Source organism: Synechocystis sp. FACHB-383 (genome assembly GCF_014698605.1).
GTDB lineage: Bacteria > Cyanobacteriota > Cyanobacteriia > Cyanobacteriales > Microcystaceae > Synechocystis > Synechocystis salina.
On record NZ_JACJTJ010000052.1, the window covers coordinates 1 to 57,671 of the forward strand.

Annotated in this window: 51 protein-coding genes and 1 pseudogene (1 of these 52 running past the window's edge); 36 read left to right on the forward strand and 16 right to left on the reverse strand. The window is 49.3% G+C overall.

The window, feature by feature from the left end:
• Window positions 1–198: 198 nt before the first annotated feature.
• Together bchE and H6G45_RS16505 are read right to left on the reverse strand one after the other, a co-directional pair.
• Window positions 199–1,695, reverse strand: a complete 1,497-nt coding sequence (bchE, locus tag H6G45_RS16500; RefSeq protein WP_190599492.1) for a magnesium-protoporphyrin IX monomethyl ester anaerobic oxidative cyclase — start codon at window positions 1,693–1,695, stop codon at window positions 199–201.
• A gap of 30 nt (window positions 1,696–1,725) precedes the next feature.
• Window positions 1,726–2,877: a quinone-dependent dihydroorotate dehydrogenase gene (locus H6G45_RS16505; protein ID WP_190599493.1), complete on the reverse strand. Its 1,152-nt coding sequence runs from the start codon at window positions 2,875–2,877 to the stop codon at window positions 1,726–1,728.
• 380 nt (window positions 2,878–3,257) lie between these two features.
• Here H6G45_RS16505 and nuoH point away from each other — a divergent pair, with 380 nt between their 5' ends.
• The 4 genes from nuoH (at window position 3,258) to nuoK (ending at window position 6,217) form a co-directional block, all read left to right on the forward strand.
• A complete protein-coding gene (nuoH, locus tag H6G45_RS16510) occupies window positions 3,258–4,376 on the forward strand; it encodes an NADH-quinone oxidoreductase subunit NuoH (protein ID WP_190599494.1) in 1,119 nt (372 codons plus the stop codon).
• Between the two features lie 129 nt (window positions 4,377–4,505).
• Window positions 4,506–5,087, forward strand: coding sequence for an NAD(P)H-quinone oxidoreductase subunit I (gene ndhI / locus H6G45_RS16515; protein ID WP_190599495.1), 582 nt, complete (start codon window positions 4,506–4,508; stop codon window positions 5,085–5,087).
• A 102-nt stretch (window positions 5,088–5,189) separates the two neighbouring features.
• Window positions 5,190–5,786: an NADH-quinone oxidoreductase subunit J gene (locus tag H6G45_RS16520; protein ID WP_190599496.1), complete on the forward strand. Its 597-nt coding sequence runs from the start codon at window positions 5,190–5,192 to the stop codon at window positions 5,784–5,786.
• Window positions 5,787–5,911: 125 nt separating this feature from the next.
• Entirely contained in the window at window positions 5,912–6,217 is a 306-nt protein-coding gene (gene nuoK, locus H6G45_RS16525) for an NADH-quinone oxidoreductase subunit NuoK (RefSeq protein ID WP_197525966.1), read from the forward strand.
• A gap of 262 nt (window positions 6,218–6,479) precedes the next feature.
• Here nuoK and valS read toward each other — a convergent pair whose 3' ends face one another.
• Window positions 6,480–9,233: a valine--tRNA ligase gene (gene valS / locus H6G45_RS16530; protein WP_190599497.1), complete on the reverse strand. Its 2,754-nt coding sequence runs from the start codon at window positions 9,231–9,233 to the stop codon at window positions 6,480–6,482.
• A 211-nt stretch (window positions 9,234–9,444) separates the two neighbouring features.
• On the opposite strand from valS, the gene H6G45_RS16535 reads away from it, so the two are divergent.
• Window positions 9,445–10,716: an FIST N-terminal domain-containing protein gene (locus H6G45_RS16535; protein WP_190599498.1), complete on the forward strand. Its 1,272-nt coding sequence runs from the start codon at window positions 9,445–9,447 to the stop codon at window positions 10,714–10,716.
• Between the two features lie 71 nt (window positions 10,717–10,787).
• Here the strand turns inward: H6G45_RS16535 and H6G45_RS16540 are convergent, their stop codons facing one another.
• The 3 genes from H6G45_RS16540 to H6G45_RS16550 form a co-directional block, all read right to left on the reverse strand.
• Window positions 10,788–11,051 carry a Txe/YoeB family addiction module toxin gene (locus tag H6G45_RS16540; RefSeq protein WP_347338287.1) on the reverse strand — a complete coding sequence of 88 codons (264 nt, stop codon included), beginning with the start codon at window positions 11,049–11,051 and terminating at the stop codon, window positions 10,788–10,790.
• On the reverse strand, window positions 11,048–11,266 hold the full coding sequence (locus tag H6G45_RS16545; protein WP_190599500.1) for a hypothetical protein: 219 nt from the start codon (window positions 11,264–11,266) through the stop codon (window positions 11,048–11,050). Before H6G45_RS16545 ends, H6G45_RS16540 begins: the two co-directional genes overlap by 4 nt.
• A 170-nt stretch (window positions 11,267–11,436) precedes the next feature.
• Complete coding sequence (locus H6G45_RS16550; RefSeq protein WP_190599501.1) at window positions 11,437–12,093, reverse strand: YggS family pyridoxal phosphate-dependent enzyme; 657 nt, start codon at window positions 12,091–12,093, stop codon at window positions 11,437–11,439.
• 131 nt (window positions 12,094–12,224) lie between these two features.
• Between H6G45_RS16550 and H6G45_RS16555 the strand changes: the two are divergent.
• From H6G45_RS16555 to H6G45_RS16575, 5 genes and pseudogenes are all read left to right on the forward strand, one after another.
• Window positions 12,225–13,365: pseudogene (locus H6G45_RS16555) on the forward strand (site-2 protease family protein).
• A 249-nt stretch (window positions 13,366–13,614) separates the two neighbouring features.
• Window positions 13,615–15,807 carry a phosphoketolase gene (locus H6G45_RS16560; protein ID WP_190599503.1) on the forward strand — a complete coding sequence of 731 codons (2,193 nt, stop codon included), beginning with the start codon at window positions 13,615–13,617 and terminating at the stop codon, window positions 15,805–15,807.
• Window positions 15,808–16,185: 378 nt separating this feature from the next.
• Window positions 16,186–19,155, forward strand: a complete 2,970-nt coding sequence (polA, locus tag H6G45_RS16565; protein WP_190599504.1) for a DNA polymerase I — start codon at window positions 16,186–16,188, stop codon at window positions 19,153–19,155.
• A 281-nt stretch (window positions 19,156–19,436) separates the two neighbouring features.
• A complete protein-coding gene (locus tag H6G45_RS16570; RefSeq protein ID WP_242018216.1) occupies window positions 19,437–20,639 on the forward strand; it encodes a hypothetical protein in 1,203 nt (400 codons plus the stop codon).
• A gap of 116 nt (window positions 20,640–20,755) precedes the next feature.
• The gene (locus H6G45_RS16575; RefSeq protein ID WP_190599506.1) at window positions 20,756–22,423 is read left to right on the forward strand and encodes a carbohydrate porin; all 1,668 of its coding nucleotides are present in this window, start codon (window positions 20,756–20,758) and stop codon (window positions 22,421–22,423) included.
• Window positions 22,424–22,436: 13 nt separating this feature from the next.
• On the opposite strand, the gene H6G45_RS16580 is transcribed toward H6G45_RS16575, so the two are convergent.
• On the reverse strand, window positions 22,437–22,733 hold the full coding sequence (locus H6G45_RS16580; RefSeq protein WP_190599507.1) for a hypothetical protein: 297 nt from the start codon (window positions 22,731–22,733) through the stop codon (window positions 22,437–22,439).
• Window positions 22,734–23,043: 310 nt separating this feature from the next.
• On the opposite strand from H6G45_RS16580, the gene H6G45_RS16585 reads away from it, so the two are divergent.
• The 3 genes from H6G45_RS16585 (at window position 23,044) to H6G45_RS16595 (ending at window position 28,130) form a co-directional block, all read left to right on the forward strand.
• Window positions 23,044–25,347, forward strand: coding sequence for a ribonucleoside-diphosphate reductase subunit alpha (locus tag H6G45_RS16585; RefSeq protein ID WP_190599508.1), 2,304 nt, complete (start codon window positions 23,044–23,046; stop codon window positions 25,345–25,347).
• Window positions 25,348–25,858: 511 nt separating this feature from the next.
• Window positions 25,859–27,031 carry a sulfate adenylyltransferase gene (gene sat, locus H6G45_RS16590; RefSeq protein WP_190599509.1) on the forward strand — a complete coding sequence of 391 codons (1,173 nt, stop codon included), beginning with the start codon at window positions 25,859–25,861 and terminating at the stop codon, window positions 27,029–27,031.
• A gap of 40 nt (window positions 27,032–27,071) precedes the next feature.
• The gene (locus tag H6G45_RS16595; protein WP_190599510.1) at window positions 27,072–28,130 is read left to right on the forward strand and encodes a glycosyltransferase; all 1,059 of its coding nucleotides are present in this window, start codon (window positions 27,072–27,074) and stop codon (window positions 28,128–28,130) included.
• Between the two features lie 546 nt (window positions 28,131–28,676).
• Here H6G45_RS16595 and H6G45_RS16600 read toward each other — a convergent pair.
• Together H6G45_RS16600 and chlP are read right to left on the reverse strand one after the other, a co-directional pair.
• The gene (locus tag H6G45_RS16600; protein ID WP_190599511.1) at window positions 28,677–28,931 is read right to left on the reverse strand and encodes a DUF2281 domain-containing protein; all 255 of its coding nucleotides are present in this window, start codon (window positions 28,929–28,931) and stop codon (window positions 28,677–28,679) included.
• Between the two features lie 95 nt (window positions 28,932–29,026).
• Entirely contained in the window at window positions 29,027–30,250 is a 1,224-nt protein-coding gene (gene chlP / locus H6G45_RS16605) for a geranylgeranyl reductase (protein WP_190599512.1), read from the reverse strand.
• A gap of 382 nt (window positions 30,251–30,632) precedes the next feature.
• Between chlP and H6G45_RS16610 the strand changes: the two genes are divergently transcribed.
• The 7 genes from H6G45_RS16610 (at window position 30,633) to H6G45_RS16640 (ending at window position 34,748) form a co-directional block, all read left to right on the forward strand.
• The gene (locus tag H6G45_RS16610) at window positions 30,633–31,790 is read left to right on the forward strand and encodes an iron-containing alcohol dehydrogenase family protein (protein ID WP_190599513.1); all 1,158 of its coding nucleotides are present in this window, start codon (window positions 30,633–30,635) and stop codon (window positions 31,788–31,790) included.
• Window positions 31,791–31,806: 16 nt separating this feature from the next.
• The gene (locus tag H6G45_RS16615; protein ID WP_190599514.1) at window positions 31,807–32,118 is read left to right on the forward strand and encodes a DUF433 domain-containing protein; all 312 of its coding nucleotides are present in this window, start codon (window positions 31,807–31,809) and stop codon (window positions 32,116–32,118) included.
• Window positions 32,119–32,469: a DUF5615 family PIN-like protein gene (locus H6G45_RS16620; protein ID WP_190599515.1), complete on the forward strand. Its 351-nt coding sequence runs from the start codon at window positions 32,119–32,121 to the stop codon at window positions 32,467–32,469.
• An 18-nt stretch (window positions 32,470–32,487) separates the two neighbouring features.
• The gene (locus H6G45_RS16625) at window positions 32,488–33,321 is read left to right on the forward strand and encodes a LapA family protein (protein WP_190599516.1); all 834 of its coding nucleotides are present in this window, start codon (window positions 32,488–32,490) and stop codon (window positions 33,319–33,321) included.
• A gap of 180 nt (window positions 33,322–33,501) precedes the next feature.
• Entirely contained in the window at window positions 33,502–33,810 is a 309-nt protein-coding gene (locus H6G45_RS16630; protein ID WP_190599517.1) for a TMEM165/GDT1 family protein, read from the forward strand.
• Between the two features lie 153 nt (window positions 33,811–33,963).
• A complete protein-coding gene (locus tag H6G45_RS16635; RefSeq protein ID WP_190599518.1) occupies window positions 33,964–34,473 on the forward strand; it encodes a glutathione peroxidase in 510 nt (169 codons plus the stop codon).
• Between the two features lie 26 nt (window positions 34,474–34,499).
• On the forward strand, window positions 34,500–34,748 hold the full coding sequence (locus tag H6G45_RS16640; RefSeq protein ID WP_190599519.1) for a DUF3493 domain-containing protein: 249 nt from the start codon (window positions 34,500–34,502) through the stop codon (window positions 34,746–34,748).
• A gap of 74 nt (window positions 34,749–34,822) precedes the next feature.
• On the opposite strand, the gene H6G45_RS16645 is transcribed toward H6G45_RS16640, so the two are convergent.
• Both H6G45_RS16645 and H6G45_RS16650 read right to left on the reverse strand, forming a co-directional pair.
• Window positions 34,823–35,497: a hypothetical protein gene (locus tag H6G45_RS16645; RefSeq protein WP_190599520.1), complete on the reverse strand. Its 675-nt coding sequence runs from the start codon at window positions 35,495–35,497 to the stop codon at window positions 34,823–34,825.
• 158 nt (window positions 35,498–35,655) lie between these two features.
• A complete protein-coding gene (locus tag H6G45_RS16650; RefSeq protein WP_190599521.1) occupies window positions 35,656–37,197 on the reverse strand; it encodes a sodium:solute symporter in 1,542 nt (513 codons plus the stop codon).
• Here H6G45_RS16650 and H6G45_RS19900 point away from each other — a divergent pair.
• Window positions 37,196–37,321 (forward strand): hypothetical protein, encoded by a 126-nt coding sequence (locus H6G45_RS19900; protein ID WP_255512826.1) that lies wholly within the window; start codon window positions 37,196–37,198, stop codon window positions 37,319–37,321. The genes H6G45_RS16650 and H6G45_RS19900 overlap by 2 nt on opposite strands.
• 43 nt (window positions 37,322–37,364) lie before the next feature.
• Here the strand turns inward: H6G45_RS19900 and H6G45_RS16655 are convergent, their stop codons facing one another.
• The gene (locus tag H6G45_RS16655) at window positions 37,365–37,832 is read right to left on the reverse strand and encodes a hypothetical protein (RefSeq protein WP_190599522.1); all 468 of its coding nucleotides are present in this window, start codon (window positions 37,830–37,832) and stop codon (window positions 37,365–37,367) included.
• Between the two features lie 210 nt (window positions 37,833–38,042).
• Between H6G45_RS16655 and H6G45_RS16660 the strand changes: the two genes are divergently transcribed.
• From H6G45_RS16660 to H6G45_RS16680, 5 genes are all read left to right on the forward strand, one after another.
• Complete coding sequence (locus H6G45_RS16660; RefSeq protein WP_190599523.1) at window positions 38,043–39,434, forward strand: DUF2330 domain-containing protein; 1,392 nt, start codon at window positions 38,043–38,045, stop codon at window positions 39,432–39,434.
• A 124-nt stretch (window positions 39,435–39,558) separates the two neighbouring features.
• Window positions 39,559–39,735, forward strand: coding sequence for a hypothetical protein (locus tag H6G45_RS16665; RefSeq protein ID WP_190599524.1), 177 nt, complete (start codon window positions 39,559–39,561; stop codon window positions 39,733–39,735).
• Between the two features lie 59 nt (window positions 39,736–39,794).
• On the forward strand, window positions 39,795–40,583 hold the full coding sequence (locus tag H6G45_RS16670; protein ID WP_190599525.1) for an ABC-2 family transporter protein: 789 nt from the start codon (window positions 39,795–39,797) through the stop codon (window positions 40,581–40,583).
• 194 nt (window positions 40,584–40,777) lie between these two features.
• Complete coding sequence (locus H6G45_RS16675; protein WP_190599526.1) at window positions 40,778–41,476, forward strand: DUF3782 domain-containing protein; 699 nt, start codon at window positions 40,778–40,780, stop codon at window positions 41,474–41,476.
• A gap of 96 nt (window positions 41,477–41,572) precedes the next feature.
• Window positions 41,573–44,593, forward strand: a complete 3,021-nt coding sequence (locus tag H6G45_RS16680; protein ID WP_190599527.1) for a DEAD/DEAH box helicase — start codon at window positions 41,573–41,575, stop codon at window positions 44,591–44,593.
• A gap of 106 nt (window positions 44,594–44,699) precedes the next feature.
• Here the strand turns inward: H6G45_RS16680 and H6G45_RS16685 are convergent, their stop codons facing one another.
• Together H6G45_RS16685 and H6G45_RS19905 are read right to left on the reverse strand one after the other, a co-directional pair.
• Window positions 44,700–45,035: a hypothetical protein gene (locus tag H6G45_RS16685; protein ID WP_190599528.1), complete on the reverse strand. Its 336-nt coding sequence runs from the start codon at window positions 45,033–45,035 to the stop codon at window positions 44,700–44,702.
• A gap of 55 nt (window positions 45,036–45,090) precedes the next feature.
• A complete protein-coding gene (locus H6G45_RS19905) occupies window positions 45,091–45,213 on the reverse strand; it encodes a hypothetical protein (protein WP_277922732.1) in 123 nt (40 codons plus the stop codon).
• Between the two features lie 27 nt (window positions 45,214–45,240).
• Between H6G45_RS19905 and ilvD the strand changes: the two genes are divergently transcribed.
• Window positions 45,241–46,926: a dihydroxy-acid dehydratase gene (ilvD, locus tag H6G45_RS16690; protein WP_190599529.1), complete on the forward strand. Its 1,686-nt coding sequence runs from the start codon at window positions 45,241–45,243 to the stop codon at window positions 46,924–46,926.
• 186 nt (window positions 46,927–47,112) lie between these two features.
• On the forward strand, window positions 47,113–49,530 hold the full coding sequence (locus H6G45_RS16695; protein ID WP_190599530.1) for a phosphoketolase family protein: 2,418 nt from the start codon (window positions 47,113–47,115) through the stop codon (window positions 49,528–49,530).
• 213 nt (window positions 49,531–49,743) lie between these two features.
• Here H6G45_RS16695 and H6G45_RS16700 read toward each other — a convergent pair whose 3' ends face one another.
• Together H6G45_RS16700 and H6G45_RS16705 are read right to left on the reverse strand one after the other, a co-directional pair.
• A complete protein-coding gene (locus H6G45_RS16700; RefSeq protein WP_347338286.1) occupies window positions 49,744–50,001 on the reverse strand; it encodes a hypothetical protein in 258 nt (85 codons plus the stop codon).
• 77 nt (window positions 50,002–50,078) lie between these two features.
• Window positions 50,079–50,534, reverse strand: a complete 456-nt coding sequence (locus H6G45_RS16705; protein WP_190599532.1) for an SRPBCC family protein — start codon at window positions 50,532–50,534, stop codon at window positions 50,079–50,081.
• Window positions 50,535–50,726: 192 nt separating this feature from the next.
• Between H6G45_RS16705 and H6G45_RS16710 the strand changes: the two genes are divergently transcribed.
• The 8 genes from H6G45_RS16710 to shc all read left to right on the forward strand — a co-directional run.
• The gene (locus tag H6G45_RS16710) at window positions 50,727–53,411 is read left to right on the forward strand and encodes an efflux RND transporter permease subunit (RefSeq protein ID WP_190599533.1); all 2,685 of its coding nucleotides are present in this window, start codon (window positions 50,727–50,729) and stop codon (window positions 53,409–53,411) included.
• A 139-nt stretch (window positions 53,412–53,550) separates the two neighbouring features.
• The gene (locus tag H6G45_RS16715; RefSeq protein WP_190599534.1) at window positions 53,551–53,970 is read left to right on the forward strand and encodes a phasin family protein; all 420 of its coding nucleotides are present in this window, start codon (window positions 53,551–53,553) and stop codon (window positions 53,968–53,970) included.
• A 64-nt stretch (window positions 53,971–54,034) separates the two neighbouring features.
• Window positions 54,035–54,517 carry a hypothetical protein gene (locus H6G45_RS16720; protein WP_190599535.1) on the forward strand — a complete coding sequence of 161 codons (483 nt, stop codon included), beginning with the start codon at window positions 54,035–54,037 and terminating at the stop codon, window positions 54,515–54,517.
• Window positions 54,518–54,627: 110 nt separating this feature from the next.
• The gene (gene truB / locus H6G45_RS16725) at window positions 54,628–55,518 is read left to right on the forward strand and encodes a tRNA pseudouridine(55) synthase TruB (RefSeq protein ID WP_190599536.1); all 891 of its coding nucleotides are present in this window, start codon (window positions 54,628–54,630) and stop codon (window positions 55,516–55,518) included.
• A gap of 111 nt (window positions 55,519–55,629) precedes the next feature.
• Window positions 55,630–56,265, forward strand: coding sequence for an HAD family hydrolase (locus H6G45_RS16730; RefSeq protein ID WP_190599537.1), 636 nt, complete (start codon window positions 55,630–55,632; stop codon window positions 56,263–56,265).
• Window positions 56,266–56,398: 133 nt separating this feature from the next.
• The gene (locus H6G45_RS16735) at window positions 56,399–56,587 is read left to right on the forward strand and encodes a hypothetical protein (protein WP_190599538.1); all 189 of its coding nucleotides are present in this window, start codon (window positions 56,399–56,401) and stop codon (window positions 56,585–56,587) included.
• Window positions 56,584–57,126, forward strand: coding sequence for a hypothetical protein (locus H6G45_RS16740; RefSeq protein ID WP_206754995.1), 543 nt, complete (start codon window positions 56,584–56,586; stop codon window positions 57,124–57,126). Before H6G45_RS16735 ends, H6G45_RS16740 begins: the two co-directional genes overlap by 4 nt.
• Before the next feature lie 66 nt (window positions 57,127–57,192).
• A protein-coding gene (shc, locus tag H6G45_RS16745; protein ID WP_190599540.1) for a squalene--hopene cyclase crosses the window boundary here: on the forward strand, window positions 57,193–57,671 show its beginning. 1,480 nt of this gene lie beyond the right edge of the window; only the first 479 of its 1,959 coding nucleotides appear in the window; its start codon is at window positions 57,193–57,195; its stop codon lies off the right edge, out of view.

The following is a 57,671-nucleotide window of genomic DNA, read 5'->3' on the forward strand; positions in this document are numbered from 1 at the left end:
AATAAGCTATGTACACTGGCTAAGGGAGTTAGCACTAAGGTGATGAATTTGCTTTGCTATAGGGTTATTCTGCTTATTTTTCGGTGGCACATAAATACCATTCAACGTTTCTGCCTCTCTCGACCTTGGAAGATAATTGCTCTTAGTACTGTTTGTCGTATCCTAAATCTGCCTAGGCTTGACACAAACTCAGCCCCCCTAACGAGATATGCGGAGGGGAATTTCTTGGTGATCCTGGGGGGCACCCCAGAATTGTTCCAATGTTGGCCCGTTGCTGACTCGAAAGTCGCCGAAGAAGAAGTTCCACAACTCATGGGCTAAGACGCGTCGCCCCATACGCGTGAACCAATTCATGCCGTGGCGTGAAGCTCGGTTGGGCTGGAAAAAGGACCGCCATAACGCTACAGGACGGGTTTGCAAAATAATTTCAATGAACTTCACCCATAAAAAAATGCGCCAAGGAGGCATATAACGGGTTTCTAACACTTGATGCTTATAGTCCCACTTACTCTGATTGAGTTGAATGACCCGCCTTTCAGAAGCGATTCGATAATATCCAGTCCAGCGATGGGGCGTCACATACAACGACATAATTTGGTCTGGATCGTACCAAAGCAACTGTCTGAGGGCATGGATGAAGTCCCGGTCGGTGACCTCTTCAAAATCAGTTACCCAGGTAGCAAGGGAAAGAATGCCGTGTTGTCTCAGTAGGCGAATAGCTTCACGGTCGGTGGTTGTCTTACTTCCTTTTCGAATTTTTTTGAGTGTGGATTCATCGGTATTTTCCATACCCAACAAAAACCTCTCTACCCCTGCCTGGCGGTATAAATACAGGATATCTGCATCCCTTACAATGTCATCTGCACGGGTCGAACCGATAATGATCACCGGTAGGTTTTCGGCAATGATAGCTTCGCATAGTTCCCGCCACACTGCCTTATTGACTGTTGGATTTTCGTCGGCCAAGTTGAACAATTCGACGCCATGGGTTCGATGGAGCCAGGCGATTTCCTTGGCAAATTTCTTGGGGTCACGGTGTCGCCAGCGAGCCCAGAAACCCCTTTGTCCACAGTAATTGCATAGATGCGGGCACCCTCGGGAAAACTGCATAACAACGGCCTGCTTGCCACCGTAGTAGCTATATTTTTTTAGATCAACGAGTTCCCAACCAACTCGATAGGCATCTAAATCTTGAATCATCGGAGCAGGTGAGGTCTCAACAATCTGATCATGGGAACGGAAAGCAATGCCTTCTACGTTAGCAAGGTAATCGCCGTTCTCAATGGCAGCTATCAACCTAGGAACGGTGGCTTCGCCTTCGCCACGAACAATGACATCAATCTGGGGTTCTTGGGTGAGTATGTCGTGAAAATGATAGGTCGGAAAAACTCCACCGTAGACAATGATGAGGTTTGGTAATTCCCTGCGGAAGCGACGGGTCAATTCGACCACGATTGGATGAGCTGAGGTGGAACCGGAGTGGCCGATCAGGAGAATCTGGGGCTGGTGAGTAACAACTTTTCCAACAATCTCACCATGGGAAAGGGGGCCAAGTTCGGCATCAACCAGAGTGACATCATGGCCAGCATCCAATAAAGAACCGCCCACTAACAAAAGTCCGAGGGGGGGAAGTTGCTCCTGCGGAATACGGCTGCCAATAGCTGGATGTGGTGGATTGACAATGAGGATGCGCATGAAGGATTTGTGAGGACAATGGCAATAACATTAGTAAATTTGCTTGGCTGAATATACCCTTTCCGAGCCCACTGCTTGGCTGATATGGGAAAAACCCTCTGCCGCTAACTTTTCCCCCAAGCCCTGCAAGATATCCGGGACTACCCAGGGACCCCCATAAATCCAGCCCGTATAAAGCTGTAACAAACTAGCCCCTGCTTGAATTTTTTCCCAGGCATCCTCAGCGGTGAAAATGCCCCCCACGCCAATGATGGGAATGGTGCCGCCAGTTTGTTGATAAATATAGCGAATTACCTCTGTGGCCCGGTCTCGGATTGGTTGACCACTCAGTCCTCCGGCTTCCTCTTCTATGGGTTGACCGGTTTGGGGCAAAATTTTTGTCTTTAACCCCGATCGCCGGGTGCTGGTATTGGTGGCCACGATGCCCGCTAAGTTATGTTCTTTGACTAAATCAATGATGACGGCGATCGCCTCCCAGGAGAGATCCGGGGAAATTTTTACCAAAATCGGCTTTTGCCAATGATTCGCTGATTGCAAGCCAGCAAAAATGCGGGGCAACTCGTCAGACTCCTGCAAGCTGCGCAACCCAGGGGTGTTGGGAGAACTGACATTGACCACAAAATAATCCGCCAGCGGGGCTAAAGTTTGAAAGCTGAAAACGTAATCCTCCACCGCCTGGTCAAGGGGAGTAATTTTCGATTTACAGAGATTAATGCCGATGGGGATGGTGCGGGGATAGTACTCCCAGGTGCGTTTTAACTTCGCCGCCATGGCCACAGCACCCTCATTATTGGCCCCCAAACGATTCAGCACTGCTTGGTCTTGGGGTAAACGAAATAGACGAGGGCGGTCATTGCCCGGTTGGGCATATTTGGTCACAGCTCCCAATTCTGCAAAACCAAAACCCAATGCAGGCCAGACAGCGGCCGCCTCTCCCTCCTTATCACAGCCGGCGGAGAGACCGAGTACGTTGGGAAAATTTAAGCCCCAACAGCTTTGTTGTAAACGAAGGTCTGAATGGGTAAAAGCTTGTTCTAGTTGCTCCATGGCCACAGCAAAGCCATGGCGATGCATGGCATCCACCTTTTTTAAAGTTTGGATAAGGCGTTGATGCCCCCTTTCCGGATCATTTTTGGTGACGGATAAAATTAGGGGATACAGAGAACGGGCAAAACTTAACATAGGCCGGCAAAAGCAAATTTTGATCAGTCCATTGATCGAAAGAATCGGTATTTAAAAACTTGCCCTCCGGGATAGCTGTAGTTTTTCGTCAAATCATGGTCTGAAATGGAGAACTCAACATTGATTCTACCCCAGTGATCCATGAAGACAGGGACGAAACTAGTCATGGAATACCTGCCAAGGGTGGAAGAAAACTCCCTAGGGATCCTGGAGAACGAGGACACCATCACCCCCAAGCAAGCGACACACTTCAAGAATCCTAATCATAACTATCAAAACTATTGGGACTATACTAAGCAGGTAAATTTCATTACAATAATCGGCAAGCTTGCTGAGCTGAGACTCAGTTAATCATTTCAACCCTCCCAGCGGACGGCACCATGACTTCAGGCATTGATCTTCAGAATAGTTTTCTTCAGTCACTGCAAGGTTTCGGCCTGCCCCCAGGATTAGCGAAGCTGTTTTGGATTCCCCTCCCCTCGATTTTGATGATCATCGGAGCCACCGTGGGGGTGTTGGTGGTGGTATGGCTAGAAAGAAAAATTTCCGCCGCCGCTCAGCAAAGGATTGGTCCAGAATTCGCCGGTCCCTTGGGAGTGTTACAACCTGTGGCCGATGGCATCAAACTGGTGTTCAAAGAGGATGTGGTACCGGCCAAGGCAGACCCTTGGTTATTTACCATTGGCCCCGTGCTGGTGGTACTGCCGGTTTTTCTTTCCTATCTCATTGTGCCCTTCGGCCAGAACCTGGTCATCACCGACATTAACGTTGGTATTTTTCTCTGGATTGCCCTTTCCAGTATTGCGCCCATTGGGCTGTTGATGTCTGGTTACGCTTCCAACAATAAGTACTCCCTTTTGGGGGGGCTAAGGGCGGCGGCACAGTCCATTAGCTACGAAATTCCCCTATCCCTAGCAGTGTTGGCGATCGTGATGATGTCCAATAGCCTCAGCACCATCGACATTGTTGACCAACAGTCTGGCTACGGCATTTTGGGTTGGAACATTTGGCGTCAGCCGGTGGGCTTTCTAATTTTTTGGATTGCGGCCCTGGCAGAATGTGAACGTCTACCCTTTGACCTACCGGAAGCTGAAGAAGAATTGGTGGCGGGTTATCAGACCGAATATGCTGGGATGAAATTCGCCCTGTTCTACCTTGGTTCCTACGTCAATCTTGTACTTTCTGCCCTGGTATTTTCGGTACTTTATCTGGGCGGTTGGGACTTCCCCATTCCCTTGGAAAATGTGGCTAATTGGCTGGGGGTTGCTCCTACCACCTCTTGGTTACAGGTGCTAATGGCGGCCCTGGGCATCACCATGACGGTACTTAAGTCCTATTTTCTGATTTTCATTGCCATCCTACTGCGCTGGACTGTGCCCAGGGTGCGGATTGACCAGTTATTAAACCTAGGTTGGAAGTTTTTACTGCCCGTTGCCCTAGCAAACCTTCTAATTACCGCTGGACTGAAGTTGACCTTTCCCATGGCCTTTGGTGGTTAGTTTCAATGGGGCGGTGCAGATTAGCTTCGAGAGCGCCGATGTTTGCTTGATTCCGGCTTCTGACTTTTCGCCACCGTCTCCAGGTTTGTTCAACTTTTCACCCTCTACCTTTTTTCCCTTCTGAAAGCTATGTTCAACAATATTCTTAAGCAGGTTGGCGACTACGCTAAAGAGAGTTTGCAAGCGGCTAAGTACATCGGTCAGGGGTTAGCAGTTACCTTCGACCACATGAGTCGTCGGCCCGTCACAGTGCAATATCCCTACGAAAAGTTAATTCCTTCGGAACGGTTCCGGGGCAGAATTCACTTTGAGTTTGATAAATGTATTTCCTGTGAAGTTTGTGTGCGGGTTTGTCCCATTAACTTACCAGTGGTGGATTGGGAATTTAACAAGGCAGTTAAGAAAAAAGAACTCAAACATTACAGCATCGACTTCGGAGTTTGTATTTTTTGCGGCAACTGTGTGGAGTACTGTCCCACCAACTGTCTCTCCATGACGGAGGAATATGAGTTGGCGGCCTACGATCGCCATGATTTGAACTATGACAACGTCGCCCTGGGTAGGTTGCCCTATAAAGTAACTGAAGATCCGATGGTGACTCCCCTGCGGGAACTAGGCTATTTGCCCAAAGGAGTGCTAGAACCCCATGATTTACCCAAGGGCAGTCAACGGGCCGGACAACATCCGGAAGATTTGGTGAAAACGGAATAGATTTGTGCTTTATTCCTTTATTCTTTGGCTTTACCCGTTAAAGTAAACTCGTTGTGACCTGATTTTGCCCTTCCACTATCCGTACCTAGGAGATTAACCACTGTGAATTTAGCTGAAGGTGTTCAGTACATATCCTTCCTAATCTTGGCTTTTTTAGTCATTGGGGCGGCCCTGGGGGTCGTACTGCTCTCTAATATTGTTTATTCCGCCTTCCTGTTGGGGGGAGTCTTCCTCAGTATTTCGGGTATTTATATCCTGCTCAATGCGGATTTTGTGGCGGCGGCCCAAGTCCTGGTTTATGTGGGAGCGGTCAGCGTACTTATTCTTTTCGCCATTATGTTGGTCAATAAACGGGAAGATTTTTCCAAAATTCCCGGTCGTTGGCTGAGAAATTTATCCACCGCCCTGGTCTGTACCGGCATCTTTGCTTTGTTGAGCACCATGGTGTTAATTACTCCTTGGCAGATTAATGAAACGGGACCTTTTGTGGAAAACACCCTGGTCACCATTGGGAAACACTTTTTTAGTGATTACCTCCTGCCCTTCGAGTTGGCTTCCGTTCTGTTGTTGATGGCTATGGTGGGGGCAATTATCTTGGCCCGTCGGGACTTAATTCCCGAACTATCCCAGGAAGATAAAACCGCCACTGCTCTCACTTTGCCGGAGCGTCCCCGTGAGTTAACTTCCGCCTCCAAATAGGCATTGCCTAACCAAGGTTAGTGGGAGTTTTTTGAACCTTTGCCGGTTGATTGGGCAAAAATCTCCCCATCTAAGCCAATTTTATTGATTAACCCTAGTTAAATTTTCCTGACCCCACCATGCATTTGCAACTCCAATATTGTTTGATTCTAGCGGCCGCCCTGTTTTGCATTGGCATTTATGGTCTCATCACTAGCCGTAATGCCGTGCGGGTGTTGATGTCCATTGAACTGTTGCTGAACGCAGTTAACCTCAACTTGATGGGCTTTTCCAATTACCTTGATCCCAGCAACATTCGGGGTCAAGTGTTTGCCATTTTTGTCATTACCATTGCCGCCGCTGAAGCCGCCGTGGGTCTGGCGATCGTGCTAGCTATTTACCGCAACCGAGAAACAACCGATATGGAGCAATTCAATCTGCTGAAATGGTAATACTACTGTGTGGATTTAGACTCCAGATTGATTGGGAGAATAGAACATTTTTTCGTACTGCTCATTGGTTATGGTTTGAAATCCACAAAAGGTCTTAACAACCCAATTACCTAACCAGATCACCCCACTTAAGCTTTGGCAAAAGGTGGGGATTTTTTATGCAAAATCTCTTCTTTCCGGCAGTCCTAAAGTCATAAACAATTTGTCCAAATCAAAACCCCTGGAATTTTGACAGAACCAGGGGCAATGGGGGTTATTAACATTAGCCAAGCATTTTTAGCCTTTCCTGGAGCATCTGTCGTTGAACGGCGGCGGCGTTGAGGGATTCCCGAGCTCCGGCAATTACCTCCTCCGGTGCTTTATTGACAAAACCGGGATTGCCAAGACGTTTTTCGATGCTTTCATATTCTTTGCTGACTTTGTCTAAGGTTTTTTTGATTTTACTGCGGAGAATATCCAGATCCACCAGCCCCGAGAGGGGAATCAATACCTGGACTGTATCCACCACCCCGGCGATGCCGGAGGCACACTTCGTGCCCGCCTGGGTTTGTTCTGGGGGTAGTTGGGGCACAACCTGGAGATTCTCCACTTTGCCGATGTCACGAATATAGATTTCCCCCAGTTGCAGGGTTTGTCGTTCCTGGTCATTTTCACTTTGGAGGATAACTGTGACCATGGCCCCTGGTTTAATGCCCGCTTCCGCCCGGAGATTACGAATGGTACGTAAAGTGTTGATCAACAGATCAAACTGAGTTTCCAAACCCGGATCAATCAGAGACTGGTTAACCAACGGGTAGGCCTGCAATGCGAGAAATTCCCCCTCGGCTTGGTGGAGAGTTTGCCAGAGCTCTTCGGTAATGTGGGGCATAAAGGGATGGAGCAGCTTAATAATGCTGTCCAACGTCTGGGCCAAAACTTGACGAGCCACCAATTGACGCTGGGTGCCAGTTTCTCCCCCTTCCTTATTCCAAAGCCTGGGTTTAGCCAGTTCAATGTACCAGTCACAGAAGTCTCCCCAAATGAACTCGTACAAGCCCTTTGCCGCTTCCCCTAGGCCGTAGTTTTCTATTTGTTCTCTGGTCTGCTCAATAACTCGGTTGAGACGGGACACAATCCAACGGTCTGCCAATTCCAGGCTTTCCACAGGGGCGAGGCCCAACTGTGCTGGGGTTTTTCCATCCAGGTTCATCATCACAAACCGGGCTGCATTCCACAGTTTATTGGCAAAGTTACGGGACGCTTCCACCGACTCCGATTCGTCTTTTTGGCGATCGTATTGCAGACTAATGTCCTGTCCGGCCCCAGCCACTTCTCGAATTAGGGTATAGCGTAGGGCGTCGGTGCCATATTTATTGATTAACAACAGGGGATCAATGCCATTGTTGGCAGACTTAGACATCTTCTTACCATTTTCGTCCCGCACTAGCCCGTGGATATACACATCCTTAAAGGGCATCTGGCCAGTAAAGTGTCCTGCCATCATGGTCATCCTGGCTACCCAGAAAAAGATAATGTCAAAACCCGTTACTAGGGTACTGGTGGGGTAATACTTAGCCAGGTCTTCTGTTTGTTGGGGCCAACCCATGGTGGAAAAGGGCCATAGCCCCGAAGAAAACCAAGTGTCTAACACATCGGGGTCTTGTTGTAATTGTACCGTCGGGCCATATTCTGCTTCCGCTTTGGCCAGGGCTTCGGTTTCGTCATAGGCCACAATAAAAGGGGTATTATCAGCAATTTCCCCATTGGTTTCACTGACAACGTACCAGGCAGGGATTTGATGGCCCCACCACAGTTGCCGGGAAATACACCAGTCTTGAAGTTTGACTAACCAATCTCGGTAAACTTTGCCCCAGCGTTCCGGCACAAAATTCGGGGATTGCTCTTCGTCTAGGCAACGCAACGCATTTTGGGCCAGGCTTTCAATTTTGACAAACCATTGAGTGGATAACAACGGCTCTACCGGCACTTTACCTCTGTCACTGTAGGGGACGGAATGACGATAGGGTTCAATTTTGACCAGAAACCCCTGGGCTTCTAGTGCTTTAACCACATTTTGGCGGGCTTCAAAGCGGTCCTGGCCAGCAAAATCCCCACCGTTCTCGTTGAGGGAACCGTCCTTATTGAGCAGATTAATAAAAGGTAGGTTGTGCCGTTGGCCCATGACAAAATCGTTGGGGTCGTGGGCGGGGGTTACTTTTACGCAGCCGGTGCCAAATTCTGGGTCCACCAATTCGTCGGCCACCACGGGGATCTCCCGGTTCGTTAAAGGCAGGGTGACAGTTTTGCCCACCATGACGGCATAACGTTGATCATGGGGATTCACCGCCACTGCAGTGTCTCCCAGCATGGTTTCCGGCCGAGTCGTAGCCACCACCACTTCTCCACTGCCATCGGTGAGGGGATAACGGAAATACCAGAGATGACCATCCACCTCTTGGTTTTCCACTTCCAAATCCGACACCGCCGACTGGGAAGCCGGGCACCAGTTAACTAGATAATTACCCCGGTAAATTAGCCCCTCTTGGTAAAGCTGGATGAAAGCGGTCTTAACTGCTTGGGAAAGCCCTTCATCCATGGTGAACCGTTCCCTAGTCCAGTCTACGGAAACTCCCAAACGCCGCAGTTGGTTGACAATGGTACTGCCAGATTCTATTTTCCACTGCCAAGCCCGCTCCAAAAACTTTTCCCGCCCCAGGTCATGCCGGGTTTTTCCCTCTGCTTTTAACTGACGCTCCAAAATAGTTTGCACAGCAATGCTGGCATGATCCGTACCCGGTAACCATAGGGTGTTATCTCCCCGCATCCGGTGGTAACGCACTAAGGTATCAATGAGGGAACTCTCAAAGGCGTGGCCCATGTGCAAACTGCCCGTCACATTAGGGGGAGGAATCACCACACAATAGGGTTCTCCGGGGGCTTGGGGATCGGCTTGAAACGCATGACTTTCTTCCCAAGCTGTTTGCCATTTGGCTTCGGTCGCACTGGGATCGTATTGGGGAGGCAGGGAGGTGGTCATGGGGCGGAGTTCACTGTTAGGCCTTCATCATTTTGCCATAGGTTAGGAGGGGGCATTGGTGTTGTTAAGGTTGGGCCAGGGCAAATTTTCCCCATGGTTTTCTGCAATTTGATCCGAGAAGTTACGATGGTGGTCTGGGCCAATCTCAATTTTGGGCAAGGTTTTCGGTAACCGTTGGAATTCGGTCGAGTATCCAATTACTTTTTTTGCTATGACACATTCTTTGCAGTGGGTTAATGCCCTTTCTACCAGGCCATCCTTGGAGGGGGCATTGGATGAGGCGATCGCCAAGGTGAGTGGTCCAGGGCGGGGGGATTGGGATTTAGCAATTGTGTTCCTTTCTTCCAGCTTTGCTTCCGATGCAGCCCGGTTAATGCCCCTGGTGCAAGAAAAGTTGTCAGTGCCCAATGTGATTGGTTGTTTGGGGGGAGGCATCATTGGTATGGCAGACCCCGACGCGGTGCAGGAAGTGGAAGGAAAAGTGGCGCTGAGCTTAACGGTGGCCCGGTTGCCAGGGGTAAAGGTGACTCCGTTCTACGTCCATGGGAAAGAGTTACCGGATTTGGATGCGTCGCCCCAGAGTTGGGTGGATTTGGTCGGTGTTGATCCGGCCAGTGGGGCCGATTTCCTGATTTTGGCTGACCCGATGGCGGCGGGCATAACGGACTTTTTGGCGGGGCTGGATTTTGCCTATCCCCAGGCAAGGAAAGCGGGGGGCTTAGCCAGTGGAGAAAATGTTGCCATGGGGGGCAGTTTATTTTTGCAATCTCCCCACCATGCCAGTGGACGCTACGGGGAAGGTTTCATTGGGGTTGCTCTGGCGGGTAATATTCGCCTCGGTAGTGTGGTGGCCCAGGGCTGTCGACCCATCGGTGAACCGTTTGTGGTTAACCAGGGAGAACGAAACATCATCACAGAAATCGAAGGCAAGGATAAGGACAGTGGCACGGTGGTGTTGGAAAGTCCCCTGGCCAGTCTGCAAAAACTGATTCCCACCCTCAGCCCCAAGGATCAGGAATTGGCCCAAAGCTCTCTCTTTGTCGGTGTGGCCAACGATGAGTTTAAGCTGACTCTCCAACCGGGAGATTTTTTAATTCGTAATTTATTGGGGGTGGATCCCCGCCAGGGGGCGATCGCCATTGGAGACCGGGTGAGAAAAGGCCAGAGGTTACAATTCCATTTACGGGATCGGGAAACCTCCGCCGATGATCTAAGAATTTTGTTGCGTTATTACAATAACGGCGAACCAAGTCAGTCCCCTACCACGGCGATCGGGGCATTGATGTTTTCTTGCTTAGGCAGAGGATATGGGCTGTATGGCACCCCCAACTTTGACAGCCAGGTGTTTGGGCAATATTTTCCGGGAATAGCCCTAGGAGGTTTTTTCTGCAATGGTGAAATTGGCCAGGTGGGCAGTCAAACCTTTTTACATGGCTATACTTCTGCTTTCGCCATTGTCCATGCGGTGGATTTAACTACGTAGCCAGTCTTTGTTAGTTGGATTACATTATATCGACAATTCAAGAATAAATGATAGAAAGAACCCTATCTGGTCTACTCGTAGTGGGTCCACATTCGGTATATCTTGATCATTTTTTTCTGTTCTATGACTTCATATACCAATCGATGTTGCTTATTTATCCTTCTGCTAATTAGTCCTTTCATGTCTCCTTTAAGAAGCTCATATTCAGGAGGATATTGATAAGGATCTTCACGAATAATCTCAATTAGCTTGAGTGCTTTTGCCTTTAACCCGCCAGAGGCTAATTTTTTAGCATCTTTTTGTGCCTGTGTCATGAAAATCACCTTGTACATCACCAATCTAGCTTATCCAAAGTAATACCATTCTCTAACACTTCCTCTCTCGCTTCATTAATACTCTCAACCATGCCTTCAATGGATCTTAAGTAGTCATCATCACTAACATATTCGGACTCTTCTAGAATCCTTAATTCATGATCGGAAAAGTCTTTCAATAACGACATAAAACGATCATTAACACCGTCTTCTATTTTTAGGGTAATCGTTTTCATATTAGTGAAATTGCAAATATTATCTTTGATTCGTCTAGTTGTTGTCTAAGTTTTCATTGTATCTCAATCTCCAGCTTGCGCAAAGAATAAACGCCAGACAATGAGAACTTTTTAGTTTTCATTCCCAACTAGCAATTGCGATATTTGCTATCGTCCATGAAATGGAGTATTTAACCCCGATCGCCAAAGAGAATGGTGCCCAAACGGATCATGGTGGCCCCGGCGGCAACTGCCTCTGGGTAATCCCCGGACATGCCCATGGATAGTTCCGTTAATGACAGGTTAGATGTTTGACTAATCTCTGCGGCTAAATCTTTTAATTCTCCAAAGGTTTGTTGGCGATCGCCAGGGGCCAGACCGAGGGGCAAAATGGTCATTAATCCACAAATTTTCAGGTTGCGAAAAAACTCTATTTGGGGTAAATCAATACTTAATTCTTCCCTTGTCCAACCGGATTTATTCTCGTCGGGCAGTAACTTCACTTGCAACAATCCCTGGGGATGCTTACCTAATTCCTCGGCTATGCGGTTTAATTTCGCGGCGATCGGTAAATTATCAATGGAATGGATATAAGCAAAATTTTCCACCACCCGTCTGGCCTTGTTGCTTTGTAAACGACCAATAAAATGCCAGTTAATATCGGTGTAACTCCCCAGGGCTTCAATTTTTGATAACGCTTCCTGGATGCGACTTTCGGCAAAATCCCGGATACCCGCCCTGTAGGCCGCTTCAATATCGGCGATCGCCTTGGTTTTGGTCACCGCCACTAACCTTACACTAGGGGGGAGGGTGGTAATAATTTCTGAGTAAACGCTGGGGGAAAACATAGTCTAACTGCCGGGGGAAGGGGCTATACTGCCCTTGATCCTAAGGTGAATTGGGGAAACGGTGCTTAACCGAACCCACTGCGACGGTTTTCCCACTCAGGTACGTCTTAACATCTCGTTACAATTAATTCATGTTAAGCCTCAGTTTAGGGGGGCAATTGAATGAACAACAATATCCGCGTCGGCAGTCTCTTTGGTATTCCCTTTTACGTCAATCCATCCTGGTTTTTAATTTTGGGATTGGTGACCCTCAGCTATGGCCAAGACTTAGCCCGCTTTCCCCAACTGTCCGGTGGCATACCCTGGATTTTGGGATTAGTCACTGCCCTATTACTCTTCGCTTCGGTGGTGGCCCACGAATTAGGCCATAGTCTAGTGGCCATTGCCCAGGGCATTGAAGTAAAATCCATCACCTTGTTTCTTTTTGGTGGTCTAGCGAGTTTAGAAAAGGAATCCAATACTCCCTGGCAAGCTTTTGCCGTGGCGATCGCCGGGCCTGCGGTGAGTTTAGTGCTCTTTTTGGCTCTGACCATATTTGGTAGTCAAATTTCCCTTCCCCTCCCGGCCCAAGCCATTATTGGTTTGTTGGCAGCCATTAACCTTGCCCTCGCATTGTTTAACCTCATCCCCGGTTTACCCTTGGACGGTGGTAACGTGCTCAAATCCATCGTGTGGCAAATCACTGGCAATCAAAATAAAGGTATCCTCGTCGCTAGCCGGGTCGGCCAAGGTTTTGGTTGGTTGGCGATCGCCATCGGTAGCTTAGGCATTTTAAATATTCTGCCCATCGGTAGCTTCTGGACTATTCTGATCGGTTGGTTCCTGTTGCAAAATGCTGGTTCCTCCGCCCGCAATGCCCAGGTTAAAGATCAAATGGAAGCTTTCACTGCGGAAGATGCGGTCATTCCCAACAGCCCCATCATCCCTGCTGGGTTAAACATCCGGGAATTTGCCAACGAGTATGTGATTGGTAAAACCCCCTGGCGACGTTTCTTGATCATCGGTGCTGACAATCAACTGCTAGGGGTACTAGCCACGGAAGATATCAAACATGTGCCCACCTCCGATTGGCCCCACGCCACTGTGGACAGCCTGATGCAACATCCCCAACAGATGGTCACCGTTAACGCTAGCCAATCTTTGTTTGAAGTGGCCCAGTTGTTAGACCAGCAAAAACTGTCGGAACTGTTGGTGGTGCAATCCTCCGGGGAAGTGGTGGGATTATTGGAAAAAGCTTCCATTATCAAATGTCTGCAAACCTCTGCCGCGTAGACTTTGTTTTAAAAGCCCCCTGACTCCCCGAATTTGGGGGCAAAACAGGATTCACAGTCCCTCAATGTTGCCGGTAATTTAGTAGGTCAATGGAGGGAGAGAATAAAAACTCTCAACCAGGATTGGGATTAAGCATCCATAGCTTTTTCTCAATCTTTTTTAATGGTTGAATAGGGGATTATCTGGTGTTACCCAAGGGGGTAAAATTAGACCCAAACGTTACTCTTCTCTGGAATAGGATCTTTCCCCATGACCGTTGCCGCTGCCCCTGCTTTTTGCCAAGGAATTCGCTTTTTCGGTGAAAACCTGCCGGATTTTGATCGTTACGGCCAGGAAACGGCGATCGCCAGTGGGCAACAGTCCATCAACTCATCCAGTGATCCCCAGGCAGTTTATCAAACGTTATTGGCGGCGGATGCCCTGCGTTATTTGACCCTGCAAACTACGGCTAGCAAGGAATCAGGACACCCTGGTGGCTTTGCCAGTATTGCCGATGCGATCGCCTCCCTGGTGATGTTGGGCTACAAAAATACGGTGACGGAAGTAGGGCACCATGCCCCCGGTTTTTACAGCACTATGTTCTTGGATCGTTCCTTGGAAGCCATGGGGATTAATACAGTTCAAGAACTTGGCGATCGGTTCCGGGAAATGCACGGGCTCTTGGGTCACCTCTCAGGGCAAATTCCTGGTTTGTTAGCGCCAGCGGGGCCTCTGGGCCAGGGGCAACATTTCGCCATGGCCGGGGCCAAACTCCATCCTGGGACTCTCTTTCCTGTCACCATTGGGGATGGAGGCTTAGGGGAACCCTACATCATGAGTAGTTTTGGCCATTTCCACACGGCCTATCCCCAAGTTACGAATTTCCTCCCCATTTTGGTTTGGAACGGTTTTAGCCAAGAACACCACAGCATGGTTTCCACCCAAAGCAACGAAGCCATGGTTAATTATTGGCGGGGCAATGGTTTCAAAAATGTCATTTTAGTTAACGCCAAGGATTTTGACGACAGCAATCAGCCGGGGGATTTTGTTGACAGCACCAAGTTTTCTTTTCAACAACGCCTAGCCTTCACCCAAGCCGTATTGGAAGCCACTGACCAAGCAGCCCAGGCGGCTCTCAATGGCACATTAACTGTCCTGATTGTGAAGCAGTTAAAAGGGGCCGGGGTCCACAAATCAGGGGCCAAATCCCATAACCTTTACCCCGGCGACAGTTTAAACAAGGATTATATTGTCAGCGCTTTGCAAGAACGGGCTTTATCTCCAGACGCATGGCAGTTGGTGCGGACTAATTTTGAGCGTTCCCATGGTGGCCCGGCGGCCCAGACAGTGGTAACGGAATCGGTTCTGCCTCTGGCGGATTTAGGTACTCTGCCCCTGAAGGAATTTGCCTTAGAAGATAAACAGGTGGCCACCACGGCCATGGGGGAATTGGTGGTTCATGTAGGCAAACAGGATGCAAATTTTGTCGTTACCAATGCGGACGGTAATGCGGCCTCGGGCATTAACAACATCAACGTCGGGTTAAAAATTGTTCATCCTACGGTGGATCAAGATTATTTCCAGGGCCCCAACGGCCAAGTTTATGAACCCCTGAGTGAAGATGCCTGTGCTGGCCTGGCCGCCGCCCAAGCTTTATTTGGAGGCCGTACCCTCTGGTGTTCCTACGAATCCTTTGCTATCAATGGTTTACCCATTTGGCAGACTGTGACCCAAGCCATGGCAGAGTTACGTCGTCCCACCCCTTCCACCATCACCCTATTTACGGCGGGGGCTTTGGAGCAAGGACGCAATGGTTGGACCCACCAACGGCCCGAAATTGAAAATTATTTTGCCGCGATGATGCGCAATGGCAATATTTTTCCTCTCTTCCCCTGTGACGCTAACGGCATTCAGGTTTGTTATGACTGGGCCTTAACCACCAGCAATAAGGGTATTCCCATCACCGCCAGTAAGTCTCCCCTGCCCATCCGCACCACCTTGGAACAAAATCGCCAAGGTTTAGCTAAAGGCGGCATCCTACTCCACAGCAGTACCGGTTCCAAAACTGTGGTCTTTGCTGTGATTGGCGATATGACTTTAATTCCCGTCTTGGAAGCAGCTAGCCAATTGGAAAGTGAAGGTTATGGGGTGAAAGTGGTTTCCGTGATCAATCCCCGGCGCTTATACCGTCCCTATGATGTGCAATGGGAAGATTGTTCCGAGTCAGATGGTGGCTTTTTGAGCGATGCTGAATTTGCCGAACTGTTCGGTGGGGATGCGTTGATTGGGGTTACTGGCGGCAGTGGAGCCATGCTGGAACCGGTGATGCTCCGCAGTGCTTGCCCCAGGGATCTGTTTGCCTGGAAACGGGGGGAAACCACCGCTAGTGCTGGACAATTGATGGCCTATAACGGTTTAACAGCCCAGGCCTTCGGCGATCGGGCCAAGGCTTTGCTGGCCTAGGCTTAACCATCACTCGGTGAACTATCCACGCTAAATCTAAGACTACAGCGTAGGCTTCCTATCGGGAAACTTGCAAAGCAGTGGAAGTCTTGCGACCTTTACTACCTTGTCTGACAGTTTGGCCATAGGCGGAATACCCGGTTCTCGAGTTAAATGAGGCCAAAACCAGGTGCTCAATGGGGCGTAGGGCTGAGTTGGCTGAATAATTTTCACCCGTAGTCGCCACCGGAATGGAGCCTGTTCCACACTGGTCAGGGATAGGTTTCTCCTGTGTTGGCAGTCTTGGTTAAAGTAACAACATCTTTTTTTATAGGCAAAAAATATTACACATCTGTCACCACCGGCAACAGCGGTATAATCTAGCTTCTTCCTTGGTGCGTGTTTATGTCTGCTGAATCCCCTTTGTTATTGTTAGTTGATGGCCATTCCTTAGCATTCCGGGCTTACTATGCCTTTGGTCTGTCGAAAAAGGGCCCTCTGCGGACAACAGCGGGCATTCCCACCAGCGTCTGTTTTGGATTTTTAAATTCCCTCATGCAGGTGATGGAGTCCCAAAAACCAGCGGCGATCGCCATTGCCTTTGACCGCCGGGAACCCACCTTTCGCCATGAGGCCGACGTCGCCTATAAATCTAACCGTCAGGAAACCCCGGAGGATTTTGCTGAGGACTTAAGTTACCTCCAGCAATTGCTACAGGCCCTTAATTTACAAACCATTACCTATGCAGGCTATGAAGCCGACGACATTTTAGGTACATTAGCTCACCAGGGTAGTGACGCTGGCTATCGAGTTAAAATCCTCAGTGGCGATCGGGATTTGTTCCAACTGGTCACCCCAGAGCAAAATATTTCCGTTTTATACTTAACCCGTAATCCCTTTGCCAGTAATACTGGATATGACGAATTGGACTGGCAGGGAGTGGTGAACAAAATGGGGGTAACCCCCGCCCAAATTGTCGATTTTAAAGCTCTCTGTGGCGATAAATCCGATTGCATTCCGGGCATTAATGGCATTGGTGAAAAAACTGCCATTAAGCTTTTAGCTGAGTACGAAACCCTAGAGAAGGTATATGAAAACTTAGAACAGATTAAGGGCGCATTGAAAACGAAGTTAACCAATGGCAAAAATGATGCCATACACTCCCAAATGTTGGCTCGCATTGTCGTGGATATGCCCTTGGAGATAGGCTGGGAGGATTTGCAATTAACGGGATTTTCTACTGATCGCCTGGTGCCGCTGTTGGAAAAATTAGAGCTAAGGACTTTCATTGACAAAATTGCAACTTTCCACCGTGCTTTTGGGGATAAGTATGGACCAGTGCCGGTGGACAATGAAGTGGATAATAGCCCAAAGGATAACGCGGCTAAAACCAATCAAAATACTAAGGCAAAAGCAAAAATTAGCCAGGATGATTCCCAACAATTATCTTTGTTTGATGGCGTCCCCACCGTAACCCAAGAAGATGGTTTAATTACTATTCAATTACCAGAACAAATTCAGCCACAAATTATTACCACTATCCTGCAACTGCAAGCCCTGGTTGAGGAATTAAAAAATTATACAGATGCAAAGTTTCCCGTTGCCTGGGACACAGAAACCAACAGTTTAGATCCCCTGATGGCTAACTTAGTTGGCATTGGCTGTGCCTGGGGTCCAGAACCCCATCAAGTGGCCTATATTCCCCTAGGGCATCACCAAGGGGAACAGTTATCCCTCGACATAGTTAAAGATCTTTTAGGGGAAGTTTTGAGCAATACCACCTACCCCAAAGTCTTACAAAATGCCAAATTTGATCGGCGGGTTTTGACCCACCATGGCATGGAGTTGGGGGGCGTAGTGTTGGACACCATGCTAGCTAGCTACGTGCTTCAACCGGAGGAGACCCATAATTTAACCGATCTTTGCCGTCGTTATAACCTCGGTTTAGTGGCCCTGAGCTATAAAGATTTGGGCTTGAAAAAAGACCAGACTATTGCCGATTTACCCCTAGAGACAGCGGGACAATATTGCGGTTTAGATTGCTATGCTACCTATTTATTGGCAGAAAAACTACAACAAGAACTAGATGATTATCCCGAACTTGCAACTATTGTGAGGGACATTGAACAGCCTCTAGAAAAAATCCTAGCGGCCATGGAAGATAGGGGGATTCGCATTGATTGCGATTATTTACAAACCCTGTCGGAACAGTTAGCAGATAATTTACTCACCATTGAAACCACGGCCTATGAAGCAGCGGGGGAAAGTTTTAATCTCAGTTCTCCCAAACAATTGGGCAGTATTTTGTTCGATAAGTTGGGACTAGACCGCAAAAAATCCCGCAAAACTAAAACTGGTTATTCCACAGACCATGCCACCCTCGAAAAACTCCAGGGAGACCACCCCATCATTGATGCAATTCTGGAACACCGCACCTTAGCTAAATTAAAGTCCACCTATGTGGATGCCTTACCGGAATTGGTTAATCCCCACACTAAACGTATTCACACCGATTTTAACCAGGCTATTACTTCCACTGGGCGGTTATCTTCTTCCAACCCTAACTTACAAAATATTCCCATCCGTTCTGATTTTTCCCGACAGATTCGCCGGGCCTTTTTGCCCCAGGAAAATTGGCTTTTGGTGTCGGCGGATTACTCCCAAATTGAATTGCGTATCCTGGCCCACCTCTCCCAAGAACCGGTGTTACTACAGGCCTATGGCGATCGCCAGGATGTCCATGCCGTGACGGCTAAGTTGCTTTTTGGTAAAGAGGACATTACCCCAGCGGAAAGGAATTTGGGTAAAACAATTAATTTTGGCGTCATTTATGGCATGGGGGCCCAGCGCTTTGCTCGGGAAACGGGGATTTCCGCAGTGGAAGGCCGGGAATTTATTGATCGTTACCACCGCACCTATGCCCAAGTTTTTGATTACCTGGAAACCATGAAGCTAGAGGCGATCGCCAAAGGTTATGTGACTACCATTGTGGGCAGAAGACGTTACTTTAACTTTGTCACCGACGCCCTACGACGACTGAGGGGAAAAACGGTGACGGAGCTAGATTTAGCTGGCATCAAAATGAACTATAACGACGCCCAGCTTCTGCGATCAGCGGCAAATGCCCCCATCCAAGGTTCCAGTGCCGATATTATCAAAATTGCCATGGTTAAACTGGCGGATCTGCTAGAAAACTACCAAACCCGCATGTTACTCCAGGTCCATGATGAACTAATTTTTGAAATGCCCCTGGAGGAGTGGGAAGAGCTATCTCCCCTAATCCAACACACCATGGAGCAGGCCCTAACCCTATCGGTGCCTTTAGTGGTGGAAATGCATCGGGGTAGTAATTGGATGGAAGCTAAGTAACTTTTGCTATTCAATGGTCTTGGGGGGACAGTGAACCCATGACCGTTAGAAAATTTGACTTTTGCCAAATATCTTCACAGAGTAAGTTTTGCCGAAAGTTAACAAATTCCAGGCAGGGTCTTAATTATTCTTAAAAATTGGATTTTGACAAATTTGGTAGCAAGAGCAAAAACCAGTGTGATAATGGCGACACTAGGTTCAGCAAAAGGCCGATTTTGCCCCCAATCTAGCGCCTTGTCTTGAGAACAAAAAATAGTAATCTCTGCTGTTTATCTATGTCTATGAATTTTCTTGCCGGTCTTCCTAAGACTAAGCTTTTTGGCCGCTTGACTGATGGTTTGTTGGGCAAAGCTGTACTGGCTCTGGCCCTGGTTTTATTGATGGCTTTTCCCACTTGGGCATTATTAAACAACGCTATTAAAAGTAGCTTGTTGCTCGACTCCCAAATGAACGTTTACTACGCCAAATCCCTGGAGCGCTACACCGGGGAATTTAGGGCAAAGCATCCCATTATTCTCGGTTTATTTAGTAACGAGGGGGGAGATTTTTATCTGTATATGCCTGGTCAAAGTAGCCCTATTCAAGCTCCACCCGTGCCCGTGCAATACCAAGTGGTAAAAGGTATTTCCCATAGCGCCATGGCCATTTATGCCATTCTCCAGCCCTATTTTGCCACTGCCGACAATGCCCCCGTGGCCGGAGATGGTTGGAAAGGAGAATTGACTGCCTACCGTACAGAACAGGCTAACACCTTGGCCCAGGCGGATCAGTTGGGTTTGGAGCCGGATGCTTTAGGCGCAGTCAAGGCCATTTTGACCAATAACATTAGTTTCATTGATGAAACCTTGGCCGCTGGGGTGATCGATCGCCAGAAGATCAATGCTTGGATTAAGGAAGTAGTGCCCCATTTCACCACAACCATCAGCACCGCCGCCACCTACCAGGTAGACCACTGGATGGAAGTCATGGCGGAATGGAAAAAAATGATCGGTGACCAGTGGGATCAAACCTTTGGGGTCACCAATACCCTTTATGTAACCCGCACCAACAATATTTTATTTACCCTGATGGCCCAATTCTTTGGCAAAGAAGCCATCAACGATCGCCTGCTACTGTTTGAAACCACCGAGTTCACCACCAAACCGGACACGATGTTGTCTTTAGTAACCAGAATTGTCAAAGACCGGGAATTGGGTCTAGCTTTCTTTGACGATTACTTTCTTATGGACGTAGAACTGCTCAGCACCGGAGCTCGCCAGGCGATCGCCAAACAGGATGGTGCCAGAACTCCCATGGCCGCGTCCCAAGGTTCCTATGCTGTGGGCCCAGCCCATGCCCGCATTCGTGCCTACGACGAAGCCAACGGCATTACTCCCATGTTGCCCCCCTTAGCGCCCTTCCACTCCCAGGAATGGCCCTGGCGCACCGTGGCCAGTGAGGGAGAAGGGCCAGAAACTTTGCAGGAAGCTTTGGATCAGAAGTAAATTCCAATAATTTTTCACCACTCTTAACTATTTCATGCCATGGAGATTGTGCCGTCTTTCTCCATGGTTGTATTTTTAGCCCTTTCCTGATTGGTGTGTAGGATTTAGGTTCAATCATGGTTACCCAATATTTTTTGCAAAACCCCTGTTGCCCGTTGCTAAAAGTAAATTTAATGGCCTGGATTTTGGCCATTGCCCCAGGAATTTTTATGGGCTCCCAATCAATAGTTTGGGCTGGGACTATTTCCAATGGGGAGAAGGAAATATCAACATTGTCCGCCTTACCATTCATTCATAATCAAAAACAAAAACTAGAAATATTTCTTGACCAAACATCAGATTTTCAGCTTTCTGAAAGCCATGAAATTGATCGTTTAACAGTTTTAACTCCAGCGATGATCAAGCAGTGGTCAGAAGATTCCCTTGATTATGACAATTTAGTAGCAGACGATTTTATTGTTCCAGAAGAAATATCTAGCTCCACCAACCCATTAGAAACTCTAAAACCAGCCCATAGCAAAAGCCCCAGGAAAATCATGGTGGGCATCAGTGGTAACCCGGCCGCATCCAACATGTTGGTGGGCACTGGAGAATTGGGTCGTTGGTTGGGATTGCCCGAAGATAGCCCCTTGCGCCTTGGCGGTATTTTTATGGGTAATATCAGCCAGCAAATTTCCGGCGGCAATCAACCTGGTTCCACTGATTTGAATGGAGCCTTAATTTTAGGTTTGGGAATAGATTTGGAAAAGGCAGTGGGTTGGAAAAATGCCTTTTTTGAAGTGGAAGGTTTGCAATATAACGGTCAACCGGTGAACTTGGCAGCGGGATCTGTCCAGGGCTATAACTCCATCGAAGCCGGCCCCCCATTAAATCGAACAGAATTGTATCAACTATGGCTCAATCAAACCTTTCTCGATGATCGCCTTTCTTTTCGGGTTGGTAAACTGATTCCTTCGATGAATTTTGGCTACGTGGGACGGCCCTTTGTTACTCAAACCGATCCGCAATTATTCACCTCCACCACTGGTTTACTTTATACTCCAGTTTTTGTCGGCCCTGCCATGTTGGGTTTTATTCCTGGTTACTATAATTCCGCCTTTGGTTTATATGGTGCTTGGAAATCCTGGGGCGGCCCTGGCGATAATCCTGCTACCCCCAATGGTTGGTATGGCCAAGCTGGTATTTACGATGGTAGGGGAGCGCAAGGAGTACAGACTGGATTGGTTTGGCCCAACTTTTCTGGCCCCCTATTCAAAGTGGCGGAAATCGGGGGAACCTGGACTCCCTACGCTGATGCGCCAGAAGTCGGTTGGGGGAGTGTGGCAGTGGGAGGATGGCGACAGAGCGGCCCGCTGACGGCCCCTGGGGGAGCATTTGAATCCCAAACTGGGGGCATGTATGCCTACTTAGTCCAAAAGCTAGGCAAATTTCGAGAGACTAAAGACCAAAATGGCGTTGTTGGTTTTGTCCAAGGTGGCTGGAACAGTTCCAGTACGGCCCTGATGCACAGTTCCTTTGGTTTCGGTCTAACCTTTATTGCCCCCTTTGGCGATCGCCCGTTGGATAGTTACGGCTTTGGGTTTTCCTGGGCCAGATTAAATGCAAATCCCCTGGCAGGCTATGGCTTTAACAGCTATGAAACGATGTTGCAGTTCTATGCCCAGTACCATTTGGTGGGCAATTTATTCATCCAACCCGTGCTAACGGTGTTGCCTACCCCCGGCGTGATGGGGGCAACGGGGCCCAGCATCAGTGGCACAGTACAACTCACTTTCCCTTTCTAGAAAATTGGGCTACCTATTCCGACTGGGAATCGGCAGGGTTAGATTCTGATTTTCCACTTTCCCCCTCCAGAGTTGATGGAGATTCTGTCAGGTTTTCCGGGGGGGTAAATTGAGGTGGTTCTCCGTCATCGCCCGTATTAATTTTCGGGATAAAACCTGGCCTCCGGGACCGTTCCCATCCCACCGGCCGCTTGGAGTTATACCAGGCCACCAAACCGATGGATACCGCCGCCACTAAGCCCACCACATACACCGCCACAAAATAGGTGGGAAACGTGCCAGCAACCGCCAGGATGGGTAGAGCAAACATATTTTTTAGGAAATAATGGTCGGGGGAATAACGAACCCAATCTTAACAAAAATTGTTATCGGGGCAATGGCTGACCCTGGGGTGATTTCAGACATTGAATAGCTAATTTTTGGCTTTTTTTTGCATTTGGTAACCAATTTAGCAATCCGATCCCCGGGGGGGTGGCCTATGATAAAGTGCCAGATGTGGAGTAAGATTAGTGCCGGCCACACCATATCTGTGGCTTAATTTATCTAAGCTCTGACCTCGGGCCCTTGACCCTACCGGTTTGTTCCGCTACCCTACGAAGTCCCCCTGACTGTCTTTTTCTATGCACCCCACCCTCATCAGCGCCCCCACCAGCCCCACCGCCAATGACACCCATACCGGCACCAGCCAGGGATCACACCAGGGACATCGCATACAAGTGATCCGTCGCGATGGCTCCTCAACGCCCCTCAACATTGGTAAAATTCGGGCGGTGGTGGACTGGGCCTGTCTTGGGTTGGAAGTGAACTCCATTGCCCTTGAGGCTGGTTTAACTACCCGTCTGAGGGAGGGCATTAGCACTAGGGAAATTCAAGATAACTTAATTAGCTGTGCTTTGGAAATGTGCAGTCCCAACGAACCAGACTGGCGCTATGTGGCTGGTCGTTTGCATGTTTGGAGCTTGTGGAAAGATACCCTGGTGCGGCGGGGATACCAATATGGGCAGTATCTGCGCACGGTGCAAACCAAGGTCGCCAATGGGGAGTATGACTCCCGCATCTTGACCTACACCGAGGCGGAATTGCAGGAAGCGGGCTGTTGGATTAACTCTGACTGGGATACGGATTACGACTATGCCGGGGCGGTATTGCTGACCAGTCGCTACCTCTTGCCCAATGAGTTACCCCAGGAAGCTTTGCTGACCTGTGCTTTGTTGTTGGCTTCGGTGGAAGCTCCCGATCGCCGTTTGCAATGGGCCCGGAGATTTTACGAATCCATTGCTGCCCGCCGCATTTCTTTAGCTACCCCCATCCTGGCGAATTTGCGGGTTCCTGGGGGGTCCCTCACTTCCTGCTTCATTGTGGCCATGGAAGACAATTTGGAAAGCATTTTTGGTGAAATTACCAATGCGGCCAGAATTTCCAAAAATGGTGGTGGGGTAGGGGTGAATGTTTCCCGCATCCGGGCCACCGGCAGTTGGGTGATGGGTAAGCCCAACGCTTCCGGGGGGGTAATTCCCTGGACAAAATTGCTCAACGATACGGCGATCGCCGTTAATCAAGGGGGGCGTCGGGCCGGGGCCGTCACAGTGGGGCTAGATGTGTGGCATTTGGATGTGCCGGAATTCCTGGAAATGCAGGCGGAAAATGGCGACCAACGGCGTAAAGCCTATGATATTTTTCCCCAACTAATCCTGCCCGATGAATTTATGCGGCGGGTCATTAACAAAGAAGATTGGACGTTGGTGGACCCCTACGAAGTCAGGGAAAAAATGGGCATTGAGTTGGCTGAGCTCTGGGGCGATCAGTTCACAGAAGTCTACCGTTCTATCGAAGCGGCCTTGGGAGAAACCATTACCCTCTACAAACGCATTAATGCCCGGGAATTGTTTAAGCAGGTAATGCGTACCCAGGTGGAAACCGGGATGCCCTATCTTTCTTTTAAGGACACCATCAACAAAGCCAATCCTAATAAACACCAGGGCTACATCCCCGGCACCAATCTCTGTTGTGAAAGCTTTAGTAACGTCACCCCAGGGCAGGATGCCCATTGTTGTAACCTAGTCAGCCTTAACTTGGCCAATCTCGACCTCCAGGACATTGCCGGGGTTAGTCAAATTGCCGTGCGGATGCTGGACAACACCATCGAATTGACCGCGCCTCCCTTTGCCGATGCTAAGAGTCATAACCATAAATACCGCACCATTGGGGTGGGGGCCATGGGTCTAGCCGACTGGTTAGCCAAACGTCGCCTCAATTACGACCAATTGGCTGATATCAACCGTTTATTTGAAGAAATTGGTTATTGGTGTACCCAATCCTCCATGGAACTAGCCAAGGAACGGGGAGCCTACCCCGCCTTTGCCGGCAGTGATTGGCAAAAAGGCCTATTGATTGGCTCGAAGCCCGTTAGTTGGTTCCAAACCAATGCGGCTAAACCGGAACGGTGGGAAAAACTCTCCAACGACATCCAAACCCACGGCATTCGCAACTCCCACATCACGGCGATCGCCCCCAATACTTCTTCTTCCCTAGTGCAGGGTTGCACCGCCAGTATTTTGCCGGTCTATAGCCGTTTCTTTTACGACAAATGGGCCAAAGGCACCGTTCCCATTGCGCCCCCTTTCATTGGCAACTGTTTCTGGTTCTATCCTGAGAACAAAACCATGGACCAGCGCAAAGTGGTACAAGCAGTGGCTGCCATCCAGCAATGGATTGATACGGGTATTTCCATGGAGCTACTTTTCAACCTCAATGCGGGCATTTATTTTCCCGAGGAACCGGAAAGGAGCCTCAATGCCAAAGACATTTTTGACACCCTGGTAATGGCTTGGGAGGCCGGTTGTAAAGCCATTTACTATATCCGCACTGTGCAAAAGGATGACTTTAAGGATTCCTCCGATGGCTGTGTCGCCTGTGCTAATTAGGCGACTTAAAAGCTTGTTTGCTAACTCTAAAAATGAGACTAAATCTTCCTTGACAATCCTTAAATACCTTACAAGGGCAGGATTGCTAACAAAACTCTTTTAAAAGGGGAATTTTGGCAGATTTTCTCTTTATAGTCTTACTTTTTAAATGTCACCCTAAATGTCGGGCGAGAAAGACTAGTTTCCTCTAATAGGGCTGGAGGCTCCCATTCTGGTCCAGAATGCGTCAGATGTGACTGCGATATTAACCTCCATTAGTCCAGAATTTGTGGAGAAAAGTTCGTCCGGCTCAAGAAAATACTCACCAACACTGACGGTAAACTGCACAACTTTGAATGGGTTTAGGTACCCGTCGTTAATACCTGCCTGACTGATTACACAGATTCCATCCCGTTGGACTAACAGGACGGTGCCGCTAGTTGAGTTTTGTCGCCCCTCCATGGCAATCTAGTCTGGGGTTTAAACAATCACATTTTTGCCAATCACCTCCCCTATCCCTTACCAATTAACCATGACCACTTCCCTCGCAGCCATTGCCCCCCACGGCGGCCAACTGATCAATCGCCTTGCCCCGGAAGCAGAACGCCAGGAATTTTTGGCGATCGCCGATAAATTACCCAGGGTGCAACTGGATGAACGGGCCACATCGGACTTGGTGATGATTGCCATTGGGGGGTTTAGTCCCCTGAAGGGTTTCATGGAGCAGGACGACTACGAACTAGTGGTGGAGGAAATGAAGCTCGCCAACGGTTTGCCCTGGTCGGTGCCGGTGACATTATCCGTGACGGAGGAAGTGGCCGCCCCCCTAGAAGTGGGCAGTTGGGTCCGATTAGATAACAGCGCCGGTAAATTCATTGGTGTGTTAGAACTAACCCAAAAATATCACTACAACAAAGCCCACGAAGCTAAAAATGTTTACCGCACCGATGACCAGGCCCATCCTGGGGTAAAGGTGGTCTATGACCAAGGCCCCATTAACCTCGCTGGTCCCATTTGGTTGCTGGAACGGGAGCCCCATCCCCTGTTTCCCAAATATCAAATTGACCCCGCCGCCGCCCGCCAATTATTTGCTGAACGGGGCTGGAAAACGATTGTTGGCTTCCAAACCCGTAATCCCATCCACCGGGCCCATGAATACATCCAAAAATGTGCTTTGGAAGTAGTAGACGGCCTCTTTCTCCATCCCTTGGTGGGGGCAACTAAGAGTGATGACATCCCCGCCGATGTGCGGATGCGTTGCTACGAAATCATGTTGGATAATTATTTCCCCAAGGATCGGGTGATTCTGGGCATTAACCCCTCCGCAATGCGCTACGCTGGGCCCCGGGAAGCCATTTTCCATGCTCTCATTCGCAAAAACTATGGTTGTACCCATTTCATTGTTGGTCGGGACCACGCTGGGGTGGGGGACTACTACGGCACCTATGATGCCCAGGAAATTTTCGACGAATTTGCCCCGGAAGCGTTGGGCATTGTGCCGATGAAGTTCGAGCACGCCTTTTACTGTAAAAAGACCTTGCAAATGGCCACCACCAAAACCAGTCCCAGCGGCCCGGAAGATCGTATTCACCTTTCTGGTACTAAAGTGCGGGCCCTGTTAAGGGATGGACAATTGCCGCCGCCGGAATTCTCCCGTCCTGAGGTAGCCCAGGAATTAATTCAGGCCATGCAGGGGGAAAGCTAGAAGGAGTAGGGTAACTCACCCTTTATCCTCGGGCATTAATATGCGCCTACTATTTGTTTCTAGTCCTGTCAGTTCCCTCAATTCTGGACGATTGGGAGGGGTGGCTCTGAATTTAAAAAACATCACCCGCACCATGGTCAGTCGGGGCCACAAGGCCAAAATTGTCGCTCCCGCTGGTTCGGCGATCGCCGGTTTGCCTATCCAGGAAATTGCTGGAGCTTTACAGCCACTAACTCCGGAACCCACCTACCATGACCCAGTGCTGATGCCAGAGGATGCGGTAGTGGCCCATATGTGGGACTACGTTAGGGAAGTGGAGCAAAATTATGACCTAATAGTCGATTTTGGCTACGAATGGTTACCTTTTTACCTCTCTCCCTTTTTGCAGCGGCCGGTGTTGCACTATGTTTGTATTAGCTCCTGGAATGCGGTCATGGACCAGGCGATCAACCGGGTGGCTAAGCTCTGTCCCGGCACACTGGGGGCCCACACCCAAGCCCAGGCCCAAACCTACCCCGTGGCAGATTCCTTCCGCATTTTGAGCAGTGGCATTGATTTGGCCCAATACCAATTCGTTCCCCAGTCAGGCAAAACTTTAGCTTGGGCCGGTCGCATTTCCCCCGAAAAGGGCTTAGAGGACGCTTTTGCTGTGGCGGAAATTACCCAGTTACCCCTCCAGGTATTTGGTTATCTCCAAGATGAAAAATATTGGCAATCTCTGCAAAGGGACTATCCCCGGGCCCAGGTAGAGTATGGCGGATTTTTACCCACGGAGGAATTTCAGCAGGCTTTGGGACAATGCCAAGCTTTACTAATGACCCACAAATGGGTGGAAGCATTGGGGCGGGTAGCCTTGGAAGCTTCTGCCTGTGGGGTGCCGGTGATTGCCTATGACCGGGGTGGTCCCAAGGAAATTGTCGAAACGGGACAAACTGGATTTTTGGTCACCCCTGACGATGTACCAGCTTTGGCCACCGCTGTGGGCAAAATACCAGATATAGACCGTGCCCATTGTCGCCAAGTAGCTGAATCTCGTTATTCCCTCACTGCCTATGGCGATCGTCTGGAGCAATGGTTTGAGGAAATACTCAACCCGTAAACGGAAACTGTTGAGAAGACCAACAACTCTGGCCAAAACAAAAGGGCAGAGCCGAATCTTAGTCCAGCATCCACTACTCCTTAGGTTCTTTTAAGTATGTATGATCTGACGATGAATTATATCTTTCTAATTTATCGTCAGAAATCATACAACAAAAAGTAAAAATTCTATCTTCTTTATAACTCTAGTATTTTGACAGAATACTGCTTAAATTTAGAATCTTGGCTTACTAGGGTCATAGAACGGTTAATCGCTTGGGAAATCAAAATTCGATCAAATGGATCTCGATGATGTAGGGGTAAGCTTTCATTACATAAAGTATCCGAAAAAGTAATGTCAATAATTTTAAAATCGTTTTCCTTCAAATTTTCCTTAAGCTCACAAAAAGGTCTATCTAATAAAAGTTTTCCTAGTCCCACTTTGATAGAAACTTACCACAGACTTGCCATGCTAGCATGAAGTTTATTTTGGGGATTTTTAATTACTGGGATTAGATTACGGTTCAAATTTGTGTTTCCTTCCAGATACCAGAGAATGATATGAGTATCAAATAGAAGTTTCACTTGACATGTATTCCTTAAAATCATCCAAAGGCTCATCAAAATCATCAGCAATATGAATTTTTCCCTTCCAACTACCAAAGCCTTTAAGTCTTCTTTTAATTTTTTCTTCTGAAGTTTCTCCCTGTGTTTTTTTAGAAGTATCGACGAGACGTTCTATATACTCTAAGGTTTTTTGTTTTAATGGTTCAGGTAGTTCATCCCAAATTTCGATTAATTTTTCGCTAGATAAGTCTGACATAATAAATAGGATGGATGAAAAGATTAGAATTTTATTAAAAAGAGTGAGCCGAAGCCCACTCTTCCATCCTACTGAAAATTAACAAATTGGTGATTTTAAGGTGCTAAAGCGTTACCCCGGAGCAAGCTACCGATGGTTTTAGCAGTGATTTTCATTTGCACTAAAGGATTGGCCGGCACCACAGTTTTGTACAGGTAGCTATCAAAGGTTAGCTTTTGCACATCAATGTCGGAACACATTTCCACAAAGGCTTCCCTCGTGGCATCGGTGCGATAGAAGACCCGTTGCAGAATATCTAAAACCAAATACGTTATGCCGTAACGCTTATCCCATTCCTTGATGTAGGTTTTGAGATCGGCTTCGGTGGGAATCCGTTGACCGTTATTGCTGGTGGCAACGATAGTTTCAGCGCACATGCGGGCGGACTTAGCGGCAAAGTAAATGCCCTCCCCAGAGGATTTGGTCACGGTGCCAGCGGCATCTCCTACTAGGGCGACCCGACCGACTACCCGGCGGGGCCGGGGATGTTCAGGAATGGGATGGGCTTCTACTTTAATGATTTCTCCGCCTTCGAGCTTTTTGGCGGCCCGGGTGCGAATACCCGCTTGTAAATCTTTAATGCGGGCTTTGTTCACCTTCATGGTGCCGGTACCCACTGCCACGTGGTCATATTTGGGGAATACCCAGGCGTAGAAGTCCGGGGAAACGTCATCCCCTACATACATTTCCGCTAATTCGTCGTAGTAGGCCATTTTGTCTTCCGGCAGACGAATCCTTTCCTGGAAGGCAATAGCATAGTTGTAATCGCCGGCATCGATCGCCTTGGCAATGCGGGAGTTAGCGCCGTCAGCTCCAATCACCACATCCACTTTTAGGGTTTTCATTTCCCCAGTGGTGCCACCCACGCTGTGGTCAGCATAGTGGAGGGTGTAGGGATCGCTTTCTTTGCTGGGAATGTCAAGTTTGTAAACGGTGCCGTTAATTACCTTAGTGCCTAGTTTTTCCGCTCGTTCCCGCAGAAACCCGTCCAATACTTCCCGGCGGCACATGCCGATATATTCATCGTCCTTGAGGGTTTGGCCAATGTTGACCTCGATGTTGGAAGGAGAGATCATTTTCATCTTGCGCACCCGGCGGTCAATAATTTCTGGGGGCAGATCAAACTCATCCACCATACAGAGGGGAATTGCCCCACCACAGGGTTTGGCGTTGTCTAGCTTACGCTCAAACAGGTAGGTTTCAATTCCGGCTTTTACTAAAATCTCGGCGGCGGAAGAACCAGCGGGGCCTCCTCCAACGACTGCTACCCGTAATACCAAAGCCTTTCTCCTAAATTTCTTTTAATAAAAAAAGTGAGCGAGCACGGATCGCATCCTATCACGGTCTTTTTGCTTAGGGGTAGGCGATCGCCGCTGGGATGGCAAAGTTGCAATAGAGCTTTACAAAACCGTTACAAAACTTCACGCTAAACCTGGTCACCATAGCATTGACCCAGTTTTAACTATTGATTTGGCCGGGGTGAGTATGAGAGCTTTACGGTTGGAGCAGGGGAGGAGGCAAAAAGATTCTTTTTTTCTCTAGAATAGTTTTGAGCCGATTAATACCAGTGATTTTCCCGAATCAATAGCCCAGAGCTAGGCTGGCATAACCTGGTTTCAAATTGAATTTTGGCAACTATTGCGACTAAATAAACCTGCGACTATGGCCCCATCAATCTCCCCTGTTACCCAACCTTTGGCTTCCATGGCGATCGCCCCCACGGTGGTGATTCGTAGTGCCTTGGCCCAGGCGGGGACACATTTGCAAAAATTGGGGAGCAAGGGTCTGGTGGTGACGGGCAACCACACCGCTAAGCTGGGGTCAAAGTCTTTAGAAATATTGCAAAAAAGTTATGGCCTGACCCTCCCTCTTGCCAGCTATTTACCTGACTGTGCCGAGTCTTCCCTAGAACAGTTGCGGCAACGGGTTCACCAAGAACAACCAGATTTTATCCTTGGCATTGGAGGAGGCAAAGCCCTGGACACTGCTAAGCTGTTGGCCCATCAAACCCAATTGGCGATCGCCACGGTGCCCACTTCTGCTGCTACCTGTGCAGGTTGGACGGCCCTGGCCAATGTTTACAGCGAAACCGGGGCTTTCCTTTATGACGTGGCCCTGGACCGTTGCCCTGATTTATTGATTGTGGATTATGAATTGATCCAACGGGCGGAACCGAGGTTACTAGTTGCTGGCATTGGGGATGCGATCGCCAAATGGTATGAAGCTTCTGTCAGTAGTGGCCAATCCAGTGACACCTTCACCGTAGCCGCGGTGCAACAGGCCCGCATTTTAAGGGATATTCTCCTGCAAAAGTCCGCTGAAGCCCTGGCCCATCCAGGCAGTGAAACTTGGCGGGAAGTGGTGGATGCCAGTTTGTTAATGGCGGGGGTAATCGGTGGTTTGGGTGGGGCCAACTGTCGTACCGTTGCAGCCCATGCTGTCCACAATGGTTTAACCCAATTGCCCCAGGCTCACCACGCTCTCCATGGGGAAAAAGTCGCCTACGGCATTTTGGTGCAGTTACGCCTAGAGGAATTGGTCAGCGGTAATCAACTGGCGGCCACTGCCCGCCGGCAATTGTTAAGCTTTTACGATCAGATTGGTTTGCCCAAAACCCTGAAGGATCTGGGTCTAGGACAAATTTCCCTGGAGGACTTACGACAGACGGCGAACTTTACCTGTTTACCCAATTCGGACATTCACCGTTTACCCTTTACTGTGACCCCAGAAATTTTAATGGCGGCCATGGTTTCCACGCTGGTGGAGGAACAAGGTGCTCGTCAATTATTTGCCCAAATTCAAGATAATTCCGGTCTTTAAATGTGAATGATCAAAAATGTTAACTGTTACTAATTATCCCCATATTCGTAAAGTAGACGACCAGCCAGCCCATCTGGAAAGATTGCCTCGCATTCAAGTTGCCCATATTGTTATGGACTATCTTTCCCACGGTTGGTCTGTGGATGAAATGTGCCGCCAACATCCCTATCTAAAGCCTTCGGAAGCATATTCCGCCATGGGCTATTATTTTGATCATCAAGAAGAAGTTGATCAACAGATTCAAGAACAGTGGCAGTCAATCCAGGAAGCAGATTCTCAACCAAAATCACCTTTTTACTCTCGTCTGAGAAGTAGAGGTATTTTATAAGTGACAGTTAATATTTATTTAGATGTCCATGTTCCTCTGGCGATCGCCGATCAGCTACGCCGTCGAGGAGTAGAGGTTTTGACTGCATTTGAAGATGATGCTTGTGAGCTTACAGACAATCTACTTTTAAAAAGGGTAACTGAACTTGGATATGTACTTTTTACCCAAGATATTCGCTTTAGAGTGCTGGCTGAAACTTGGCAAGTTGAAGGAGAAAGCTTCGGTGGTCTAATTTTTGGACATCAACTAGGAGGAACTATTGGTCAATTTGTTAGGGATCTTGAGCTAATTGCAAAACTTTCTGAGCCAGATGAATGGATAAATACAGTGGAATATATTCCTTTTAAATAGTTAATTGATTAAGGGATTATGCAAGGTTTACTACTCATTTTTTTGATAGGAACAGGATTAATTTTTTTCCTGCAAAATCGACAACCCATACAAGTAAATTTTTTCGGCACCACTGCTGAGTCTGCCCTAGCTAGCTTTACCTTGCCCCTGGGGTTGTGGGTAGTGCTATTCCTGACCCTGGGAGTTTTAGCCAGCGTGTTGATCAATGCCCTGGGTTCCCTCGGTCAGCCCAAAGCCAGACCCCAAAACTTGCGCCCCAATCCCCCCCGGCGATCGCCACCGGAATCCTTTGAGCCACCGCCGCCCCCCACTCCTCCCCCTAGCCCCCAGCAGGCACCGGAGCCAGTCACCATGGAGGAAGAATGGGATTGGGATGAACCAGAACCCGACTTAGCGGATTGGTCTGACCCCAAGCCCCCAGCTCGGCCTCGACCGATGGTCCAGGATTCCCCCCGCCTATCTCGCCGAAATAGGGAAAATTTATCCCCCGAAACAATGGGGCCAACTCCAGCCATGGCCTCCGATGATGACCATGGCGATCGAGGGGATCATACGCCTTCCCCCCCTGTGGCCCCAGAGGAAATAGCGCCCCCACCCCCCAGGGAACCTTTGCCGGATCTACGACAATTTGAAGCCCCCCAAACGCCCCAAAATACTAAGCGAGAAGGCACCATCTACTCCCAGCAATATCGCCCTGCCCGACCGAAAGCTGATAAAAACGAGCAATCGGATACCCAGTCCCCTGGTCCAAGGGGTGTGTATGATGCCCCCTATCGGATCATCAATTCTGCGCCAAATCCCCCCGGAACGGGAGAAAGTAACGCTGCTGATGAAGAGGAAGATTGGATTTAAGGGATTTGGCTATCCCCGCAACTGTGGCACCCATAGTCTTAGTCGCAGAGTTGGAATTGGCCCTGGAAAAAGAGGAAAACATTTCCTGTCCCCCGATCCGCTAGGCTGTCAGAAGGACCAGGGTCAATGCATCGCTGCGTCCCCACCATTACCGCTTGACTTCCATCTAGTCGAACTGCCGTGAGCCAAGATCTACCAGCCTCTCCCAATTATTTTCGCCCGGTATTCTTCTCCACCTTCTTAACCATCTTTTTGGCGGAAATGGGTGATAAAACCCAACTAAGTACATTATTGATTAGCGCCGAATCCCAATCTCCCTGGGTAGTGTTTGCCGGCTCAGCCTTAGCCCTCATTTCCACCAGTTTGTTGGGGGTTTCCCTAGGATATTGGATCGCTCGCCGCCTAGATCCACAAATTCTTGACTTTTGTGTGGCTCTGCTATTGTTACTCATTGCTGGACTACTGATGGGGGACGTGGTCAGTGCCTAGTCCCGCCACCGCAAACACCATGCAGCTGAATGCCATTCCCTTTCTCCTGAGCGTAATCTGCTCCCCTCTGAGTTTTTGTTAGACTACATAAATTGTTGATTGATTTGTTGAGTTAGACAAGTCTTTTTTTACTGTTTTTACTTCACTAATTCTATGACTGCCCAAGCCAACAACACAATCTACGGTTTTTCTGCCAATGCCTTGGATGGTTCCTCCGTAGCGATGAGGGACTTTGAAGGTAAGGTGCTATTGATTGTCAACACTGCCAGTCAATGCGGCTTCACCCCCCAATACGAAGGTCTCCAGACCCTACAGAACCAATTTGGCGATCGGGGTTTTACGGTACTTGGTTTTCCCTGTAATCAGTTTGGCCAGCAGGAACCCGGTGGCTCAGGGGAAATTAAAAACTTTTGCGAAACCCGTTATGGAGTAACCTTTCCTGTGTTTGAAAAGGTGGAAGTCAATGGCTCCAATGCCCATCCCTTGTTTAAGTTTTTAACTGAAGCTAGCCCCGGTATGGCCATTCCTTTTTTGGGCAATGCGGAGGACATTAAATGGAATTTCACCAAATTTTTGGTCGATCGCCAGGGTAAAGTGGTCAAACGCTACGGCTCCATTACCAAACCCGATGAAATTGCGGCGGACATCGAAAAGTTGTTGTAATTTTCTGACCCAATTCCCTCAAAATTTTGCTGAATAACAAAAACCAATTTGAACGCTTAAAGGCTGAGGCCGAGGCTCCCTATCGAGGTTTACGTAAATTTATTTACCTCGGTTTGGGGGCTTCTGGCCTGATTGGCGTGTTTATTTTTAGTCTCCGACTCCTGGCCGGCTACGATCCCGCGGAAATTTTGCCTAATTTGGCCCTGCAATTGGGGGTAGTGGCCCTGATGGCTGGGCTATTTCGCTGGGAATCAGGTAAAAATCGGGGAGATTAGGACAGGCTTTTGTCTTCTCCCCTAGAAATTTTGGCGATCGCCCGGTTGAAGTTCATTCCGGTGTGACCATGACATCAGCTATCAATGAACTGCAACGCATTGAGAAAAGTACGAGCCGCATTATCCCTGGTACTATTCAAGGGCTGTATGACCCCCATGGCATAGATTTTATCCCCCACTAAATAGGTACGAAAAATCACCCTTTCCGTATCACTTTCAAACGTGAATTCCGAGCCTTGATAATCTCCCAACGTCACCGGGCGCTCATTCATCAGAGAAAAGGTTTCCGCCGGAGCTACCCTGGCTTGCATGGCGGTAAATAAGGCCATGGGATCGTTGATTTGTTGCTCAGTTAACCCCGTGGCATAGGCCGCCACATAGCGATGATCGTTATCGGTGCTAGTCAAGGTTTGAAAATTTAAATCCCCTTCTGAAGTGCCAATGACCACGCTATCCTGCGCCAAAATTCCAGGGGGCATCCAAAAAGAAACATTGCCTTGGCTAAAAACAATCAACTGCCAATTATTAGCATTGGTACGGATGGGGGGCACACTGCTGGGGGGACTTTGAAATCGCAGAGTGTCTTGGGATTGGGGACGGCCAGTTTCAAAAAAACTCCGCAAATTTTGGTTGGGGGATTGGGCCACCATCAATGGTTCCCTTCCCTGGGCCGTGGCTTGGCATTGACCTAGAGTTAGGCCTCCGACAACAGTAGCGATCGCCGTGGCTAAAAGTAATGTGTATTTCATAGCAAAGAGTCTAAACAATTAAACAGTTTGATCTGTAAACGATGGGGAGCTTTGATCTAGTTTTGCCCCAAATCAACCGTCAGAGGATTTCTAAAACCCATAGTCCCAACCGTCGGCAAAGGGTTAGATTTGATCTGACCCATATTTGCCCATTTAGTTCAATCCTCCAAATCCTGGTCATCAGCCCCTGGTCTGGCCACGGCATTTGGCCCTGGAGTAGCTGCTGCCGGATGCCAAATAGTCAAACCGAGTAAATGTTTGGAGGTTGGGGCGCTGGCGAATAGGGAAATGCCTAAACCCAGCAGAACTGCTAGGGGAGCAGTAACCGCCGATCGCCAAATGCCAGGAAAGGTAAGCCAGCCCACATTGGAAGCCACGATGACGAGCAACACCGCCGCCACGGTGCCGTAAAAAGCTCCTAGGGCATTGATGCGGGGAAACAAGACTCCCATCAGGAAAATACCCAACAGCGGTCCCAAAAACATGGTGGTGTAGGACACTAAAAATTCCAGTAAATCTTGCCCAGTGGAAGCGGCATAAATGGCGGAAAAAATTGCCACTATTCCCCAAACGATAATTAATCCCTGGGCCACTCGCACGGAAAGAATTTCACTGGCTCGGACGTTGATGTAACGGTCGTAAAAATCCACCGTCATACAAGTTGCCAGAGAATGCAATGCCGAATCAATGGAGGACATGGCCGCTGCAAAAATAGCCGCCACTAAAAAACCTGATGCCCCAGGGGGAACCTGGTTGAGAATGAAATAGGAGAGGATTTCATCGGGCTTAACATTTGCGGGTAAATTTCCCTGTAACTGGTAGAAGCTAAACAGTAAAACTCCCAGCAAAAGGGTGGCCGCCACCCCCACAAAACCAGAAAACCAGCCCAGGAGAATCGCTTTCCGGGCCGATTTTTCATCAGCACAGGAAACATAACGTTGGACCGATTGTTGGTTAGTGCCCGCCACAGCAAAAGCTAAAATGCCGTAGGCCAAAAGGGCGGTGGGCAGAGAACGAATGGAGGCCGGATCCCAATCGAAGTTAAACACCACTAATTTGCCGTTTTCCCCAGCGATGCGCCATAGTTCCCCAAAGCCTCCAGGCACGGCGGTAACTGCGGCCCAAATGCCTGCCCCCAAGCCGACGAAAATCATGCCAAATTGCAACACGTCGGTCCAGACCACCGCAGTGATGCCCCCGGCCACGGTGTAAATAATCGAGACCACCCCCACCATCAAAATGGCAGTGTTCGTACTAATGCCTGTCAGCACCGATAACACCAGGGCGGCAGCATATAAAAGTCCCCCTAGGCGGGCAATGACAAACAGCAGAAAACAAAGGGAACCGAGGGAACGGGTTTTGGCATCAAAGCGTTTTTCCAGGTATTCGTAGGCGGTGGTGAGATTGAGCCGGACAAAAAATGGCAAAAAGACGGCAATGACTAGGCCATAGCCAATTAGATCCCCCAACTGCAATTGCAAATACAAGAAGCCGTGGCCATAACCCTCCCCTGGGCCCCCCAGTAGGGAAGCGGCGGAAAAAGATGTGGCAATGATGGAAAAACCCAGGGCCCACCAGGGAATTTGCTTCGCACCCCGGAAATATTCATCAGTGTTATCTTGTTTGCGACTGGCGATCGCCCCAATGACAATAACAATCACCGAATAGACCAACACAATGGCCCAGTCAATCATGCCCATGAAAAATCAAACTCCTTGGCAATATGGCCATATTCCACCCTACCGGTTTTGTGACGTAGGACACCGCCGGATTGATCCCACCCCTGGGCAAAGAAGGGAAAACAAGTTTGGTGTGATGCCGTAGGAGAAAGTTTAAACGGATTTTTTTAAACTGATTTTGACTACCTTTACAAACAGGCAGCTAAAATGTCCTGTTCCGTTGTGCCGACGGTGCTGATTTCTTCTAAGCCTTGCAACGTCAAATCAATATTGTTGCCACTGCGGGCCACCGGCGATCGGGGCACAAGGGCCAGGGCAAAACGGTTGGGGGGCTGCTCGCCATAGGAGTCTTCCACCACTAAATTCAACGCCTGGGCGGAAACGGTGCCATGGGTGCAAGCAAACTCGGAATAGTAGGCAAAAAAGGCTCCCCTCAGTTGATCACCCCGTACTTGAAAGATGAAATATTCCTGGCCCACCACCCCCGGCTGGGCAGACTCGCCGTAAAAATGCACACCTTGGCGCAGGGGAATATTCTGGGCTGCAACGGCAATCGGAGCGATTAAATTTCCTAGTCCCACAAGGGCAAAGCTTAGTAGGGCGGTGGAAAATTTGGCCAGGCGATCGCCGCTGCCTGGAAGTAGGAAAAGTAACATAATTTTTAGTGGGAGGAGTAAGGTGAATGATTAAATCATTACTTCTAACTTAACAATCATTCACGAAGCTGATCTTCCCTCGACAGTATGATGATCCAAAAATTAACAAACTTTCATCAATTTGCTGATGGCGATCGCCGATAATGCGGACTATATTGCAGATTGCCAGCGATCATCTCGACAGTTTTCAACCTAGCGGGACCCACAACCATGGACAAAGCCATCCGGAAAATTTTTGCCTATCTTCGTCCAGGGGTAATCTTAGTAGTTTGTTTGCTGGGCCTATTGCTTTTTGTGCAGCCAGCCCTAGCTTTTTGTGGCTTTTATGTAGCCCAGGCCGACACCAGTCTTTATAACCATGCCTCCCAAGTAATTATTGCCAAAGACGGCGATCGGACAGTGCTCACCATGGCCAACGATTACCAAGGGGAAGCGAAAGACTTTGCCCTCGTAATACCGGTGCCGGTGGTGTTGCAAGAAGACCAAGTGAACGTGGGGGAAAGGAAAATTATTGAGCGTTTGGACAATTTTAGTGCCCCCCGTTTAGTGGAATATTTTGATAGTAATCCCTGTGACAGTTACGGTGACCGTCAATTTATGGATGCTATGCCCGCTGCCCCCAGCATGAGCCGGGGAGCCCAAGAAAAAGTCAGCAATGAAGCCCTGGGGGTGACCATTGAAAATCAATTTTCCGTGGGGGAATATGACATTCTCATCCTCAGTGCCAAGGAATCCAATGGCTTAGAAACTTGGTTAAGTCAAAATAATTACCGCATCCCTGCGGGGGCCACCGACGTGCTCGGAGCCTACATCAAACAGGGGTTAAAGTTTTTTGTGGCCAAAGTTAACTTGAAAGAATTTGATCGCCAAGGATTTCAAGCCCTGCGACCGTTGATGATGGCCTACGAATCCCCCCGGTTTATGTTGCCAATCCGTTTGGGCATGGTGAATGCGGACGGCCCCCAGGAATTGATTGTTTATCTGTTATCGCCCCGGGGCGCAGTGGAAATAACCAACTACCGCACTGAAAAAATCCCCTCCAATCTGGATTTACCGGAATTCGTTCAGGGGGAATTTGGACAGTTCTATGGCGCCATGTTCGACACCGCCTACAAACGCTCCAGCAAAAATGTGGCTTTTTTGGAATATTCCTGGGATATGGGCAGTTGTGACCCCTGTTCCGCCGATCCCCTTTCTCCCCAAGAACTGAAAGAAGCCGGGGTGTTTTGGTTGGACCAGCCCGATGCCGACTCCAATTCGACGTTCCGGGGTATGCCTGTGCCCCGCACGAGCAATGTGTTTATCACCCGTTTACACTTGCGCTATACGCCTAATAAATTTCCCGAGGATTTGCGCTTCCAAAACACCGCTAACCAGGATTTATTCCAGGGCCGTTATGTGTTGCGTCGCCCCTACCGGGGGGAAATGAGTTGCACCGCCGCGAAGGAATACCGTCAAACAGTGCAAAAACGCCAACGGGAAGAGGCTAAAACCCTCGCTAATTTAACCGGGTGGCCCCTGACGCAAATTGAGGACAAAATTGATTACCTAGAAGGGCCCCAAGATGCTATTCCCTGGTGGCGTAAACTCTGGCCCCGTTAATTCACACACTGTGGGCCTGGATTTTGACTGAAAAATTCTCCATTGCCCATAATGGTGGATGAGCTGAACCAATTGGTTGAGCTTACCAAGAAAAAAACGTAAATTTCCCACCTAGTCGATCGCCATGGATCCTTTAACCAACTTAGTTTTAAGTGCCGCAACTCTGCCAATTCTATCCGCCCTGGGTTTGGCCCGTTGTTTTGGTCGCCGCAGTGAAGCCCTGGGTAAACTGTCTGAAGAAGTGTTCCGGGGCGATCGCCTGCCGGTGTTGCCCTTTCCTGCTGAGGAAAAAGCAAGTTAAAGTGAACTTACTCCCTCCAGAAATCCTGATGGGGGTTACTGTTCCAATCAACCGATATCATGGGTCGTTTTTCCCACAAATTGCGGGTGCTGTTGACTGTGTACTTTGCCCAAATGGTGGAGTACCGTGCCGAAATTTTCTTCTGGATTTTGTCCGGTTCCCTGCCCCTAATTTTGATGGGGGTGTGGGTGCAGGCGGCGGAGAGTGGGGACTTTACCCTTGATGCTATCCAGGTGGCCAGGTACTTTTTTGCTGTCTTCGTGGTGCGCCAGATGACCACTATCTGGGTAATTTGGGAATTTGAAAAGGAAGTAATTGAAGGGGTTTTGTCATTTCGCTTACTGCAACCGTTAGATCCGGTATGGCACCATATCGCCCGGCACTGGGCGGAAAAAATGACCCGTTTACCCATCTTGGGCATTTTGGCGATTCTTTTTTTCTCTCTCTATCCCGAAGCCTTTTGGTTGCCCAATCCTTGGTATTTTCTCCAAGGGGTAATTGGCATTGCCTGTTCCTTTACCCTCTACTTTCTAATCCAGTACACTTTTGCGCTCTGTGCCTTTTGGACGGAACGGGCCAGCGCCCTCCAGGACCTTTGGTTTTTGTTCTACATTTTTCTCTCTGGTGTTATTGCTCCCTTGGAAGCTTTTCCCGACACAGTACGACAGATTGTTTTACTTACCCCCTTTCCCTACGGTGTTTACTTCCCTGCCACCGCCTTGGTTGGTTTACCTCTACCTTTTTTTCGCAGTTTATTAATTATTGGTATTTGGATCGGTCTATTTGCCCTGCTTAACCGTTGGCTCTGGCGCCAGGGCTTAAAACAATATTCCGGCATGGGAGCCTAGATTTTGGCGATCGCCGCCGGATCAACACAGCCAAAGTTCAGTACATAAAAATTGACTGAGAGTGGAGGCAATTGTCATTGCATGCGGAGGAATTAAGCAATACTTAGTATCGTGCAGCGGCAAACAATAACTATCAAAGTTTCAATCGGGCTCCCTTTAAAATAGGAAAAGATCAAAATACACCCTAGGTGATCATGGCAACAACAGCGGATGAAGTCTGGCAATTATTGGGAGAGCTAATCCAAGCTCAGAAGGAAACAGAGCGCCAACTTAAGGAGCAACGAGAGGAAGTTGATCACCGGTTTCAAGAAGAAAGGGAGGAGGCAGAACGCCGGTTTCAGGAGCAACGGGAAGAAACTGATCGCTGGTTTCGGGAACAACGGGAGGAAACTGATCGCCAAATCAAGGAGTTAAGACAACAGTCCCAAAAAACCGATCGCCAAATTCGAGAATTAGGTAAACAAATTGGCGGGCTGGGGCAAAAATTCGGCAGTTTCACGGAAGGTTTAGCGTTGCCCTCCATGGAAACCATTCTCCGTGAAAAATTTGGCATGGAAGTGGTCACCCCTAGTGTCCGGGTCAGCAAACAGGGCAAACATATTGAACTTGATGTAATGGCCTATGCCAACGGAGACGTTAAGACAGCCATCGTTGTGGAAGTCAAAAGCCATGCCCGCTCAGAATCCATCGGTCAACTAATTAACCATCTCCAGGGTTTTCGAGAATTTTTCCCTGAACACCAAGACAAAAAGTTATATGGCATCCTCGCTGCGGTGGATCTGTCCAATGCGGTCAAAGAAGAGGTACTCAAGGCTGGGTTATACACTGCCCGCATTCGGGATGAAATCTTTGAACTAGATACCCCCGCCACCTTCCAGCCTCGGATTTGGTAATGGCATTGCTAAGGCATAAGCGGAAAAGACCTGGTTTGGATTGCCCCCAGGATAACCAGATAAAATGGGAACCTAATCACCCTTTTGCCTAAATCTGTGAAAACCTTAGCCTACGCTTCCCCTGCTGATCTGTTTACTTTTCCATTGGACGACTTCCAACAAGAGGCGATCGCCGCCCTGGATCAAGACCAGTCAGTGGTAGTGTGTGCCCCCACAGGTTCCGGTAAAACGGTGGTGGGAGAATATGCCATCTATCGGGCTATTGCCCGGGGAAAAAGAGTTTTTTATACCACCCCCCTCAAAGCTTTATCCAATCAAAAAATTCGGGATTTCCAGGAAAAATTAGAGAAGTTAGGTCTAGAAAATGCTGAACAATTAGTGGGCTTAATTACCGGCGATACGGTGATCAATGCCGATGCTCCAGTGGTGGTAATGACCACGGAAATTTTTAGGAATATGCTCTACGAAACCCCCATTGGGGAAGTGGGGACTTCTTTGGAAGATGTGGAAACGGTGGTGTTTGACGAAGTCCATTACATCAGCGACCGGGGCCGGGGCACCGTATGGGAAGAGTCAATAATTTACTGTCCCAGCACCATTCAACTGGTGGGTTTGTCCGCCACCATTGGCAATCCAGAACAATTGACAGAATGGATTAACCAAGTCCGCACTGGGGTATCCCTGAAAGTCTTGCGTCAAGGGGAACAGCACAATGATTCTCCCCCCTGTGTGCTGGTTAATTCCGATTTTCGTCCGGTGCCCCTCACCTTTCACTACAGCACCCGCAAAGGTTTATTTCCCCTGCTGAACGAGAAAAAAACCGGGGTGAATGCCCGTTTACTACCCAAGGCTGGCAATAAAAATACCCGTTCTGGTAAAAATCGACGGATGCGTCGGGAAGATTGTCCCTATCCCCTGTTAGTGATGCAACAGCTACAGGAAAGGAATTTGTTGCCGGTAATTTATGTGATTTTTAGCCGTCGGGGCTGTGAACAGGCGGCCCAATCCTTAGAAGATTTATCTTTGGTGGAACCGGCGGAACAGGAAAGTATCCAACTGCAACTGCTCGATTTTTTCTTTGGCAAAAATCCCCTGCTGCGGCAGAAGTTGGAACGGGATTTGGCGGATGGTTTACCGGATATGGTCCAAGCGGTCATTGCCTATTTGGATTATCCCCAGGATGGCGCGGCGGCCCAAAAACTATTAACTGCCCTGGCGATCGATCCGGAAGGCATGTTCAAACTCTGGGGCTGGATTGCCCAATCTTCCCCCATGACTCGGTTGGAGCAGATTGAACCCCTTTTACGGGGCATTGCGGTACACCATGCGGGTATTTTGCCGGATATGAAAACCCTGGTGGAAAAGTTATTTGAGCAGGGCTTGATTAAGGTGGTGTTTGCTACGGCGACCCTATCGGCGGGGATTAATATGCCAGCCCGCACGACGGTGATTTCTGCCCTCTCAAAACGGACCAATGAAGGGCACGCCATGCTTAGTCCTTCGGAATTTTTGCAAATTGCGGGGCGGGCCGGGCGGCGGGGGATGGATATCGAAGGCCATGTGATTACGGTGCAAACTCCCTTTGAAGGGGCGAAAGAGGCATCTTACTTAGCCCTAGCGGAGGCAGAACCGTTAAAAAGTTGGTTTACCCCTTCCTATGGCATGGTGCTGAATCTGTTGCAAAAACATGATTTGGAAGAAGTAAAAAGTCTGCTGGAGCGGAGCTTTGCCGAATACTTGGCTCAGTTTGCCCTGGAACCCACCAAGGTGGCGATCGCCGAAACGGTGAAAAAATTATCCCAATTGGATATTAAGTTGGCGGGCATTGGGGAAAAGGATCTACGCAGTTACGAAAAATTCCGGGGGCGATTGCGGGAAGAACAAAGATTACTGAAAATCCTCGAGCAACAGGCAGAAAAAGAACGGAAGCAACAGTTAAAGGATCAACTTAAAACCCTGACACCGGGTCAACTTTTATATCTCAAAGGTCGCCACGTCAAAACCCATCAACCTCGTTTAGCGGTCATTGTTGCTCCCCTGGCCCCGGCCCATAATCTGCCCCAATGGTGTTGCCTAGCCAGTGATAACCGTTGGTACCACGTCACTGTGGGGGATATTTACGCAGTGCCCATGGGTAATCTGTCCCCAGCCCAATGGCAGAATTTGACTCCACCCCCGGCAGAATTGTTGGCTCCGGGTAAACCAGTGAAAGGCGATGAGGAGACATTGGCGATCGCCGAGGGATTGGATCCCCAAGCCTATCCCCTAGCCCCGAGCCCAGAATTAGTGGAGCAACAGGCCAGGGTAGACCATGTGGAAACACTGTTGGCGGTTCATCCCCTGGCTAGCCACAAACATCCGGGTAAACTTTTGGAGCAGTTCCACCAACGGCAAGAATTGCGTAAAACTCTGAGCAAACGACAACAGGAATACGACCGTTTGCAATCCCGTCAGTCCTACTATTGGCAAGAGTTCCTGGACTTGATCGACATTTTGCAGGAAATGGAAGCCCTGGAGGAATACACCCCTACGCTTTTGGGGGAAGTGGCTGCCACCCTGCGGGGGGAAAATGAGTTGTGGCTGGGTTTAGCCCTCATTTCCGGTAAGTTTAACGATCTGGAGCCGGAACAATTGGCCGCCGCTGCCAGTGCCCTGATTACGGAAACTCCCCGTTCCGATGCTTGGACTGACTTCAAACCTTCCCCTGCGGTGTTGGCCGCCCTCCGTCCCAGCGATGATTTATTTGGCCTGTTGTTTTGTTTTAAACATCCCCAACCCTCCCTTGCCCTCTGGCAGGCCATGACGGTGGCGGATCATTTGCAACGGCTTAACCTCTGGGATCTGCGACGCAAATTAATCAAAGCTCAAAATCAGCGGGCGATCGCCATTCCCCTCTGGTTGGAAGTGGATTTTATGGGTTTGGTGGAACAGTGGGCTTTAGGCATGGAGTGGGAAAATCTCTGTCGTCAGACCAGCTTAGATGAGGGTGACTTAGTCCGGCTTTTCCGACGTACCGTCGATTTACTCTGGCAAATTCCCCAGGTGCCCCACCTTTCCCCCCGACTAAAACGGAATGCTCGCATTGCGGTGCAACAAATGAAGCGTTTTCCCCTTTGATTGGCGATCGGGAGAATTTTCTTGAAAACACGGGGAATACATTGATCACCTGGGCAGTGGATGCTAGGTGGCCATGGCCTTCGACTTGTCCCACAAGACCTAGTTTCTACAGGCGGCCTTGGGTAGCCAATTTATAGCCAACGGCCATGGAAGCAAAGGAAAGCAGAAATTGCCACAGACTAGTGGGGTTCAGAATGGCTCGACTGCTAAAAAATACCAGCACCACGCCGATAATAATCGGTATCCAGCCCCAGGATTTTTCCCTAGCAGGTAAAAAGACTAACATCATCACCCCGGCAATGAGGGCCAAAATTGAACCATCGGCAGCAATGCCCCGCCAAAAGTAGGGATAAACGTTGGTGGTGAAAATAATGTTGTTACCAAGAAAGTAAATTCCAGTGCCAATGAGAACTATGCCGATCAGTCTTGCTATTAGGGCCATGGTTCAAGGAAGAATTATGGGAATTTAAATCAAGAAAGATTTTAGTATATTTAGTTTAACTATTGCCGTGGACAGTGGGGACAATGGTAACCCAAGGAGACATCAATGGCTGAAAGTTGACTTTTTGTGGCCAGGCTTGAGCAAAGGGTAATAAACCATCGACAATGGATGGAAGCATAGATTCGCTACGAGACAGGAGAGAACAATGTCCAACAATCCCAGAAGCCAGGTAATTACCCAGGGAACCCAACGCAGTCCCAACCGGGCCATGCTCCGGGCCGTTGGTTTTGGCGATGATGACTTTACTAAACCCATTGTGGGCATTGCCAACGGGTACAGCACCATTACCCCCTGCAATATGGGCATCAATGATCTGGCTCTACGGGCCGAGGCCGGCTTACGCACCGCAGGAGCCATGCCCCAATTGTTTGGCACCATCACCATTAGTGACGGTATTTCCATGGGTACAGAAGGGATGAAATATTCCCTAGTTTCCCGGGAAGTAATTGCCGATTCCATCGAAACGGTGTGCAATGGCCAACGTATGGATGGGGTGCTGGCGATCGGAGGCTGTGATAAGAATATGCCCGGGGCAATGATTGCCATGGCTCGCCTCAATATTCCCTCCATCTTTGTCTATGGCGGCACCATTAAACCGGGGCATTATGCCGGGGAAGATTTGACTATTGTCAGTGCCTTTGAGGCAGTGGGGCAGTACAGCGCCGGCAAAATTGATGAGGAAACCCTCTACGGCATCGAACGGAATGCCTGTCCTGGAGCTGGTTCCTGTGGGGGGATGTTCACTGCCAATACAATGTCCTCCGCTTTTGAAGCTATGGGGATGAGCTTGCCCTATTCTTCCACCATGGCTGCAGTGGACGGGGAAAAAGCCGACAGCACCGAGGAATCAGCCAAGGTCTTGGTGGAAGCAATTAAAAAACAAATTCTGCCCAGCCAAATCCTCACCCGTAAAGCTTTTGAAAATGCCATTGCCGTGATTATGGCTGTGGGCGGTTCCACCAATGCAGTGCTCCATCTGCTGGCGATCGCCAAGACCATTGGAGTGCCTTTGAGCTTGGACGACTTTGAAACCATTCGCCATAAAGTGCCCGTACTGTGTGACCTAAAACCCTCCGGTAAATACGTCACCACCAATCTCCATGATGCCGGTGGCATTCCCCAGGTGATGAAAATGTTATTGGTCAACGGCATTCTCCACGGTGATGCCCTCACCATTAGTGGCCAAACCATTGCTGAAGTCTTAGCCGATATTCCCGACCAGCCTCCTGCTAACCAGGACGTAATCCATTCCTGGGACAATCCCGTTTACCAAGAAGGTCACCTAGCGGTGCTCAAAGGTAACTTGGCCACAGAAGGCAGTGTGGCTAAAATCAGCGGTATTAAAAAGGCTGTGATGACTGGCCCCGCGAAGGTATTTGAATCAGAAGAAGATTGCCTGGAAGCTATTTTGGCCGGCAAAATTCAAGCGGGGGATGTGGTAGTAGTACGCTACGAAGGGCCCAAAGGGGGCCCCGGTATGCGGGAAATGCTGGCTCCCACTTCCGCCATCATTGGCGCTGGGTTGGGAGACTCCGTTGGCCTAATCACCGATGGCCGCTTTTCTGGCGGCACCTACGGTTTAGTGGTGGGTCACGTTGCCCCCGAGGCCTACGTGGGAGGGGCGATCGCCTTAGTGCAAGAAGGCGATCAAATCACCATTGATGCCCAACAAAGGTTACTGCAACTCAACATCAGCGAAGAGGAATTAGCCCAACGTCGAGGCCAGTGGACCCCGCCCCAACCCCGTTACCGCACTGGTATTTTGGGTAAATACGCCAAGCTCGTTGCTTCCAGCAGTGTGGGGGCTGTGACGGATATGGACTTGTTCTAAAGCTCGCCCATAGATCAGGGGCTAAGGGACTAGGAGCATCCGGCAGACCCGGGGACATCTCCAAAGAGCAATAGAGCTGGGGAATCTATGCAGTGGAGCTGGGGCAGTGTCCTTCCCTGGGTTAACGCCAAAATAACTTGGGGGTTCTACCCTGGTAGGGGAATGTACAAATCCGGGAGTTTTTCCATGGTCACATCCCCCTTTTCCCTTAGTCCTTTTGGTCAAGCTCGCTCCACCATTAGTGGCAGTCCCCTTGAGCCGACAGAACTGAACCAACTGCACGGTTTTTGGCGGGCAGCCAACTACTTGGCGGTGGGCATGATTTATCTACGGGATAATCCCCTGCTGCGGGAACCCCTCCAACCAGAACAGATCAAACATCGCCTGTTGGGTCACTGGGGGTCTAGTCCCGGTATTAGTTTTCTCTACACCCATCTGAATCGCATTATTAGGAAATTTGACCAGGATCTGCTCTACATGGTGGGGCCTGGCCACGGTGCGCCAGGCTTCTTGGGCCCCTGCTACCTAGAGGGGAGTTATTCCCGCTTTTTTGCCGAGTGTAGTGAAGATGAAGCCGGCATGAAGTGTTTTTTCAAGCAGTTTTCCTTTCCCGGTGGCATTGGCAGTCACTGCACCCCCGAAACCCCGGGATCGATCCATGAAGGGGGAGAATTGGGCTACTGTCTATCCCATGCCTACGGTGCCGCCTTTGATAATCCCAATCTAATTGTGGTGGGTTTAGCGGGGGATGGGGAATCAGAAACGGGGCCCCTGGCCACCTCCTGGCATAGCAATAAATTCATTAATCCGGTTCGGGACGGAGCGGTACTGCCTGTGCTCCATCTCAACGGCTACAAGATTAATAACCCAAGCGTTTTATCCCGCATTAGCCATGAAGAATTAAAGGCCTTGTTTGAAGGTTATGGCTATACTCCCTATTTTGTTGAAGGTTCCGATCCTGAATCCATGCACCAAGCCATGGCCGCTACATTGGATCATTGCGTGGCCGAAATTCACCAAATTCAAACTGAGGCCCGTAGTAGTGGCATTGGTACTCGTCCCCGCTGGCCCATGATTGTGATGCGTACCCCCAAGGGTTGGACTGGCCCCGACTACGTTGATGGCCATAAAGTGGAAGGTTTTTGGCGATCGCACCAAGTTCCCATGGGAGGCATGCACGAGAATCCGGCCCATCTGCAACAGTTGGAAACTTGGCTACGGAGTTATAAACCGGAAGAATTGTTCGACGACTACGGTACTTTAAGGCCCGAATTTAAGGCGATCGCCCCGGAGGGGGAGAAACGTCTAGGGTCCACTCCCTACGCGAATGGTGGTTTGTTACGGCGGGGTCTGAAAATGCCCGACTTTCGTCAATACGGCATCGATGTGGAGAAGCCAGGCACTATTGAAGCCCCTAACACTGCTCCCCTGGGAGTTTTTCTGCGGGATGTGATGGCCAACAACATGACCAATTTCCGCCTCTTTGGCCCGGACGAAAATAGTTCTAATAAACTCCATGCGGTCTACGAAGTTAGCAAAAAATTCTGGATTGCTGAATATTTGGAAGAAGACCAAGACGGGGGGGAACTCAGTCCCGACGGTCGGGTGATGGAAATGTTGAGCGAGCACACCTTGGAAGGCTGGCTAGAAGCCTATCTTTTAACCGGCCGCCATGGCTTTTTCGCCACCTATGAATCCTTTGCCCATGTGATCACCTCCATGGTCAACCAACACGCCAAATGGTTGGATATTTGTCGACATCTCAACTGGCGGGCAGATATTTCTTCCCTAAATATTCTGATGACGTCCACGGTGTGGCGACAAGACCATAACGGCTTTACCCACCAAGATCCAGGCTTTTTAGATGTCATTCTCAACAAAAGCCCCGACGTAGTGCGGATTTATTTGCCCCCTGATGTCAATTCCCTGCTTTCCGTCGTGGACCATTGTTTACAGAGCAAAAACTACATCAACATCATTGTTTGTGATAAGCAAGCCCACCTGCAATATCAAGACATGACTGCGGCCATTCGTAACTGCACCAAAGGAGTAGACATCTGGGAATGGGCCAGTAATGATGCCGGTACGGAGCCGGATGTGGTGATGGCGGCGGCGGGGGATATTCCCACTAAGGAAGCCCTGGCGGCCACGGCCATGCTCCGGCAATTTTTCCCCGATCTGAGAATTCGTTTTGTCAGTGTGATTGACTTGCTCAAGCTGCAACCGGAATCTGAACACCCCCATGGCCTGAGCGATCGAGATTTTGACTCCCTCTTTACCACCAATAAACCGATTATTTTTAACTTCCACGCCTATCCCTGGTTAATTCATCGGTTGACCTATCGCCGCACTAACCATGGCAATCTCCATGTGCGGGGCTACAAAGAAAAGGGCAACATCAACACCCCCATGGATTTAGCGATTCAAAATCAAATTGACCGTTTCAGCTTGGCCATTGACGTTATCGATCGCCTACCTCAATTGCGGGTGGCTGGAGCCCACATCAAGGAGATGCTCAAGGATATGCAGATTGATTGCACCAATTACGCCTACGAACACGGTATGGATATGCCAGAAATTGTTAATTGGCGTTGGCCTCTCTAGATTTCAACTAAGAGCATTGACGCCGTTCTCGTTTGCCCTCTAAATTGATCGCAATTCTGGGGGGCCGTTCCCCAGTTTATCTCCAACTTAGACAGCCAGGGGGGCTTTTTAAATGGCTTCCAAGAATTTGCCCAGGCTCCTAGGCACGCCGCTGGTTCAGCAAAATCTTGGCAGTTGGCATAAGCTAGGGCAAGGTTGAATAGACCGTGCCAATCAAAGATCGGTAAAAGTTTCCCCTGCCAGTAAACCAGCATTAATTTTGTTGGTGACTAGTTCCCGGTACATGGCTAGTTGCTGGGAGAGCAACTCGTACCGGGGCTTGGAATGTAGTACTCGAGCCCTAATGTTGGATTCCTCTTCCTTGGTGACCACACCGTTGGCCACCGCCTGTTCTATTAGGGTACGTAAGTAGGCTAATTCTTGGGCTTCTTCCGTAGTCAATTGCTGGGGACTAGGGCCTTCCACTTTCACTGCCAACCTCCTGCTCATTGCCATTGGCTCTTTTTTCCAGCTTAGCCCAGTATTTTAGTAGGGAAACTGCCCGTTAATTAACTATGTAGGCCACTGTTGATATATTCCCTTTCCGCCACCTGTTTTAACCGTCGCAGTTGGGCTTGCATATCTGCACTGGTCCAGCGGGCCGCAAACATTTGAAAGCCCCATTGCACAATGGGATTCGGTACAGTGAACTCGAATCGGTTTAGCAAATAGGTACCTTCCTCCAGGGGGCGACATTCCCAACGGTCTTGTCCTTGGAAAAATCCTTTAAACTGCCACACCACTAGCCCTGGCGATCGCTCCACCACTACACTTTTCAAGCTGGGCTTGAGCAGGGGAATTTGGATGGTAAAACGACTCCGGCCGCCGATCGCCGTGGACCATTGACCGATGGGTTCACAACGGAGGGCCGGGTTGAGCCAGAGTTGCATTAGCTCCAAATCAGTGAAACACCGTTCTACCACTGTGGCACTGGCGTTAATTTCAATGCCTTGCTCAAAAATCACGAAAGTTTACGAAAAAGCTGGTTCAAAAGGAGGGCTAGTTTACCTTTTGGGGATGGTAACAGATTTCCAGGGGTCTTAACTGGCCCAACCGGTAGGAGAGATTGCCCTGGGCCATGTTCTGCTAGATTAGCCGAGGTGCGGATCAATCCATTTTTAGCTAATCCCACCCCAAAGAATTTAGGAATTCCCTCGATGCAGTCCCCCCATGCTCCCCGCTGGAATCTTTCCCATTGGGCCATTGACCATCCCCGTTTCACCATCGGTTTTTGGTTGGCGATCGCCGTGGCGGGGCTATTGGCCTTTAGCTCCCTCAAATATGCCCTGTTTCCGGAAGTGAGCTTCCCAGTGGTGATCGTCCAGAGCAGTGGTTCGGGCTTGGATTTAGCCCAAACAGAGCAGAAGTTGACCATTCCCCTGGAGGAAAAACTAATTACCATTGCCGATGCGGATGTGCAATCGTCCACCTACCCAGGGCAAACAGTGGCATCGGTGATTTTTTTAATGGGGCAATCCCTGGAACAGGCCACCACGGCGGTGGAGCAATCTTTACAGGGGGTAACTCTACCGGCGGGCAGTGAAATTACCGTTTCTCCTTATAACCTGAACGAATCGGTGGCGGTGACCTATGCCGTGGCGTCCGAGACATTATCCCTAGAGGAAATGGCAGAGCCGTTGCGGCAGGAGATTATCCCCAAGCTCCAGAACATTGATGGGGTACTGCGGGTGGACTTACTAGGGGATGCTAACTTTCGATCGCCAGGGGTCAAGGCATCGGCTCAACAAACCATCAATCCCCCCACGTTGACTCGCCATAACGGCCAGGATGTGTTGGCGGTGCAGGTGGTGAAAACGGCCCAGGCCAATACCCTGGAGGTGGTAGACCTGGTGGAACAGTTGATTGCGGCGCAGGCCCCCAGTTTGCCCCAGTTACAATTCATCGAAGCGGAAACCACAGCAGGTTATATCCGGGAAGCAACCCAGGCCACCATTGAAGCCCTGTTGGGGGCGATCATCTTGGCGGTGTTGATTATTTATCCCTTTCTCCGTAGCGGCTGGGCCACTTTGATTTCGGCGATCGCCATCCCCCTTTCTTTGCTGGGCACCTTTATTGTGATGGCGGCGTTGGACTTTAACCTAGAAACCCTGACCCTGCTAGCCTTGGCTTTAATTATCGGCATTGTGGTGGACGATGCCATTGTCGATGTGGAAAATATTGCTCGGCACATTGAAGCGGGGGAACCGCCCAAGCGGGCCGCCAAAAATGGCACCGAGGAAATTGGCTTGACCGTATCTGCTACTACTTTCTCCATTGTGGTGGTGTTTTTACCCATTGCCTTGTTGGGGGGAACTTTAGGGGAATTTTTCTTGCCCTTTGCCGTCACCGTGTCCGCCGCTGTGATGGTCTCCCTGCTGGTGGCCCGAACCCTTTCCCCAGTGCTGACAGTATTGTGGCTGCGGCCTCAACCCCAACGATCCGCTTCTTGGTTCAGTCGGGGTTTGGATCTCCTCGGCGATCGTTACCAACAGGTTTTAGCTTGGTCTTTGGGACACCGTTGGTGGATTGTGGCCTTGGCCTTAGCCAGTTTGATGGGGGGCTTGGCCATTATTCCCCTCATTCCCCAGGGTTTTATTCCCACCCTCGACCGGGGCGAATTTAACGTCATTTTCCAGTCTGCTCCCCCCAAAATTGCTGGGGCGTTGTCCGCTCCCCCCAGGGAAAATAACAGCAGTAACAGTAATGAAGGAGGTACGGGCGGAGCCTTTGGCTGGATTGATCAACTGGCCACTAATCCTGAGGCGGTGCTGTTGCGACGGGGCCGGCGAGTGGCGGAAGAGTTAGAACCCCCTATTTTGGGCAATCCGACTGTGACAGAAACGTTCACCGTGGTGGGTACCCAGGGCAATCCCCTCCAGGGCAAAATCTATGTCAAGCTGGACGGCGATCGTCAGGTGACGACCCAAACGGTGCAAACGGAAGTGCGGGAAGCGTTGCCGGTAATTCCCCGGGTAACCACCAGGGTAGAAAATATCCTCTTTGTGCAAACGGGGGACGATACGCCCCTCAAGTTGGCTTTACTGGGCAATGATTTAGATGTGTTGCAGACCACAGGCAAAGCCTTGCAGGAAAAGGTGATGGCTTTACCAGGTTTAACCCAAATCAGCCTCACTGGGGCGGAGCCTGACAGTACGGGAATTTTGCGTCTGCGGGGGCAACGGGCGGTCTATCTCAGTGCTTCCTTGCTGCCCAACTATGCCTTGGGAGATCTCACCCAACAGGTAACGGCGATCGCCGAGGAGTTATTACCCGCCGGGGTGGAACTGAGTGTCCAGGGGGAATCGGCCCGGGTTGGATCGGTATTTCGGGAATTTGCCCTCGCCTTTTTACTTTCCTTGCTGGGGATGGCGGTCATTTTTCTGGGGCTATTCCGCCGTTTACTGGAACCAATGGTGGTGTTACTTTCCTTACCCCTATCCATTGTTGGGGCCATGGTGGGCTTGCTGGTTACCCAGAGCGAATTTGGCATGATTTCCCTGATTGGCTTGATTTTCCTTCTGGGTCTGTTGGACAAAAACGCCATTCTCCTGATTGACTATGCCAACCAACTACGGCATCACGGTTTATCCCGCCAGGAAGCTTTATTGCAAACGGGCCATATCCGTCTGCGGCCGATCTTGATGACCACCAGTTCTACCATTTTGGGCATGCTCCCCCTGGCGCTGGGATGGGGGGCCGGGGCGGAACTCAGACAACCCATGGCGATCGCCATCATTGGGGGTCTATTCACTTCCTCCGTACTCAGTCTGGTGGTGGTGCCGGTTTTGTACAGTCTATTGGATGATGCTTGGGGAAGGGAAGCTAAGTCGGAAAAATCCTGAGAGCCTGTTGGTAAAATCTGACTTTGCCTCTGTTTCCCCCCAAATTTGGGGGGTCAGGGGGGCTTTTTAAACACGTTCTGATTTTGCTCCCCTGGTAACATTTCCCCTCGGCTAGCCATTGGCAGATGGGAATGCCAAAATGAAGACAACGTTGTTTTCGGTAAGAATTATTATGTTGCGGGACTTGGTGCAAAAAGCAGTCTATTTAGGGGTTGGCATTGCTTCCTATGCCGCCGAAACAGCCAATAGCAATATCAAGGAATTGGGCAACCACGCTCAGAAGTTGGTGGATACCCTGGTGGAAAGGGGGGAAATGAATGCAGAAGAAGCCCGTCGCTATGTGGATGAGTTGATTCGGGAAGCTCAGGGGGAGGCGATCGCCCATGGGTCAGAGGAAAATAAACAGCCCCGGCGCATTGAAATCATCACAGACGAGGAGGAAACCAACGCCGATCCCCTCGCTCAAAAAACTCCCTCCCAAACGGAAGACGTGGAAGCCCTGCGGCGACAGGTAGCGGCCCTGCAGGCGGAATTGCAACGTTTGAACCGTCAACCCTAACCAAGGGCTACAGCGTCCACCACAAGTTGTCAACACTGCAAATAGCAAAAATAGCAAAACAGTTATGGAAGATTGGGAGAAAAACCTCTGGTTGGCGGTGGAAACCTTGACCACAGCGGTGGAGACTTGGGTGGATGATGTGGAGAACGCCCTAGGGGAAGTGGCCGAAACCATCGAAGAGGAATTGGGTACCGAGTTGCAATGGTTCTGGCAAGAATGGTCCACTTTCTGGGAAGACTTGTCTGACTTTGACGGGGACTTAACCGACCTAGGGGAATTTGGCGATCGCCAGGGCAGGGAAGGGCGGAACAATCGAACAAATGATCGAGATCGAGGCTATTCGTCCATGGTGCCCTGGTCTTCCCTGGACGGGGACTTGGGTCTCAATCCCCATCTGCCAGCCAGCGCCAATCATCAACCTGCTTGCCAAGGCTGTCAGCACTACCACGGTTATGTGTACAACGGACAACTACTGGTGTGTGCTATGCACCCCTATGGCTGGGAAACGGAACAATGCCCCGATTGGCAAGGCCCCAATCCCAATTAATTGTTTTTACTAATATCCAATAACTATTTCAACGGCCAGGGCAGGCGATCGCCTAAGGGAACTGCTAAGGTTTTTGTTGGCCGCTCCTTGACTCCAGCAATTTTTTCCCTATGTTTGGTTTCCTCAATCTCCATAAACCGCTGCAACTCACTTCCCATGATTGTGTGGCCAAAGTGCGCCGTCTATTAAGGCAAAAACGGGTGGGTCACGGAGGAACCCTAGATCCTTTAGCGGAGGGCGTATTGCCGATGGCGGTGGGGCCGGCGACCCGGTTACTGCCCTACTTAACCGGAGAAAAGCAATATCAAGCCATTATTCGTTTTGGGGTGCGTACCGACAGTGATGACCTTGCTGGAGAGGTGTTAGAGAGTAAAAATGTTAGTAATTTAACCCTTGCTGATGTAGAACAGCTTTTACCAGCTTTTTTGGGAGAAATTGAGCAAATACCGCCCCAATACAGTGCTATTCAGATTAATGGTAAGCGGTTATATGAATTGGCTAGGGCCGGCATTACCCAAGCAGTGCCCAGTCGCAGGGTGACCATTGATGACTTGAGAGTGCTCGGTTGGCGATCAGGGGAGCAGCCGGAATTGGATTTACAAATTACCTGTGGGGAAGGAACTTATATTCGGGCTTTAGCCAGGGACCTTGGCGATCGCCTGGGAACGGGGGCAACCTTGGCTGGCTTAGTACGACAACGCAGTGGGGGCATGGCATTGGAAAACAGCGTCGGTTTAACCGCTTTGGAAAAAATCGCTGAGGCAGGGGAGTCCATTCCCCTCATTCCTCCCGAGGAAGCGTTGAGCCATTTACCCACAGTCCGCCTAAATAGTGAGTTGGAAAAAAGGTGGTTCCATGGCCAAAGATTACTGTTGCCGGATCTCCCCGTGGGAGTGGCACTCATTACATCGGATCTAGACCCAGTAAAATGCTTGGGCGTTGCCGTTGTAACCCCAGAAGACCATGGCACAGTATTACGGCCAAAAGTTGTGCTGAATTAAAAGTTGTTGTAACCAACCTTGGGCATTATCACTTGCCAAATAAATTTCAGTTAAAAACTTGTCAAATTTACTTTCTTAACGAATCAAATAGTTGTTAATCTAACTTTAACTATGGCTAACAAAAAAATTATTGTTTTTGACCTAGATGGAGTATTAATCGACTCCGAAGAAGCTAACTACCAAGCCTTTGCCTATGGCATTGAACAATTGGGTTTGCCTCGGCCCGATCGCCAAACAGTGGTTTCCCTCGTGGGACTGAAAGCTTCCCTGATGTTGGAAAAATTAGATTGTCCAACAGAAGAAGTAGAACGTATTTTTAAAGATTTTGTCCAACCTTTTTACATCGAAAATCTGCCCCAACTAGCGGCTCCCATGCCCCAAGCTGGAACGGTTTTAGAAACTTTGAAACAACGGGACTACACAATTCTAGCCTGCACTTCCGGCGATCGCCGTACCCAAACAGCAGCTCTGCAAGGAGTCGGTCTATGGTCAGCCATTGAAACCATGCTGGCCGCAGATGATTCCCCATTTGCTAAGCCCGATCCCCGTTACCTGCAACAATTGCTCGCTCCCTATGATTACCAAACCCTTTTGCATGTGGAAGATGCAGAAGTCGGTATCCGCATGGGGCAAGCTTGCGGCGCTGTGAGCATTTTTGCTGAGTATGGCTATGGTTCCCTACCAGCGGATTTGCCAGTGGATTATCGTCTTACCCAACTGACCGATATTTTGGCGATCGCCCTTTAGAATTATCTTGACGATCAATTTCAGGATGTAAGGATGAAGCTTTAGTTGCCTCTCCACGCTCCACTGTAAAATCAGGTTAAAATTAATAAACTTAGTAAATGCACAGTTTCTACTCTTCGATATAGCCTGGTGAATGAAAGATGACATTAAACAAGTCAATGACGTTGCCAAAGAATTTAATATGACCAAAGTTCAACGTAAAGAATTTGGACGGTTTTTAGAGAGACAAAAAGAACTCAATTTGGGCGGGACAAAAAATAAAAGAGGCGACTTTACCTATCAAGAACTACAACAACAAGCGAAACAATTTTTAAAATCATGAATCCATTGAAGTTTTTGTCAACAGCCAAACCCCAAACAAAAATCACAAAAGATTGTTTTTATAGTCTAATCCAGCCTATTTATGGTCAAACTTGTTGGCAGATTCGTTTAGGCTATGGACAAGAACTATGTTTAGAAATTGGCAAGAAAATTCCTTATCATTCTCCTGCTCTGAGTGGTGAATTTAAAGGGGAATGGCAACTTGGCACCAGAGCTTCGGATTGGACAATTTACAAAAAAAGACATCCTGCTGTTAGAAACTCTGACTCATTGATGAAATCATCTGATCATGAAAAATTAATCAAACAGAAAATTGCCAAAATAAATGGACAAAAAATCTATGAAATAGAAGTTATTGACTTTCAAGAGGTTGACTTTTCTTATTATTTGTTCGATTTTGGATTGTACAATTTGATAATCCCCGATCAAAAAATTGAAGATGACTTGCCACTGTGGGAATTATTTATGCCGAATAACCAAATCTTGGAGGTATATCCCAACTTTGAATTTCAACTCCATTCCCAGGACGAAATTGCCTGAGAGCAATCTGTTCTAGTTGCCCAATCCATCTGCTATCTTTGTAAAGAAAAATTTACAACTTTGTCCATGGTTATTGCCGTTTCCCCCTCCGTCCCCTGTCCCAGCACCGAACAAGTGCGCCAGGCGATCGCCGCTAGTCGGGACTTCTTGCTGTCGGAACAATACCCTGATGGTTACTGGTGGTCTGAGTTGGAATCTAACGTTACCATCACGGCGGAAGTGGTCATACTACATAAAATTTGGGGCACAGCAGCCCAAAGACCCCTGGAGAAGGCGAAAAGTTATTTGCTCCAACAACAACGGGACCATGGCGGTTGGGAACTGTACTATGGCGATGGCGGTGAACTGAGCACCAGTGTAGAGGCCTACACAGCCCTGCGGATTTTGGGCGTTCCAGCTACGGATCCAGCCTTGGTCAAAGCGAAAAATTTCATTGTTGGCCGGGGCGGCATTAGCAAATCCCGCATTTTCACCAAAATGCACCTGGCCTTAATTGGTTGCTATGACTGGCGGGGCACCCCTTCCATTCCCCCTTGGGTCATGCT

What these genes read in the sequence shown, in the direction of transcription:
- H6G45_RS16740 (WP_206754995.1), top strand. Translation starts at nt 56,584, where the DNA reads ATGAATCCATTGAAGTTTTTGTCAACAGCCAAACCCCAAACAAAAATC.
- H6G45_RS16585 (WP_190599508.1), top strand. Translation starts at nt 23,044, where the DNA reads ATGCACCCCACCCTCATCAGCGCCCCCACCAGCCCCACCGCCAATGAC.
- H6G45_RS16560 (WP_190599503.1), top strand. Translation starts at nt 13,615, where the DNA reads ATGACCGTTGCCGCTGCCCCTGCTTTTTGCCAAGGAATTCGCTTTTTC.
- H6G45_RS19905 (WP_277922732.1), bottom strand. Translation starts at nt 45,213, where the DNA reads ATGCTTCCATCCATTGTCGATGGTTTATTACCCTTTGCTCAAGCCTGG.
- ilvD (WP_190599529.1), top strand. Translation starts at nt 45,241, where the DNA reads ATGTCCAACAATCCCAGAAGCCAGGTAATTACCCAGGGAACCCAACGC.
- H6G45_RS16675 (WP_190599526.1), top strand. Translation starts at nt 40,778, where the DNA reads ATGGCAACAACAGCGGATGAAGTCTGGCAATTATTGGGAGAGCTAATC.
- H6G45_RS16735 (WP_190599538.1), top strand. Translation starts at nt 56,399, where the DNA reads ATGAAAGATGACATTAAACAAGTCAATGACGTTGCCAAAGAATTTAAT.
- H6G45_RS16670 (WP_190599525.1), top strand. Translation starts at nt 39,795, where the DNA reads ATGGGTCGTTTTTCCCACAAATTGCGGGTGCTGTTGACTGTGTACTTT.
- H6G45_RS19900 (WP_255512826.1), top strand. Translation starts at nt 37,196, where the DNA reads ATGAAAAATCAAACTCCTTGGCAATATGGCCATATTCCACCCTACCGG.
- H6G45_RS16595 (WP_190599510.1), top strand. Translation starts at nt 27,072, where the DNA reads ATGCGCCTACTATTTGTTTCTAGTCCTGTCAGTTCCCTCAATTCTGGA.
- H6G45_RS16710 (WP_190599533.1), top strand. Translation starts at nt 50,727, where the DNA reads ATGCAGTCCCCCCATGCTCCCCGCTGGAATCTTTCCCATTGGGCCATT.
- H6G45_RS16600 (WP_190599511.1), bottom strand. Translation starts at nt 28,931, where the DNA reads ATGTCAGACTTATCTAGCGAAAAATTAATCGAAATTTGGGATGAACTA.
- H6G45_RS16550 (WP_190599501.1), bottom strand. Translation starts at nt 12,093, where the DNA reads ATGTTTTCCCCCAGCGTTTACTCAGAAATTATTACCACCCTCCCCCCT.
- H6G45_RS16610 (WP_190599513.1), top strand. Translation starts at nt 30,633, where the DNA reads ATGGCCCCATCAATCTCCCCTGTTACCCAACCTTTGGCTTCCATGGCG.
- H6G45_RS16645 (WP_190599520.1), bottom strand. Translation starts at nt 35,497, where the DNA reads ATGAAATACACATTACTTTTAGCCACGGCGATCGCTACTGTTGTCGGA.
- H6G45_RS16545 (WP_190599500.1), bottom strand. Translation starts at nt 11,266, where the DNA reads ATGAAAACGATTACCCTAAAAATAGAAGACGGTGTTAATGATCGTTTT.
- H6G45_RS16535 (WP_190599498.1), top strand. Translation starts at nt 9,445, where the DNA reads ATGACACATTCTTTGCAGTGGGTTAATGCCCTTTCTACCAGGCCATCC.
- H6G45_RS16635 (WP_190599518.1), top strand. Translation starts at nt 33,964, where the DNA reads ATGACTGCCCAAGCCAACAACACAATCTACGGTTTTTCTGCCAATGCC.
- valS (WP_190599497.1), bottom strand. Translation starts at nt 9,233, where the DNA reads ATGACCACCTCCCTGCCTCCCCAATACGATCCCAGTGCGACCGAAGCC.
- H6G45_RS16720 (WP_190599535.1), top strand. Translation starts at nt 54,035, where the DNA reads ATGGAAGATTGGGAGAAAAACCTCTGGTTGGCGGTGGAAACCTTGACC.
- bchE (WP_190599492.1), bottom strand. Translation starts at nt 1,695, where the DNA reads ATGCGCATCCTCATTGTCAATCCACCACATCCAGCTATTGGCAGCCGT.
- H6G45_RS16685 (WP_190599528.1), bottom strand. Translation starts at nt 45,035, where the DNA reads ATGGCCCTAATAGCAAGACTGATCGGCATAGTTCTCATTGGCACTGGA.
- H6G45_RS16715 (WP_190599534.1), top strand. Translation starts at nt 53,551, where the DNA reads ATGAAGACAACGTTGTTTTCGGTAAGAATTATTATGTTGCGGGACTTG.
- truB (WP_190599536.1), top strand. Translation starts at nt 54,628, where the DNA reads ATGTTTGGTTTCCTCAATCTCCATAAACCGCTGCAACTCACTTCCCAT.
- H6G45_RS16665 (WP_190599524.1), top strand. Translation starts at nt 39,559, where the DNA reads ATGGATCCTTTAACCAACTTAGTTTTAAGTGCCGCAACTCTGCCAATT.
- sat (WP_190599509.1), top strand. Translation starts at nt 25,859, where the DNA reads ATGACCACTTCCCTCGCAGCCATTGCCCCCCACGGCGGCCAACTGATC.
- H6G45_RS16580 (WP_190599507.1), bottom strand. Translation starts at nt 22,733, where the DNA reads ATGTTTGCTCTACCCATCCTGGCGGTTGCTGGCACGTTTCCCACCTAT.
- H6G45_RS16615 (WP_190599514.1), top strand. Translation starts at nt 31,807, where the DNA reads ATGTTAACTGTTACTAATTATCCCCATATTCGTAAAGTAGACGACCAG.
- H6G45_RS16575 (WP_190599506.1), top strand. Translation starts at nt 20,756, where the DNA reads ATGGTTACCCAATATTTTTTGCAAAACCCCTGTTGCCCGTTGCTAAAA.
- H6G45_RS16660 (WP_190599523.1), top strand. Translation starts at nt 38,043, where the DNA reads ATGGACAAAGCCATCCGGAAAATTTTTGCCTATCTTCGTCCAGGGGTA.
- H6G45_RS16505 (WP_190599493.1), bottom strand. Translation starts at nt 2,877, where the DNA reads ATGTTAAGTTTTGCCCGTTCTCTGTATCCCCTAATTTTATCCGTCACC.
- H6G45_RS16570 (WP_242018216.1), top strand. Translation starts at nt 19,437, where the DNA reads ATGAATTTTCTTGCCGGTCTTCCTAAGACTAAGCTTTTTGGCCGCTTG.
- H6G45_RS16655 (WP_190599522.1), bottom strand. Translation starts at nt 37,832, where the DNA reads ATGTTACTTTTCCTACTTCCAGGCAGCGGCGATCGCCTGGCCAAATTT.
- H6G45_RS16695 (WP_190599530.1), top strand. Translation starts at nt 47,113, where the DNA reads ATGGTCACATCCCCCTTTTCCCTTAGTCCTTTTGGTCAAGCTCGCTCC.
- H6G45_RS16650 (WP_190599521.1), bottom strand. Translation starts at nt 37,197, where the DNA reads ATGGGCATGATTGACTGGGCCATTGTGTTGGTCTATTCGGTGATTGTT.
- nuoH (WP_190599494.1), top strand. Translation starts at nt 3,258, where the DNA reads ATGACTTCAGGCATTGATCTTCAGAATAGTTTTCTTCAGTCACTGCAA.
- ndhI (WP_190599495.1), top strand. Translation starts at nt 4,506, where the DNA reads ATGTTCAACAATATTCTTAAGCAGGTTGGCGACTACGCTAAAGAGAGT.
- H6G45_RS16730 (WP_190599537.1), top strand. Translation starts at nt 55,630, where the DNA reads ATGGCTAACAAAAAAATTATTGTTTTTGACCTAGATGGAGTATTAATC.
- H6G45_RS16625 (WP_190599516.1), top strand. Translation starts at nt 32,488, where the DNA reads ATGCAAGGTTTACTACTCATTTTTTTGATAGGAACAGGATTAATTTTT.